Source organism: Nicoliella sp. ESL1149 (assembly GCF_058107265.1).
The window spans coordinates 403090-460760 of the sequence record NZ_JBYLUE010000004.1 but is presented as its reverse complement, the minus strand read 5'-3'; the positions used below and the strand labels follow the sequence as shown (position 1 = coordinate 460760).

General features: G+C 32.6%; 63 protein-coding genes (2 of these 63 only partly in view). 22 read left to right on the top strand and 41 right to left on the bottom strand.

Translation table 11 applies throughout. From position 1 onward, the window contains the following. Window positions 1-1967, bottom strand: the 5' end (the start) of a protein-coding gene (locus AC3B6G_RS08245; protein ID WP_489849938.1) for a DUF5776 domain-containing protein. Its footprint begins 39895 nt before the window's first position; only the first 1967 of its 41862 coding nucleotides appear in the window; its start codon is at window positions 1965-1967; its stop codon lies beyond the left edge, outside the window. Between the two features lie 233 nt (window positions 1968-2200). On the opposite strand from AC3B6G_RS08245, the gene AC3B6G_RS08240 reads away from it, so the two are divergent. From AC3B6G_RS08240 to AC3B6G_RS08230, 3 genes are all read left to right on the top strand, one after another. Next, on the top strand, window positions 2201-2449 hold the full coding sequence (locus AC3B6G_RS08240; protein ID WP_489849937.1) for a DNA-3-methyladenine glycosylase: 249 nt from the start codon (window positions 2201-2203) through the stop codon (window positions 2447-2449). After that, on the top strand, window positions 2413-2820 hold the full coding sequence (locus tag AC3B6G_RS08235) for a DNA-3-methyladenine glycosylase (RefSeq protein ID WP_489849936.1): 408 nt from the start codon (window positions 2413-2415) through the stop codon (window positions 2818-2820). The genes AC3B6G_RS08240 and AC3B6G_RS08235 overlap by 37 nt, the downstream gene beginning before the upstream one ends. A gap of 93 nt (window positions 2821-2913) precedes the next feature. Next, window positions 2914-4635, top strand: coding sequence for an NFACT RNA binding domain-containing protein (locus AC3B6G_RS08230; protein ID WP_489849935.1), 1722 nt, complete (start codon window positions 2914-2916; stop codon window positions 4633-4635). 61 nt (window positions 4636-4696) lie between these two features. Here the strand turns inward: AC3B6G_RS08230 and AC3B6G_RS08225 are convergent, their stop codons facing one another. After that, the gene (locus tag AC3B6G_RS08225) at window positions 4697-5464 is read right to left on the bottom strand and encodes a sulfite exporter TauE/SafE family protein (protein ID WP_489849934.1); all 768 of its coding nucleotides are present in this window, start codon (window positions 5462-5464) and stop codon (window positions 4697-4699) included. A gap of 441 nt (window positions 5465-5905) precedes the next feature. Between AC3B6G_RS08225 and AC3B6G_RS08220 the strand changes: the two genes are divergently transcribed. Then, window positions 5906-7327 (top strand): APC family permease, encoded by a 1422-nt coding sequence (locus tag AC3B6G_RS08220; protein WP_489849933.1) that lies wholly within the window; start codon window positions 5906-5908, stop codon window positions 7325-7327. Window positions 7328-7374: 47 nt separating this feature from the next. Here AC3B6G_RS08220 and AC3B6G_RS08215 read toward each other — a convergent pair whose 3' ends face one another. The 11 genes from AC3B6G_RS08215 to serC form a co-directional block, all read right to left on the bottom strand. Next, window positions 7375-9351 carry a S53 family peptidase gene (locus AC3B6G_RS08215; RefSeq protein ID WP_489849932.1) on the bottom strand — a complete coding sequence of 659 codons (1977 nt, stop codon included), beginning with the start codon at window positions 9349-9351 and terminating at the stop codon, window positions 7375-7377. Between the two features lie 104 nt (window positions 9352-9455). Then, entirely contained in the window at window positions 9456-9926 is a 471-nt protein-coding gene (locus AC3B6G_RS08210; RefSeq protein WP_489849931.1) for a hypothetical protein, read from the bottom strand. Window positions 9927-9987: 61 nt separating this feature from the next. Next, window positions 9988-11178 carry an MFS transporter gene (locus tag AC3B6G_RS08205; protein ID WP_489849930.1) on the bottom strand — a complete coding sequence of 397 codons (1191 nt, stop codon included), beginning with the start codon at window positions 11176-11178 and terminating at the stop codon, window positions 9988-9990. A 133-nt stretch (window positions 11179-11311) separates the two neighbouring features. Next, window positions 11312-11803: a GNAT family N-acetyltransferase gene (locus tag AC3B6G_RS08200; protein WP_489849929.1), complete on the bottom strand. Its 492-nt coding sequence runs from the start codon at window positions 11801-11803 to the stop codon at window positions 11312-11314. Between the two features lie 17 nt (window positions 11804-11820). Next, entirely contained in the window at window positions 11821-11982 is a 162-nt protein-coding gene (locus AC3B6G_RS08195; RefSeq protein ID WP_489849928.1) for a hypothetical protein, read from the bottom strand. Between the two features lie 5 nt (window positions 11983-11987). Beyond that, window positions 11988-12833, bottom strand: coding sequence for an SDR family NAD(P)-dependent oxidoreductase (locus AC3B6G_RS08190; RefSeq protein WP_489849927.1), 846 nt, complete (start codon window positions 12831-12833; stop codon window positions 11988-11990). Between the two features lie 105 nt (window positions 12834-12938). Next, window positions 12939-14141, bottom strand: coding sequence for an MFS transporter (locus AC3B6G_RS08185; RefSeq protein ID WP_489849926.1), 1203 nt, complete (start codon window positions 14139-14141; stop codon window positions 12939-12941). 79 nt (window positions 14142-14220) lie between these two features. Next, the gene (locus AC3B6G_RS08180; RefSeq protein ID WP_489849925.1) at window positions 14221-14562 is read right to left on the bottom strand and encodes a hypothetical protein; all 342 of its coding nucleotides are present in this window, start codon (window positions 14560-14562) and stop codon (window positions 14221-14223) included. Window positions 14563-14597: 35 nt separating this feature from the next. Next, window positions 14598-15245 carry an NAD(P)-dependent oxidoreductase gene (locus AC3B6G_RS08175; protein ID WP_489849924.1) on the bottom strand — a complete coding sequence of 216 codons (648 nt, stop codon included), beginning with the start codon at window positions 15243-15245 and terminating at the stop codon, window positions 14598-14600. Between the two features lie 88 nt (window positions 15246-15333). Then, entirely contained in the window at window positions 15334-16497 is a 1164-nt protein-coding gene (locus AC3B6G_RS08170) for a phosphoglycerate dehydrogenase (RefSeq protein ID WP_489849923.1), read from the bottom strand. 12 nt (window positions 16498-16509) lie between these two features. Further along, window positions 16510-17592, bottom strand: a complete 1083-nt coding sequence (gene serC / locus AC3B6G_RS08165) for a 3-phosphoserine/phosphohydroxythreonine transaminase (RefSeq protein ID WP_489849922.1) — start codon at window positions 17590-17592, stop codon at window positions 16510-16512. A 326-nt stretch (window positions 17593-17918) separates the two neighbouring features. Between serC and AC3B6G_RS08160 the strand changes: the two genes are divergently transcribed. The 5 genes from AC3B6G_RS08160 (at window position 17919) to AC3B6G_RS08140 (ending at window position 21285) form a co-directional block, all read left to right on the top strand. Next, on the top strand, window positions 17919-18527 hold the full coding sequence (locus tag AC3B6G_RS08160) for a histidine phosphatase family protein (protein WP_489849921.1): 609 nt from the start codon (window positions 17919-17921) through the stop codon (window positions 18525-18527). A 129-nt stretch (window positions 18528-18656) separates the two neighbouring features. Next, on the top strand, window positions 18657-19547 hold the full coding sequence (locus AC3B6G_RS08155) for an ABC transporter ATP-binding protein (protein WP_489849920.1): 891 nt from the start codon (window positions 18657-18659) through the stop codon (window positions 19545-19547). Further along, entirely contained in the window at window positions 19547-20407 is an 861-nt protein-coding gene (locus AC3B6G_RS08150; protein WP_489849919.1) for an ABC transporter permease, read from the top strand. The genes AC3B6G_RS08155 and AC3B6G_RS08150 overlap by 1 nt, the downstream gene beginning before the upstream one ends. A 25-nt stretch (window positions 20408-20432) precedes the next feature. After that, window positions 20433-20888 carry a LytTR family DNA-binding domain-containing protein gene (locus tag AC3B6G_RS08145; protein ID WP_489849918.1) on the top strand — a complete coding sequence of 152 codons (456 nt, stop codon included), beginning with the start codon at window positions 20433-20435 and terminating at the stop codon, window positions 20886-20888. A 4-nt stretch (window positions 20889-20892) separates the two neighbouring features. Then, a complete protein-coding gene (locus AC3B6G_RS08140) occupies window positions 20893-21285 on the top strand; it encodes a DUF3021 family protein (RefSeq protein WP_489849917.1) in 393 nt (130 codons plus the stop codon). Window positions 21286-21338: 53 nt separating this feature from the next. Here the strand turns inward: AC3B6G_RS08140 and AC3B6G_RS08135 are convergent, their stop codons facing one another. The 13 genes from AC3B6G_RS08135 to AC3B6G_RS08075 form a co-directional block, all read right to left on the bottom strand. Further along, entirely contained in the window at window positions 21339-22448 is a 1110-nt protein-coding gene (locus AC3B6G_RS08135; RefSeq protein WP_489849916.1) for a family 20 glycosylhydrolase, read from the bottom strand. 68 nt (window positions 22449-22516) lie between these two features. Next, window positions 22517-23233 (bottom strand): winged helix-turn-helix transcriptional regulator, encoded by a 717-nt coding sequence (locus AC3B6G_RS08130; protein ID WP_489849915.1) that lies wholly within the window; start codon window positions 23231-23233, stop codon window positions 22517-22519. Between the two features lie 20 nt (window positions 23234-23253). Continuing rightward, window positions 23254-23991, bottom strand: coding sequence for a phosphate signaling complex protein PhoU (gene phoU / locus AC3B6G_RS08125; protein WP_489849914.1), 738 nt, complete (start codon window positions 23989-23991; stop codon window positions 23254-23256). A gap of 12 nt (window positions 23992-24003) precedes the next feature. Beyond that, window positions 24004-24771, bottom strand: coding sequence for a phosphate ABC transporter ATP-binding protein PstB (pstB, locus tag AC3B6G_RS08120; protein WP_489849913.1), 768 nt, complete (start codon window positions 24769-24771; stop codon window positions 24004-24006). 11 nt (window positions 24772-24782) lie between these two features. Continuing rightward, window positions 24783-25577, bottom strand: coding sequence for a phosphate ABC transporter ATP-binding protein PstB (pstB, locus tag AC3B6G_RS08115; RefSeq protein WP_489849912.1), 795 nt, complete (start codon window positions 25575-25577; stop codon window positions 24783-24785). 14 nt (window positions 25578-25591) lie between these two features. Further along, window positions 25592-26479, bottom strand: a complete 888-nt coding sequence (pstA, locus tag AC3B6G_RS08110; RefSeq protein ID WP_489849911.1) for a phosphate ABC transporter permease PstA — start codon at window positions 26477-26479, stop codon at window positions 25592-25594. Window positions 26480-26481: 2 nt separating this feature from the next. Continuing rightward, window positions 26482-27399, bottom strand: coding sequence for a phosphate ABC transporter permease subunit PstC (gene pstC, locus AC3B6G_RS08105; protein ID WP_489849910.1), 918 nt, complete (start codon window positions 27397-27399; stop codon window positions 26482-26484). A gap of 15 nt (window positions 27400-27414) precedes the next feature. Next, window positions 27415-28275, bottom strand: a complete 861-nt coding sequence (locus AC3B6G_RS08100; RefSeq protein ID WP_489849909.1) for a phosphate ABC transporter substrate-binding protein — start codon at window positions 28273-28275, stop codon at window positions 27415-27417. Window positions 28276-28606: 331 nt separating this feature from the next. Beyond that, window positions 28607-29953: a glutamate--cysteine ligase gene (locus AC3B6G_RS08095; protein ID WP_489849908.1), complete on the bottom strand. Its 1347-nt coding sequence runs from the start codon at window positions 29951-29953 to the stop codon at window positions 28607-28609. An 87-nt stretch (window positions 29954-30040) separates the two neighbouring features. Beyond that, the gene (locus AC3B6G_RS08090) at window positions 30041-31210 is read right to left on the bottom strand and encodes an MFS transporter (protein WP_489849907.1); all 1170 of its coding nucleotides are present in this window, start codon (window positions 31208-31210) and stop codon (window positions 30041-30043) included. A 12-nt stretch (window positions 31211-31222) separates the two neighbouring features. After that, a complete protein-coding gene (gene aroD, locus AC3B6G_RS08085) occupies window positions 31223-31972 on the bottom strand; it encodes a type I 3-dehydroquinate dehydratase (protein ID WP_489849906.1) in 750 nt (249 codons plus the stop codon). Next, entirely contained in the window at window positions 31959-32858 is a 900-nt protein-coding gene (gene aroE, locus AC3B6G_RS08080) for a shikimate dehydrogenase (RefSeq protein WP_489849905.1), read from the bottom strand. Before aroE ends, aroD begins: the two co-directional genes overlap by 14 nt. A gap of 354 nt (window positions 32859-33212) precedes the next feature. Beyond that, window positions 33213-34427 carry an MFS transporter gene (locus AC3B6G_RS08075; RefSeq protein WP_489849904.1) on the bottom strand — a complete coding sequence of 405 codons (1215 nt, stop codon included), beginning with the start codon at window positions 34425-34427 and terminating at the stop codon, window positions 33213-33215. Window positions 34428-34572: 145 nt separating this feature from the next. Here AC3B6G_RS08075 and AC3B6G_RS08070 point away from each other — a divergent pair, with 145 nt between their 5' ends. After that, window positions 34573-35355 carry an Rgg family transcriptional regulator gene (locus AC3B6G_RS08070; protein WP_489849903.1) on the top strand — a complete coding sequence of 261 codons (783 nt, stop codon included), beginning with the start codon at window positions 34573-34575 and terminating at the stop codon, window positions 35353-35355. Between the two features lie 17 nt (window positions 35356-35372). Next, a complete protein-coding gene (locus tag AC3B6G_RS08065) occupies window positions 35373-35960 on the top strand; it encodes a TMEM175 family protein (protein ID WP_489849902.1) in 588 nt (195 codons plus the stop codon). An 81-nt stretch (window positions 35961-36041) separates the two neighbouring features. On the opposite strand, the gene AC3B6G_RS08060 is transcribed toward AC3B6G_RS08065, so the two are convergent. Continuing rightward, entirely contained in the window at window positions 36042-36941 is a 900-nt protein-coding gene (locus AC3B6G_RS08060; RefSeq protein WP_489849901.1) for a phosphate ABC transporter substrate-binding protein PstS family protein, read from the bottom strand. A gap of 558 nt (window positions 36942-37499) precedes the next feature. Between AC3B6G_RS08060 and AC3B6G_RS08055 the strand changes: the two genes are divergently transcribed. The 4 genes from AC3B6G_RS08055 (at window position 37500) to AC3B6G_RS08040 (ending at window position 39380) form a co-directional block, all read left to right on the top strand. Further along, window positions 37500-38264 carry a potassium channel family protein gene (locus AC3B6G_RS08055; RefSeq protein WP_489849900.1) on the top strand — a complete coding sequence of 255 codons (765 nt, stop codon included), beginning with the start codon at window positions 37500-37502 and terminating at the stop codon, window positions 38262-38264. 252 nt (window positions 38265-38516) lie between these two features. Further along, complete coding sequence (locus AC3B6G_RS08050; protein WP_489849899.1) at window positions 38517-38654, top strand: hypothetical protein; 138 nt, start codon at window positions 38517-38519, stop codon at window positions 38652-38654. Between the two features lie 87 nt (window positions 38655-38741). Continuing rightward, complete coding sequence (locus AC3B6G_RS08045; RefSeq protein ID WP_489849898.1) at window positions 38742-39029, top strand: hypothetical protein; 288 nt, start codon at window positions 38742-38744, stop codon at window positions 39027-39029. A gap of 9 nt (window positions 39030-39038) precedes the next feature. Next, complete coding sequence (locus tag AC3B6G_RS08040; RefSeq protein ID WP_489849897.1) at window positions 39039-39380, top strand: hypothetical protein; 342 nt, start codon at window positions 39039-39041, stop codon at window positions 39378-39380. Between the two features lie 56 nt (window positions 39381-39436). Here AC3B6G_RS08040 and AC3B6G_RS08035 read toward each other — a convergent pair whose 3' ends face one another. The 11 genes from AC3B6G_RS08035 to AC3B6G_RS07985 form a co-directional block, all read right to left on the bottom strand. Further along, window positions 39437-40009: a hypothetical protein gene (locus tag AC3B6G_RS08035; protein WP_489849896.1), complete on the bottom strand. Its 573-nt coding sequence runs from the start codon at window positions 40007-40009 to the stop codon at window positions 39437-39439. Between the two features lie 21 nt (window positions 40010-40030). Further along, complete coding sequence (locus AC3B6G_RS08030) at window positions 40031-41302, bottom strand: glycosyltransferase family 2 protein (protein ID WP_489849895.1); 1272 nt, start codon at window positions 41300-41302, stop codon at window positions 40031-40033. Next, window positions 41292-41774: a hypothetical protein gene (locus AC3B6G_RS08025; RefSeq protein WP_489849894.1), complete on the bottom strand. Its 483-nt coding sequence runs from the start codon at window positions 41772-41774 to the stop codon at window positions 41292-41294. Before AC3B6G_RS08025 ends, AC3B6G_RS08030 begins: the two co-directional genes overlap by 11 nt. A gap of 77 nt (window positions 41775-41851) precedes the next feature. Further along, window positions 41852-42127: a hypothetical protein gene (locus AC3B6G_RS08020; protein WP_489849893.1), complete on the bottom strand. Its 276-nt coding sequence runs from the start codon at window positions 42125-42127 to the stop codon at window positions 41852-41854. A gap of 154 nt (window positions 42128-42281) precedes the next feature. Beyond that, entirely contained in the window at window positions 42282-43061 is a 780-nt protein-coding gene (trpA, locus tag AC3B6G_RS08015) for a tryptophan synthase subunit alpha (protein ID WP_489849892.1), read from the bottom strand. After that, entirely contained in the window at window positions 43054-44244 is a 1191-nt protein-coding gene (gene trpB, locus AC3B6G_RS08010) for a tryptophan synthase subunit beta (RefSeq protein ID WP_489849891.1), read from the bottom strand. The genes trpA and trpB overlap by 8 nt, the downstream gene beginning before the upstream one ends. Window positions 44245-44257: 13 nt before the next feature. Then, window positions 44258-44842 carry a phosphoribosylanthranilate isomerase gene (locus AC3B6G_RS08005; protein WP_489849890.1) on the bottom strand — a complete coding sequence of 195 codons (585 nt, stop codon included), beginning with the start codon at window positions 44840-44842 and terminating at the stop codon, window positions 44258-44260. Between the two features lie 2 nt (window positions 44843-44844). Then, window positions 44845-45624: an indole-3-glycerol phosphate synthase TrpC gene (gene trpC, locus AC3B6G_RS08000; protein ID WP_489849889.1), complete on the bottom strand. Its 780-nt coding sequence runs from the start codon at window positions 45622-45624 to the stop codon at window positions 44845-44847. 18 nt (window positions 45625-45642) lie between these two features. Then, a complete protein-coding gene (trpD, locus tag AC3B6G_RS07995; RefSeq protein ID WP_489849888.1) occupies window positions 45643-46641 on the bottom strand; it encodes an anthranilate phosphoribosyltransferase in 999 nt (332 codons plus the stop codon). Window positions 46642-46658: 17 nt separating this feature from the next. Beyond that, window positions 46659-47249, bottom strand: coding sequence for an anthranilate synthase component II (locus AC3B6G_RS07990; protein ID WP_489849887.1), 591 nt, complete (start codon window positions 47247-47249; stop codon window positions 46659-46661). Continuing rightward, complete coding sequence (locus AC3B6G_RS07985) at window positions 47246-48694, bottom strand: anthranilate synthase component I family protein (RefSeq protein ID WP_489849886.1); 1449 nt, start codon at window positions 48692-48694, stop codon at window positions 47246-47248. The genes AC3B6G_RS07990 and AC3B6G_RS07985 overlap by 4 nt, the downstream gene beginning before the upstream one ends. Before the next feature lie 572 nt (window positions 48695-49266). Between AC3B6G_RS07985 and AC3B6G_RS07980 the strand changes: the two genes are divergently transcribed. Both AC3B6G_RS07980 and AC3B6G_RS07975 read left to right on the top strand, forming a co-directional pair. Further along, window positions 49267-50178 (top strand): DMT family transporter, encoded by a 912-nt coding sequence (locus AC3B6G_RS07980; RefSeq protein ID WP_489849885.1) that lies wholly within the window; start codon window positions 49267-49269, stop codon window positions 50176-50178. A gap of 100 nt (window positions 50179-50278) precedes the next feature. Then, the gene (locus tag AC3B6G_RS07975; protein ID WP_489849884.1) at window positions 50279-50947 is read left to right on the top strand and encodes a type 1 glutamine amidotransferase; all 669 of its coding nucleotides are present in this window, start codon (window positions 50279-50281) and stop codon (window positions 50945-50947) included. Window positions 50948-50988: 41 nt separating this feature from the next. Here the strand turns inward: AC3B6G_RS07975 and AC3B6G_RS07970 are convergent, their stop codons facing one another. The 3 genes from AC3B6G_RS07970 to AC3B6G_RS07960 all read right to left on the bottom strand — a co-directional run bounded on the left by AC3B6G_RS07970 (window position 50989) and on the right by AC3B6G_RS07960 (window position 52976). Continuing rightward, window positions 50989-51645, bottom strand: coding sequence for an NAD(P)H-dependent oxidoreductase (locus AC3B6G_RS07970; RefSeq protein WP_489849883.1), 657 nt, complete (start codon window positions 51643-51645; stop codon window positions 50989-50991). Between the two features lie 72 nt (window positions 51646-51717). Continuing rightward, window positions 51718-52164 (bottom strand): nucleoside 2-deoxyribosyltransferase, encoded by a 447-nt coding sequence (locus AC3B6G_RS07965; protein ID WP_489849882.1) that lies wholly within the window; start codon window positions 52162-52164, stop codon window positions 51718-51720. A 14-nt stretch (window positions 52165-52178) separates the two neighbouring features. Then, window positions 52179-52976 carry a methylenetetrahydrofolate reductase gene (locus AC3B6G_RS07960; protein WP_489849881.1) on the bottom strand — a complete coding sequence of 266 codons (798 nt, stop codon included), beginning with the start codon at window positions 52974-52976 and terminating at the stop codon, window positions 52179-52181. Between the two features lie 334 nt (window positions 52977-53310). Here AC3B6G_RS07960 and glyA point away from each other — a divergent pair, with 334 nt between their 5' ends. From glyA to AC3B6G_RS07935, 5 genes are all read left to right on the top strand, one after another. Further along, entirely contained in the window at window positions 53311-54543 is a 1233-nt protein-coding gene (glyA, locus tag AC3B6G_RS07955; protein WP_489849880.1) for a serine hydroxymethyltransferase, read from the top strand. Window positions 54544-54726: 183 nt separating this feature from the next. Further along, window positions 54727-55650, top strand: a complete 924-nt coding sequence (locus AC3B6G_RS07950) for an L-lactate dehydrogenase (protein ID WP_489849879.1) — start codon at window positions 54727-54729, stop codon at window positions 55648-55650. Window positions 55651-55750: 100 nt separating this feature from the next. Further along, window positions 55751-56551 carry a CPBP family intramembrane glutamic endopeptidase gene (locus AC3B6G_RS07945; protein ID WP_489849878.1) on the top strand — a complete coding sequence of 267 codons (801 nt, stop codon included), beginning with the start codon at window positions 55751-55753 and terminating at the stop codon, window positions 56549-56551. Between the two features lie 86 nt (window positions 56552-56637). Then, on the top strand, window positions 56638-57093 hold the full coding sequence (locus tag AC3B6G_RS07940; protein ID WP_489849877.1) for a MarR family winged helix-turn-helix transcriptional regulator: 456 nt from the start codon (window positions 56638-56640) through the stop codon (window positions 57091-57093). Window positions 57094-57523: 430 nt separating this feature from the next. Continuing rightward, window positions 57524-57671: the start of a MarR family winged helix-turn-helix transcriptional regulator gene (locus AC3B6G_RS07935; protein WP_489849876.1), read on the top strand. The gene runs 293 nt beyond the window's last position; only the first 148 of its 441 coding nucleotides appear in the window; it begins with the start codon at window positions 57524-57526; its stop codon lies beyond the right edge, outside the window.

Below are 57671 nucleotides of genomic sequence, written 5' to 3'. Positions count from 1 at the left end.
GTACCAATACTTCCTCCAGAAACTTTATTAAGGGTTACAGTTAGTGTTCCATGCGTTTTACCAACATCTGGTTGAGATTCATTTGGTGTGTACTTAACATCAAAATTCATATCTCCAGCATATATTAAACTGTTATATTGTAATGCACTAGCAAGGTTAGGAACATAAGTACCATAACCAGCACTATCAGTCGTCATAAAAGCAGCAAATGGAATTGAATTAATATTATTTCCATTAGAATCAGTCGCTGAATTATCAGTTTGACCGTTATAAGTACCGTTATTAGTATTGAAATAAGTATCTATTTTAAATCCAATTGCATTTTTTATTCCAGTAATCCCAACACCACCACCTGCTTGACCAGCAGTGGAATCAGTCGCTTCATTATACAAAACAAAACTAAGTCCATCTATAGCAAGATTACTAATATTAATTACTGAATTATATGAAAAGGGTTGGTTCATATCCAATTTACCCTTAAAAATAGCATCAGTAATTTGATTGTTACTAGCTCCATCAGTAAAAGTCATTTGAGCATTAGAACTGTTATAAATGGCAATTGGCGAACCGTATTGTGTAGCTATGGATCCGTTTAATATACTATCTGGAGAAGTATAATAATTGCTATGGTTCCCATAAAATGGCATATTACCACTGGTATAAACATTGAACTCATTTCTGAATCCACTATCTCCAGAGATGGTAATTGCTGAATTAACAGCATTACTAAGAAATGATGTACTTCGAGCATAAGAAGTGTTATTTGCTAATGAACTAGCTAAAGTTGAGTCAGTAATCAGCCCATTACTTTCCCCAGATTCATCCCGATAACTAATTCCTTCATCTTCAACCGCAGCTGCAGAAGAACTTGCAGCTGTAACAGAATTGAAGAAACTATTGATTTTTTGTGCATCATTAGCCATTTGGGCCATTTGATCTGATCGAACTGTTGTTTCATTAGCGTTACTGGCAGCTTGATTTGCAGCAGAAAAAGCTGATTGCATTACGATTTCCGGATTGCTATCCTTAGCATTATTGACAATTGCATGAGCATTAACGTTAGCAGACAATGTCTCATCGGTATATGAAGTCATTTCACTGGAAGTTTCATTAGCTGAAGAAACAACGTTCTTAACGTTTACCGTAACACTATTAGCTAAAGAAACAGTATTATCATCACCAAATTGGAAAAGTTGAAGTGTTTGCAGTGCTGAAGTTGTATTACTGGTTAAACTATTATAATCATAGCTAGCTGTAGTTGAATTTTCTACCGCAACTGATAATGCTTGATTAGCAATAGAAATTGCACTATTATCATTTCCAGTTGCAATTAAACTATTTGCAGATATCGTAATTGAATTCAACGTTGATGAACTACTTACAAATACAGAATTATTACCACTATTTTCCGAACTTGAATTTATTTGTGAATTAGTCTGAGCAGAGGAAGTACTAACACTTACGTTAGTTTGTGAATTAAGTGAACTATTAACACTACTATCATTTGGATTAGATGACATTGTTAAAGAAACGGATTTGTTACTATCCTCAACTGATTCACTAGCTTCACTACTTGCATTTTTTAAAACATTCTCATTTGATGATTGACTAGAATTGACATTACTTATTTTGCTGTTGGTGGAATTTACGATTTTAGTACTCGTTGAAGAAGCTGAATCAGCAACTGCTGATTCGGCATTTTTAGTAGAAGAAGCGATAGTTGCTGATTGGACACTACTCCCGCTATCGCTGCTTGACTGGTTAATCTGAGATTGATATCCACTACTAAAATTATTAGAAGCAGAATCAGCTTTAACTGTTGAACTGTTACCAGTCATATATTCAGCAGTTTCATATCCTCCTACAATCGAAAATAAGGTTGCAGAGACAACTACCCATTGCTTCTTAACCTTCTTCATTATTTTCTTTTCATTTAATTTTTTATATTCGAATTTATTGTATATCATAATCGTAACCTCCACCTTGAAAGTTTTATAAGTAAAATGTCAATTTATCATTTATAATTATGTAGTCTACGGACAGACTAATACTTATTATTAATTTTAAGCTTAATTTTAATAAAAAGCAAACATTTACAATCTTTAAACCCCTTTGTATCAGCAGTTTAACTAGTTTTCAAAAATACCAATATGGTCTCCATATTATTAAAATGTCCAAAATTAAGAAAGGATTCATTCAAATGCATATTTTAGAAAATTTTTTTGCTCATCGTTCCCCCGAAGCGATTGCTAAAGATTTATTAGGACGTCGATTTACATATCAAAGTCAACATGGATTAGTTGGAGGATATATCGTTGAAACAGAGGCATATGGCGGAAGTGAAGACTCAACCTCATATGCGGCTTCAAAAAATATTACTAAAAAAATCGTCCCCTGTATGGAGAACCTGGAATGCTATATATTTATAAAATCCATGCCAGATTTGTAATTGGAATTATTAATCAAATGCCTGGAACAGCTAGTGGAATTATGATCAGAGCAATTGAACCAATAATTGGAATTAATATCATGAAAGAAAACCGAAAACAACATGATGCAAATCTTACCAATGGACCAGCAAAATTTATGGAAGCATTAGGCATCAATAACAATAAATATAACTTAACAATGTGTAATCAAGGTGCAATTAAAATTGATTTAAGTCATCGAAGAAAAGCATTGATCAGTTCAAGTGCCAGGATTGGGGTTGCAAGTGGCAAGAATCACGATGATAAGAAAAGATTTTTTGTAACTGGCAATCCATATGTATCAGGAATCAAAAAAAGAGATGTCTTAACTAGTCATGGTTGGCTTAAATAACACTTTTGTTGACGATAATCTATTATGTTACTTATAATAGGTAATGACGCAGTTTCGACTTTTTAAATTTTTTATAGAAAGACGTGATTTTTAATGTCATTTGATGGTATGTTCACTCACGCAATGACGAACGAATTGAATCATACGATAGCAGGTGGTCGAGTAGCAAAATTAAGCCAACCCTACCCCAATGAAGTTATCATTACCATTCGTTCCAATCGTCAAAATTACCCCCTTTTATTATCAGCAAACCCTACTTATGCGAGAACTCAAATTACCCAAATTCCATTCGTTAATCCAAAAGTTCCAACTAACTTCACAATGACGCTTCGTAAATACCTCAGCGGAAGTGTATTGAAAAAAATTACCCAACTTGATAATGATCGGGTCGTTAGATTTCATTTTACAACCAGAAACGAAATTGGTGATTTAAAAGAAATCATCCTAGTAATTGAAATTATGGCTCGCCACAGCAACATCATTTTAGTTGATGCTCAGGACCGTAGAATTATTGATGCTATTAAACGAATTGGGTCAGATCAGAATCGTTATCGAACTTTACTTCCTGGTTCAGAATATATCAATCCTCCAAAACAGGATCTAGTTAATCCATTCGCATTTAACGATTGGCAACAATTAAAAGAATTGTTGATTCAATATCCAAACCAAGAAGTTCTCGCAAAAGAGCTTCAGCATACATTCCAAGGATTTGGTAGAGATACTGCATTACAATTAGCAATCACTCTACATCAGGGTGATAATCCTGAAAAACAATTTAAGACTTTTTTGGATTACTATCAAAAACCTATCCCAACTTTAATTGATGATGGTAAAAAAGCAATTTTTGCAGTTTATCCATTTGAAAAAGAAGCTGAAAACAAGACTTTTAATTCCTTAAGTCAATTATTAGATAGCTACTATCAAACTAAAGTTCAACGTGATCGAGTTCGAGAAAAGGGAACTCATCTAATCCGGATTACTAAAAACGAATTAAAGAAAAATAAGACTAAATTAAAAAAACTTAATCTTACTTTGGATAAAGCTCAACATTCCGATGACTATCGGATCAAAGGTGAAATTTTAACGACTTATCTAAATCAAGTTAAAACTGGGATGGGCGAAATTGAATTACCTAATTTTTACGATGATCAAAAACCGATTAAAATTAAGCTTTCATATAATCGGACTCCTTCTGAAAATGCTCAGTGGTACTTTAAACAATATCAAAAGAGTAAAAATGCAATTGGACATGTGAATGAGCAATTAGCTAAAACTAAGGCTGAAATCAACTACTTCGATAATATCGAAACTCAAATCGAACTGGCTCAACCTAGCGATTTAGATGACATTAATACCGAGCTCCAATCTGAAGGTTATATCAAAAAAAGTCATAAAAAATCTCAAAAACGTAAGAATGCAAAAGCTAGTGCTCCAGAAGAATTCATGAGTGATGATGGAACCTTAATCTTAGTTGGGAAAAACAACTTACAAAATGATAAATTAACACTAAAAACTGCTGATAAACGAAATATTTGGTTGCATGTTCAAAAAATTCATGGATCACACGTTATTATTCGTTCTTTACATCCATCTGAAGAAACCATTTTACAGGCCGCTACTCTCGCAGCATATTTTTCTAAGGGGCGTGAATCTTCAAATGTTCCCGTGGACTATGTACAAGTTAAACATGTTAAAAAACCGAGTGGTGCTAAACCTGGTTTAGTAATTTACGAGGGTCAGACCACTTGTTACGTTACTCCAACCATTGAAGAAGTAAATCATCTACGTGATAATTTAAAAAACGCTAAAAATTAAAATTAAACGAAAAAGATAGGTAGTTGAATATCAACTACCTATCTTTTATTTTATGATTTAATTAGAAGTAAGCTTGAATAAATAAATAACAAGCTAAACCAATTGCTAAAACTCCGACAATTAGCTTCATAATTTTATCAGGAATTCGTCGAACAATTTTTGGCCCAATGTATCCACCAATAAGAACGCCAGCTCCTAACGGTAAAACAAGAATCCAATAAACATGAGAACGAAAAATAAAAACAATCATTGCAACTAAATTACCAAATAATGTTGAAACATTTCTGACCGCATTATAAACAGCATAACGGCCATTCATTGTTTTCGATAAAATTGCATTGGTGATTACTCCAGAAGCAGCTCCGAAATACCCGACATAGCCACCGGTAAGAAACAAAGCAATGTTAGCTAAAATTCTCCCACGATGACTTAATTCAACATTGGCTTGATCATTAGTCTTCTTATCTGGTTTTAAGATTATGATTGCCGCAAAAAAGATAAAGAAAGGCACTAACTTGGGAAACATTTTACTAGAATAATTTATCAATAGATAGGAACCTACAATACTTCCTAAAAAAATCCAAATTGTCGTCGTAATAAGTTCTTTCACGTGTCCCTTTAGTTCTGGTAATGATGATAATCCAGAACCAATTCCATTATAAATCACAGATGAAGTATTAGTTACATTAGCTAATACTGGTGGTAACCCCGTTACATACAATAAAGCTGGGTATGATACGAGTGAAGCCATCCCAACACTACTACTAACAATCCCTGCTACGATTCCTAATGGTAGCAGAGTTAAGATTTGCATAATTGTAAAATGCAATTAAATCCATCCCTTTCAAAATTCACACATTAAAATTAATTATACCACAACTCATCACATTACCTTAATATAATATTAATGTTTTTTAAACTTTTTTAATATTTTCTATTGACTTTAGACATTCTAAAAAGTAGAATTATCAATAAATAAAATTCAAATACAAAATTGCAACGATAAAAGAAAGTTATCGGATTTTCAATTTTCAGCGAGCTTCAGTTGGTGAAAGGAAGCATTTGAAATCTAACATAACGATCCCTTTTTAGCGACACACCGAAATTAGTAACGTGTGTTGGGTACACCCATTACAGTGTCAACGTATTATTTGTACGTTAGTGGTCAATTTTATAATTGATAATTAAGGTGGTACCGTGCGAAAGCACCCTTTTTATAAGGGTGCTTTTTTATTTGAATTTTATATAAAACAAAAGGAGTGTCTCGTTCATGAAAAATTTTTTTAAACGCTTGTTAACAAAACAAGATCCTAGCTTTTACGAGGCTAATGATTCTAAATTAGAACCGAAACTAAAAGCCCGTGATTTATTAGGACTTGGTGTTGGAATGGTTGTTGGAGCTGCCATCTTTACCCTTCCTGGTATCGTTGCAGCTGATCATTCTGGACCAGCAGTTGCTTTATCTTTTATTATCGGTGCTATTGGGGCCGGTTTAGCAGCTTTTGCTTATGCCGAAACCTCATCTGTCCTTCCATATGCTGGGTCTGCTTTCTCCTGGATCAACGTTTTATTCGGTGAATTCTTTGGTTGGTTAACTGGATGGGCACTTCTTGCTGAATATTTCATCTCGGTTGCCTTTGTTGCATCTGGATGGTCAGCTTATGTTCAAGGATTCTTAACTAACCTAGGAGTCAAAATTCCCGTTGCTCTTTCAAGTGGTTTTAATCCAAAAACTGGTGGAGTAGTTGATGTTTTTGCAGCATTTGCCGTTCTTCTTGTTGGAGGATTGCTTTCTCGTGGTGTCGATAAAGTTAGTCAAATTGAGAATGCCATCGTTGTCATTAAACTATTAGTAATTATCTTATTTATCATTGTTGGATTTACAGCAATTCACCCTTCAAATTACGTTCCATTTATTCCTGCTCATAAAGCTGGAACTAGTTTTGGAGGTATCCAAGGTGTTTTTGCTGGAGCTGCTCAGATTTTTCTTGCTTACGTTGGTTTTGATGCAATTGCCGCAAATACAGCTGAAACCAAGAATCCTGAAAAGAACATGCCAATTGGAATTATCGGAACTCTTTTAATTGGAACAGCCTTCTTCGTTGTTGTTTCTCTTGTTTTAGTTGGTATGTTCAAATATAATCTCTACGCTAATAATGCAGAACCAGCTGCTTGGGCGTTAAGAAGAGCTGGCCATTACTTCACTGCTAACTTATTATCTATCGTTGCCATTGTGGGAATGTTTGCTGCTTTAATTGGAATTCATTTAGCCAGTTCTCGATTGATCTATTCCTTTGGAAGAGATGGTTTACTTCCTTCATTCTTAGGAAAGGTAAACAAACATCATTTGCCAAATAATTCATTAGCTGTTGTTACCATCGCAGCTGTTCTTGTCGCTTCTGTTTTTCCATTTACTTTCTTATCTAATCTTGTATCTGCTGGGACGTTAATTGCCTTTATCATGGTTTCACTTTCCATCTATGCATTACGTCCAAGAGAAGGTAAAGACTTACCAATTGCTAAATTCAAGATGCCATTGTATCCAGTCTTACCATTAGTATCTGCTTGTTTTTCTGGTGTTATCTTTTTAAATCTAAGTAATGATGCTAAATTATTAATGTTAGGTTGGTTCGTAATTGGAATTTTAATCTATTTACTTTATGGAATGCGTCACGCTCATCTAAAGAAATAACAAGAAAACGACTATCAACTAGTTGGAAACTAGCTGATAGTCGTTTTTTATTTATTCTCATCACTAAACGCTTGGTTCAACTTAGAAAAATCAACTGTTCCTAATCCTGTCACTTGATTATACAATTTATGCGGTTGTCCAACGTAATAAAGATTATTATTATTTAAACCATCTAAAGGTGTGAAAGGAGAATTAGAATTCTTAGCAAAACGATAAATTTGTGGATTCCAAAATCCCATTCGAACGCCTTGCTTTTGATTTATTAATGCCGCCATTGCTGCAAATTGTGGAGAAACGATACTTGTTCCCCCAACCATTGGATAATACTTACCATTAAGAACAATTCCATATCCAGTTAACGGATTAGCATTTCCCGAAATGTCAGGAACATTTCGACCACTTTTTTTACCATTAATAATATGAACATTGGTCTTAAAAGCATTTTTATTCCATTTACCTGTCTTTAAATTTAGATATTTAATCGCATTATAAGTTCCTGCACCACTGATATGCTTTTGATAATATGGAATTGCAAAGAACTTACTAAAACTTCCTCCGGTCGCCCCATACTTTTTACTCATTTCAGTTGCACTTAAATGTTTCTTTTCTTTATACTCAGCGAGTTCTAATTTAAATTCATTAAGCAGCTTCTGCTTGGTTTTATTGCTTTTTGTTTTTTTAATTAAGCGATTAAATTCCGCAGTAAGTTTTTTAATCGCTTGTTCATTATATTCAGAATTTGTCTTATTAAGATAATCCCAACCAAAATATTGAATATTTGCGGTTTGACTCCAAGCCGTTTCTTGCGGGATTGATACAATTCGATCATGCTTTATTTTTATATCTCTTAATTCCGAATATGAAATTTTACTGATTGGTAAAGTCGTTCCCCCAATTGCGGTTACATATGGTGAAGAAGCTGGAAATGTTGCTGATAATTTTTTCTCGCCAATCGGAAATCCATAAGGTCCATTATCTCCTGACGCATTCATTACTGTAATTCCCTGTGCAGCAGCCTGCTCAAACAACCGATTCTCTAACATAATTTCAGATTTTACAAAATGATTTTCCTGAGAACCAAAACTAGATGAAATTACGCTTACTTTATTACTCCCAATCGCCTTAGCAAATAAATTAGTTGGGTTAGACTGATTATGGTCACCTAAATAAGTAATAATTCTTGCTCCCGGAGCAATTACACTTGCTTGTTCCACATCCATCGTTGTTTCGTTCCCATATCCTTTTCCAATTGAATGATTAACAAAGATCTTTTTGATTCGGTTTATGTTCGAGTTGAGATGTTCGTGTTCCCAATATTTTTGGACATCTTTAGAATTAAAATTTTCTTGCCCAATAATTCCGATAGCTTGACCAGATCCATTATTACCATTGTCATAAAGAGAATTCGTATTATAGCTACGGCCAAATTTCTTATAGGAACGATCTCTAATATTGGAATCATGTGATGTTTTTACAACATTTTGAGAATCTCCATTATTACCATTAGAATGCTTGTTTTTGGTATTACTATACAAACTCGTTAGAATTAGCTTTTGAATATCATTTCTTATCATCCGTTTAGGACGCGAAACAATAGAAGCTGATTGATAGATATAATGTTTGTTAACATCTTGACTAATTTTAACTCCAAAAACTTTTTCGATATCCTTTGTTTTCCCACTAACGTTCATGACGATATTTCCAGGATAAGTTGCGGCTCTTAAATGATTTTTCTTTAAATAGTGACCCATTACTGTCACTTTTTTATTGGATAATCCATATTGATTTGCAAACTGTTGAGGCGTTAAATACTTATGAAAATTTGCATTTCCAGGTGTAACAGTTTTATAAATAAAATTATGTAACTTTTGGCTATGCCGTCCTCTTAGGCTAATCATTAACGTTTGCTGCTTGTTCAGATTTACGTTTATCTGCTTAGCATCAGCTTGATAATTCCAAATAATCACAAAAAAAGCGATTGGTAATAACATTATCATTAAGCCAATTCTTGTTCGTCGTTTCATTAATTCCACTCCTTGATAAATTAACTTCATAATATCGACATAACGATTTGGATACAATTCAAAATAAAAAAGCATCTTAGCTAAAAGCTATAAATGCTCATCTATTAATTTAAACTATGTTCAAATTGATGTTCCATCATATCAGAAGCATATTTAAAAGCTAGCGGTTTATCATCATTAGAAACCGGTTGGACTTCAATTACTGCATCTTCATTAAAACGAGCTAAATTATTTAATGGTAAAGTTTCACCTGTCCGATGAAGAACGAGCTTATAATATTGACTAGCAGGCTTTTCTTCATTTGCAAGGGTTTCAAAAATTGCATCAACATTATCCACTAAGTAATCTTCAATTCCGACCTCATTAACAAATGCAGCTAAAGTTTCTTGAAGTTTCGATCTGTTTTGGAATGTATCCTCCAAATTAACACGATAAATGAATTGCCCATCTTTACGTTCATTTTCTAACTTTTGCATGAATTGATCAACTTTATTAATATAGACATTCACATCAGAATTATCATTCTGTTCTGATTTTAATTGATCAAATTCATCTTGTAATTTATTATCAGCCATCTAATCCCCTCCAAAACTTAAAATCTAATCTCATTATAGAATTTTAAAGGGCTCAGGTAAATTAATTTGATTTACGTATGTGTAAAATTTGGTATCCAAAAATACAAATCATTATGATAGCAACAAAAATAGCAAAACTCATTAAACCACTTTCATTTCCACCCCATGGGGAAATTGGATCTAATGCTGACATTACAAATGGTGTAATTGCAGTCCCTACATTACATCCAACAAGAAGAACAGAATTTGCTAATGCTCTAGAACCCTTAGGAGCCAAATCTTGAGCTTTAGCAAAGACAAATGTTCCTGATAACGGGTATGAAAATCCAGCAATAATCACTCCTAAAACAACCATCCAAAGTTGACCAGCATAATTAATTAACATCGCCCCAAGCATCAATGCTAATAATCCTAATGGTAATACATATTGACGAATTCGACTAAATACTTGCCCAAATAAGAATCCCATTGCCATTCCGGCAACTGCATTAATCGAAATTACAATACTTGAAACTGTAGCACTTCCAAAACCATGGTTAACGATAATACTTGGCGTAATAACATTAACAATGGTTTGTCCAATTGTCATAATAATTAAGAATAAGCATGAAATAATAACTGGAAAATTAACCGTTTCCTTAGGTTTATCATTTTTAGTTTCTTTATCTGTATCAGCATGAATTTGAATATCTGGAACCATCTTCCAGAAGAAAACAAGAACTAATAAGATTAACCCATAAGCTAAGAAAGATACTTGCCAACTAATGTTCAATAAAATTCCAATCATGATGTTCATGATACAAAGACCAATTGGTTCAAAGGCATTTCTTTTTCCAAGCATCTGAGCTCTATCATCACCACTATATAGAATCGTAATGATCGTAATAGCAAGTGAATTAAATAGCCCAATTCCAATTCCAAAGATAATTCTGGATCCAAGAATCAACCAAATATTATTTAGAATCGCAGGTAAAATCCCAAAAATTCCCATTAACAACATTCCAAGACCAATCATTTTCTTAACTCCAAAACGAGCCGCAATACTTGCTGAAAATAACAAAACAATAAATGCAGGAATTTGTTGAATTGTTGCAATTAAATTAATCATTGAACTTGGAACACTGGGGAAACTCTTTTGCATTTCAGGTAACGCAGGAGCAATTGAAGTCCCTGTAGTGATAACAAGAGATACTGCCAAAACAGCGAACCGATTCATGAATTTATTTTGATTCCAATCTGACGCTTTTAACATTCCAAAAACCTTCTTCCAATATTTTCATGATGTAACTTTAACATCTATAGTTATACCTCTTTTTTCTTTTTTATGCAAGCGCTTACATTGATAAAAATAAAAATGTTTCTCATTCATGAGAAACACCTTATCTTTAAATCGGATGAATCATACTATTCCACTTAATTCCTGCAAACGTCGTTAGTGATTTACCATTTTCTTTAAATTGATGATTTTTATAAAATGGAATCAGTTCATTCTTACAATCTAAAACAACTGCCTTTTTATCCATCAATTTAGCTAGCAACAGCGCCCGTCGAATCAATTGCCCAGCAATTCCATGGCCTTGTGCTGATGGTAAAACAGCTAAACTCAAAATTGCAAAATACTTTGTCGGCTGATCAGTTAAATCAGCAGCAACATAATCATCATCATTCAAATGTTCATGATCAATGGGACTCCCAATCATTATTCCAATAATATGACCATCTTTATCTCTAGCTACCATACAAGTTTTTCTATGATTAGTTAGATTTACATTCATTTCATCTCGTGATAATTGTTCGTCATCGCTAAAACACGTTGATTCAACGATATACATTGCATCAGCATCAGTGGGCTGGGGTAATCCATAAGTAATTTCCATAGAATCCTCATTTCTTTTTAGTCAAGATCATCATCGTCATTATCTGCTAAACTAATCAATTCATCTAAATAATCAGCGGCATTTTCATATGATTGTGCCATTGCATCATCAACATCAGGATTTTCTGCCATATTGTAACAAGCATCCCTTGCAATTGATAATTGTTCAGCATTTAACAAAATTCCTATTCACCATCCTTAAAATCAGCTTTACCAGCTAAATCACGCATTGATTCATAAGATTGTAATTCGTTCTTTAAAGTTTCGATAGTTCCTTCAACACTCCGTGAACCTAATGGTAAGTGAAGTGGAAGTTCGTCAAAATGATTTTCAACTTGATCATAAATTATTTCGGCAGCCTTATCAGGATCACCTTGTTCATGATGAGCACGTTCTGACATTGACTTAATTTGAGCATTCAATTCTGCATAATCAGGATTATCAGATAAGTGCTTTTCAGCACTAGCTGCCCAGTCAGTTCTAAATGCACTTGGTTCAACTAACATTACCTTAATTCCAAGTGGTGCTACTTCACGAGCCATACTTTGACTAATTCCTTCAACAGCAAACTTAGTCCCTGTATAGAATGAAACATCAAGAAAGGCATTTAATCCAGACATTGATGACATATTAATAATGGCTCCTGATTTTTGTTTTCTCATAATTGGAAGCACTGCTCTTGTTAAGTTAACCAATCCCCAGACATTAATATCAAACATTTTATGAACTTGTTTCATATCACTTTCTTCAAAATTACCTAAATAACCAATTCCCGCATTATTAACTAAAACATCAATGCGATTATAAACATCATAGGCAACATTAACCGTTTCTTTAATATCAGTTGGATTTGTAACATCTAACTGTGTTTTTTGAATTTGACCATGATTATAGTGATTCAAATAGTCCAATTCAGTTTCTGGATGACGTGCTGTTACAACTAAGTTAACGTCATCTTGTTGTGCTAAATAAAGTGCTAAACTCTTACCAAAACCAGTATGAGCTCCAGTAACTAACCATGTTTTTTTCATAATTCTATCGCTCCTTTTTATATTTCAAGTCAATTGTACCAACTTCATTTCATAACTGCATGCAAAAAGCACTACCAGTTAAATCGATAGTGCTTAATTTATTAATTATTTAATTTTTAAAGCAACTTTTTTATTTCGATGAGTCATTTGGAAACATAAGATTCCAATTAAAACAATCGCTGCAATTACAATGTAAATCATAATTCCAGGTTTGTAACCACCAAAAGGTGAAAATGAATCGAATACTCCGATGACTATGGGTGAAACCGCTGTTCCAATATTACATCCTACTAATAAAATTGAATTAGCTAATCCAGTTGAATTTTCAGGAGCAACCGTACTCATCAAGTTAAAGACATATGTTCCAGAGAAAGCATATGAAATTCCAGCAATAATCAAGCCAATCGTCAATACCCAGACATTAGGAGCATAGTTATAAATAATCAAGCCGACAATTAATAAAATCACTCCAAAAGGAAGGACAAATCTTCGCATTAATTTGAAGAAAGTTCCGAACAAAAATCCCATTAACATGCTCATTAATGTTAATGCAGTAATAACATAGCTAGATTGAGTAGCAGTACCTAAATGATTATCAACCATAATGGATGGTGTCAAAACAAATAAAATGGCACTTCCCATTGTCATCATTGCACAAAAAAAGCCTGCTCCAATAACAGCTAAATTTACAGTTTCCTTATGGCTAACCTCACCATTTTTTGTTTCTTCACCCATTGAAATATTTGGTACCATTTTAACGAATAATAACCAAACAGGGATGATCAAAGCATAAGTCAAAAATGAAACGTGCCAATTAATCGTTAATAAGAAACCAATAATTAAGTTCGCAATACATAATCCAATTGGTTCAAATGCAGTTCTATTTCCCAACATTTGAGCTTGATCATCTTTATTGTATAACAATGAAATAATTGTAACGGCCAATGAGTTAAGTAACCCAATTCCAACTCCAAACAAAAGTCTAGAAGCAAAAATTAACCAAAAATTAGTTAAGATTGCAGGTAGCATTCCAGCGATTCCCATCACCAAAATTCCACACGAAATAACTCTTTTAATTCCAAAACGTAGGGCAATTTGTGAAGAAAAAAGCAAAACGATAAAAGCAGGAATTTGTTGGACAGTTGCCAACATATCTACAATCGACCTTGGATAATTAGAAAAGGCTTTTTCCAACTCTGGTAATACTGGTGTAATTGCTGTACCAGTCGTAATTACCAATGATACTGCTAGAATCGCAAAACGATGCATTAGTGTTTTAGGATTCCAATTTTGAACATCATTTGACATTATAAACAACTCCATTCGTATGTAATAGTTTGTTTTAATTTTCACAAACTATTATAACACCAATGAAATAATTTAAAAATTATTTAAGCCTGAACCATTTATAATTAATTTGATTAATCCGGTATTGATAGTTACCATCATCGATCAATTTACCGTCTTTTACATACAACCAACCACCGGCACTACTAACAATTTTTATATTCTTACCCTTTTTTAATTTGAATTGAGCAATTTTTTTAGATTTATATTCCGGAATAGCCATTTTATATTCTTTAACCGTGACTGTCTTTTTTAATTTAACACTTCGTGGTTTCATCCAATAAGAAGAGTCCATATCTGGAACTTTAGATGCAGATACGGTTCCAACACCTAGACTACCTCCAAATAAAGTAATCATCAACACTCCAATAAATTTTTTCATTAATATCACTCCTGTAATTTATTACTTATAATTTATTATTTATCGGCAACCGTAAATCTCTGTAAATGATGCGCTGGCTTTTCAATTTCATCGATTACTGCTTTGGCTAAAGTAACATATGATATCCTAGATTGTCCAGCTTGGTTCCTTAAAACGTAATTATCACCAACTTGATATTTTTTTAGTTTTCCTTCATAAACATCAACTGCTGGTGATACTCCTAACCAATTAACATCGTCAATATCACGTAAAAATAAATATTCTTGTAACTGTTGACGAACAATTGGTATATATTCTTTCATCATAGGCATATTTTTAAGATCCTGTAAAACGAGGTGTTCATGCCCAATTCCTGTTAATAAACTGCTAGATCCCAACATGAATATTAACTTTGGTGCATGAGTATTTCGAAACATCGCAATCAGTTTTGTTGCTACATCAACTTGCAAATATGCTTTATCTATTGGTGGTAAATAAGTATCAATAATTACGTCAAAATTTACTAATTGTTCCCTAATTAATTCCATTGGATTCCCAACAATCAATGGTGTGGTTTGACCAAAAAGTTTATAAGCTTTTTCAACATCCTCATCAATCGCTGTCATTTGATTTCCAGTAATCGTTCCTTGACGCATAATTGCATTTCCAGTTAATGTTGTTGCGCCAATCACCGCAATTTTCATTTCTAAAAACTCCTTAATATACAAATATATAGTACTCATTGTAATTAGAAATAAAAAGAAGGCAATTAAAATGCCTTCTAAAGATATCTTAATGTTTAATTAATCTAACTCTATACATCGCTTTGATTTGCTTAATTTGATTCAATAGATCAGTAGATGGTTCCTGATCCAAATCGATTAAAGTGTAGGCAACCTTGTCACGAGAACCATTATTCATTGATTCAATATTTAAATCATGATTGGCTAATAAAGTTGTCATTTGACCAACCATGTTTGGAACGTTTTCGTGAATTAATGTTAATCGGTAAGGAGCATTAAATGCAGCTTGAACTTCAGGTAAGTTAACTGAGCCTTTGATGTTCCCAGTCGTTAAAAATCTCATAATGATATTTGCTCCCCGAATTGCACCATTTGATTCAGCTTCGATCGTTGATCCCCCAATGTGAGGAGTAAAAATAACGTCATCACGACCAACTAAAACCGGGTCACCAAAATCTGTAATGTAAGTACTTAAAATTCCTTTATCAAGTCCTGCAACTGCATCATCATTATTCACAATTCCGAGACGAGAATAATTAAATAGGTGGGCACCCTTTTTCATTTTTGAAATAATATTCTTATCAATTAAACCAGTTGTTTCCTTATTTTTGGGAACATGAACGGTAACAAAATCAGCATCTGCGACTGCCTTTTGAATGGAATCTGCTCGATTGATTTCATTTGATAATTGCCAAGCAGCATTCGCTGAAAGATATGGGTCATAACCAGTAACTTCCATCCCTAAATCATTAGCAGCATTTGCAACTAAGGAACCAACATGCCCCAATCCAATTACTGCCACTTTTTTATTCAATAATTCAGTTCCTTTAAATCTAGGATCTTTTTTCTTCATTAGAGAAATATCAGCATCAATATTATGTTGCGCAAAATCAGCTACCGCAAATAAATTTCTTGCCGATTCAATCATCATTGCTATAACGGCTTCTTTAACAGCATTAGCATTACTTCCGGGAGTATTAAAAACTGCCACCCCTTGTTTGGTAGCCCGATCCAATGGAACATTATTATATCCTGCCCCAGCACGTGCAATTACTTTTAAGTTTTGAGGAAGTTCCTGTTCATTTAAATTGACCGAACGAATCAAGTACGCATCTGGATCATCTGTTTGGTTGATTTTAAATTGATCAGTAAAACGGTCTAATCCTGCTTGGGCAATCGCATTATATGTTTTTACTTGGTAATCTTTATTCATTATCTTCTCTCCTTAATTCTGTTCTTCAAATTCAGTTAGACATTTAATCAATGCCTTAACACCTTCAATCGGCATGGCGTTATACAAACTGGCTCTTAAACCACCAACGCTACGGTGTCCCTTAATATTTTTAATTCCGCGTTCATCAGCAAATTGAACTAATTTAGTATCAATAGCTTCATCTCCAGAAGTAAAGGTAATGTTCACAATTGAACGTTGGTCTTTTTTAACATGGTTTGTAAACATCTTAGAATTATCCAAGTAATCATAAAGCAATTTAGCTTTTTCACGATTAAGCTTTTCAATCGCATCAATCCCACCTTGGTTTTTGATCCATTTGGCAACTAAACCACAAGCATAAATTGCAAAAGTTGGTGGAGTATTGAACATCGAATCTTTTTTAACATATGGGACATAGTCAAGTACTTTAGGAGTATGTTCTCTAGGATCTATTAAATCATCTCGGACAATAACGATTGTCACACCTGCAGGACCAACATTCTTTTGAGCTCCAGCGAAGATTAACCCGAAGTCCTTAACGTTATATCTTTCTGCCATGAAATTAGAGGACATATCGCCGACCAAAGTTAATCCAGGATGTTTTGGAAGCATATCAGCATGATAGGTCGTTCCCTCAATCGTATTATTGATCGTCGCATATAAATAATCATATTCTTTAGGACTTAGTTCTTTATTTGAAAAAGGAAGTTCCTGATAATGATCAGCTTTAGTATCAGCAACGATATCAACATCATAACCTAGGTCTTTAGCTTCATCAGCTGCCCCCGTAGCCCAATGTCCACTGTCTAATAATGCAATTTTTTTATGATGGTTCGCTAAATTCAATGGAACTGCAGCAAATTGTCCAGTTCCACCACCTTGACAGAATAAAATATGATAATTATCCGGCACTTTTAACAATTCCTTGATGGTTAATTTTGTTTCATCAATAATTCCTTGAAACAAATCACTACGATGAGAAATCTCTAAGATACTCATCCCGCTTCCATTTACAGAAAGCATTTCATCTTGAATTTGCTTTAAAACAGGTTGAGGTAAAACGGCTGGTCCAGCTGAAAAATTATAAACTTTCATTACAATAACTTCCTTTTCCAAAATTTAGAATACAAAAAGACCTTACAGCAATCATGCTGTAAGGTCTTTAAAATTAGCCACCCCACAGTCATGATTGAATCATTCGTGTGCGGCGATTGACGTCAGTAAGAATAGCCTACACGAATAAAAGTGCAGACTTGGAAGAGACACGTTTAATATTAAAATGTTCGGTTTTAATCATCATTGTGACAACTTCCTTTCTTTTTGTTGATTAAATAATAACTTAATTTTTATTAGGATGCAAGTAGTAATTTGAGAAAAAAGGTTAATTATGTAATAATATTAAAAAATCAAAGGAGGACATCATGACTGAATTCTACTTCATTCGACATGGCCAAACAACTGCCAATGTCCAAGGATTAAAACAAGGAACCATTAATACCCCCATTACTAATTTAACTGAACAAGGTAAACGTCAAGCTCAAAATTTACACGAACATTTCCCAATTGATTTTGCTGATCAAATTATCGTTAGTCCCCTTCAAAGAACTAAGGATACAGCCTCAATCATTAATCAAGATGCACATTTACAAATGACAATTGACGAACGTTTATTGGAAATTTCATATGGCAATTGGGATGGTAAAAAGAATGCTGATTTAAAAGCTCAACACCCTGAAGTTTTTGATAATGAACTCAACGACGTTCTACCTAATTATGCCCCATTAGCAGATGGTGAAACATTTAAAGCAGTTACCGACCGAGTTCAATCGTTTATGAGTGAATATGCTAATAACTACCCTGATCAAAAAATAATTGTTGTTACCCATGGATTTACCATCAAAGCTGCAATGATGGCCGCAATGGGAACTGGACCAGATCCAATGTTGATTGCAGAACCAGACAACACAAGTGTGACTCATATAATTTTAAATAATAAATATTACATTCGTGAATATAATCAAACGTTTTAATTAGAAACTCCTGAATACATTTCAGGAGTTTTTTTATACCACTGACCAATTATTTTTAACCACTTACTGAAAATTAATCACAAAAATGATTTTTCTAACTATTCTTATTACATAAGGAGTTGAAAAATCATGTCACTTTTAAGTGCTAAAAACATTACTCAGAAATATGGAAAAAAAGTTGCTGTTGATGATATTAGTTTGACAGTGCAAAAAGGTCAATTGGTTGCTTTCTTAGGCCCCAATGGTGCTGGCAAATCAACAACTATCAAAATGTTAACCGGAGTTGAACGTCCTACTCATGGACATGTTGAAATTGGTGGGTACCCATCAAATGATTACCATTTTCGAAAGCAAATTGGAATTGTTTTTCAGAACAGTATTTTAGATGGTGATTTAACTGTTAAACAAAATCTCGAATTAAGAATCAAAATGTATCATCATTTGGATTCTAAATTTATTGATACAATTAAACAAGAATTAAAAATCAATTTAATTATGAATCAAAAATACAATACCTTATCAGGAGGACAGCGCCGACGAGTTGATATTGCTAGAGCACTAATCAATAAACCAAAATTACTCTTCTTAGATGAACCAACGACTGGTTTAGATATTCAAACTAGAAACACTATCTGGCAGTTCTTAAACCATTTACGAAATATTTATCATTTAACCATTATTTTAACGACTCATTACTTAGAAGAAACTAATGATGCAGATGATGTTTACATCTTAGACCATGGCAATATTATCGCACACAACACCGTTACTGAACTCAAAAAGAAATATCTTAAACACAGTTTAACGTTGAATTGTAATGATACCAAAAAAGTGGAATCATTCCTGAAAGCAGAATGGCATCCCAAAATCAAAGGTTCTCAAATTCAAATTTTAATGCCTGATAATAAAACGACCCTAAACTTTTTAAATCAAGTCAATTCATTCATTAATGACTGGGAATATCGGCGTGGTGACATGAATGATATCTTTATTGCATTGACTGGAAAGGAGATTCGATAATGTTTGCACTAATCGAAAGAAATTTAACCATTTATTTCAAAAATCATATTCGTGTTTTTTATTCTATGTTAGGAAGTTTAATTTCAATTGGAATTTATCTTTTATTTCTTAAAAATCAAATGCAATCTTCCTGGCAACAAGTTCCAAATACTAGTAAATTACTAGATCCATGGTTAATAAGTGGAACACTTACGGTAACTGCCATTACAACTAGTTTTGCAGCTCTATCACAGATGGTGATTGATCGTGAAAATCACTCAATTATCGATATTGAATTAACTGATATCAAAAAATGGCAAATTTTAGCTGCTTATCTTACTTCAGCTGTCATCATTAGTGCAATCCTACAAACAATTGCTTTTGTGATTATGCAAAGTTATTTTCAAATTTCTGATCACATCACTAATAATTGGAATCTCTTCCCACAGTTGTTAGTAATTATTATTTTAAATAGTTTCGTTTGGACTAGTTTTGCGCTTATACTATGTACATTCTTTAAAAAAGAGCAATCATTCAGTGCATTGAACAGTATTATTGGGACCGCTTCTGGATTTTTTGCTGGTGTTTATTTACCAATATCAACAATGCCTACTTTTGCACAAAATATTATTAAAATGACACCTGCACCATACACTACTTCATTGTATCGGCACCTACTAATGGAACACCAATTAAATAAGTCTTTTAGACATGTCCCTTCTCATATTTTACAATCATTCAAAAATCAAATGGGAATTACTCTAAAAATAAAACATATCTTATCTTTCAATGAAACTATTTTTGTAATTATTATTTTCACAATAGTTTTTATTGTTATTACTTTATTGATTAATGTTCTTAATAACCGCCACCATGTATAATGTTAATTATTAAGGAGTGGTGGATATGAAAATTAATTTTGAACAGGATTCCTCATTAAATCCAAATGAAATTAAAGTCACTGTCTCAGCTAATAATTTATCACCATCAGTTGTTGAATTGATTCATCAAGTGGAAAAATTACAAAATCAATTTTCCTCTGTCCTACCAATCAAACTATCTGATCAAATTAAAATGATTCAAATCAATGACATCATTGCTGTAGAAGTATTCAACAACCAAATTATTTTCCATACTATTGAAGATGCTTATTCAACGAATGGCCAATTAAAGCGTGTCATGGAAAAACTTAACCCAAATAACTTTGTTCAAATTTCAAGAAGCGTGATTATTAATATCGATATGCTGGAATATTTAGAAGCTGGTTTTTCAGGTAATTTAACAGCTTTTTTAGATCATGACTTAAAATTTAACGTTAGTCGGAAATTTGTTCCTGAATTAAAAGCAAAGTTAAGGATGTGATAAAATGAAAAAAATAATTCAACATATGTTGATCGGGGCAACAATTGGATCATTAGTCTTTATGCTTTATATTATTATAAATGGGGGCATGCTAGTAACCGTAAAAATTGCTATTAGTACTTTAATAATGAGCATCATGATTGGACTAATGTCTTACTTACTTATAGATATTAATTTTTCCGGTCTATTTGCTGTAATTTTAAACTGGTTAGCTACCATTATTTTTGTAGTATGTTACACATTATATAACCATTGGTTAACATCTCCTTTTGATGCTTTCTCATTATTGATTCAGGTTACGGTCATTTACATTATCATTTGGTGTTTATTCCTTTGGTTCAAAAATAAAGAGACAAAACAATTAAACCAATTAATTCAAAAAAGAAAACAAAAATAAATAAACTCCCATCATCGAAATTTATTGATGATGGGAGTTTATTTTATTGTTCATTATTTTTTAGTAACTTGATTTAGAAAATTACTTACTAGTGGTTTCGTAATACTAATAATTTTATCAGAAGGAAATACGTTCGTTGGATCTCCCCAAACGGAAACGCCTGTCCCAATATTATTCATATTACTACTTTCATCACCAGTGTTTCCATTCCAATACCCCAGTTTAAAATGACCTAAATTACCTAAGAATTGTTGTTCACGGTTATTATCCATTGTTTTATCCATAACTAAATAGGTATAGTAAGAATTACAATTAATTGTTTGAATCCCAACTTTATTCATTTCGGGAAGCGTTGCCCGATTCTGAGCATTGATTGCAGCAGATTTGGAATTAGCCAAATTACCAGTCAATGACCAGAAGTTAACAATAATATTCTTATAGTATTTCTTCAAAACAGCCTTTTGAATACAATCATTCCAAACGATCATTCCTAAATGATGATGGTTTAAAAAAGTATCCAAACTATTTTCATATTTAACGATTGCGTTTCGATCACTTGCGGTTTGAATCATAATTTCATCCCCACCAGTGGCCATGTAACTATTTTTAGGCATCATCGAGAAATATTCCTTTAGAATGGATTTCGATATCTGTAAAGCAACTGGATTTTGATAATACATTTCTTGCGGACTATGTTGAACCTCATGTTCTAATGCAGGATGTTGTTTTTTTAGTAGTTCTAGCATTGCTTGTGAATGTCCTGGTAAATCAATTTCTGGAACAACTTGAACGTGTTTAGATTCACCATAATCAATAACTGATTTTAATTGTTGTTTCGATAAAAAGGGATGATGATTTGTTTTATTATAAAACACTCCATTTTTTTGGTTAGCATTTACCGTTGTTTGTCCTAAATAACTATTTTCAACGCCAAAATTTTCATTATCTGTTAAATGAAGCTGAATATAATTTCCGTGAGATTGACGAATCATGTTGATCTCACTTTTTAACTGATTAGGAGTATAGAAGTTTCTTGCACAATCAAGATTTAATCCATAACGATGTTGTGGATTTGTTGGTTTCAAAAGAATATATGATACCACCGTAACTACTATAACTAATGATAGAACTAATATAATTCCTCGTTCAATCGATTTTTTCATGATTATTCCCCCACGTAGGCCCATCATAGCACCAAAGATGAATAAAAAAAAGCTAGCTGCTCGCTAGCTTACTTAAAGATATAACCAAATCCACGGACGGTTTTAATTTGAGCACTATTCTTAGCATACCGTTTTAACTTATCTCTTAAATGACTGATGTGAATGTCAACGATTCTAGAAGAAATATATCCGAATTCATCCCCATCATTCCATATTCCATTATAAATTCGTTCCCGACTCAACACTTGATTATTATGCCGAATCAAATAATAAATTAAATAAAACTCTTTAGGGGTTAGCGGAATCTGCATTCCTTGATACTCGACCGTAAAATGCTTTAAATTAACGACAAAATCATGATAATGGTAAACATTCTTGGTACTACGATTACTTTTATCGGCATTGTCACTATCATCAGAATTCTTGCGAACCCGTAAATGCACTCTTTGAATCACATCTTCTGCTTCAATTGGAGTATAGATATAATCATCCACCATTAATTCAAATACCCTTTTCTGATGCTTTAAATTTTGCTTATCATCTAAAACAATTATTGGTCCATGATAGCTATCACGAATATCACGCAAAAATTTTAATGATATTTTAAAATCTTTATCAATCGTTAAATCCCAAACTAATGCAATGATATTCGAGTTATTCAGGTAACTGATCACGCTATTTGGATCACTAACGTTATTAATAAAATATTGTTGATGATTTCCAACGTTATTTATCGCTAACGCTAATTTTAATCGATTAGATAACAGCAAAATCGTGTTCATCATTTAACCTCCGCCGCATTGGTTTATTTTGTCTTTGGTTCTTTATCAGAATGATCTCTGGTTTCTAAATCTAATTCTTTTTGAATTAAGTCTGGTTTTATTTTACCAGGATTTAACTCAACTAGCTCACCTGAATGATTGTAAACTACCCATTCATCAATATTTACAATGTGATCCCCAATTCGTTCTAACAAACGAATTACCATTAAGTAACTAGCTGCGGAAGGAATTTTCTTAGTATCAGCTTCAATTTCTTTCAAAAGTAATAAACGAGATTGAACAAATAAGCGATCAACTTCAATATCTTCTTGAGAAACTAAACGAGCAGCATTTTCATCATTATGAAGAAAAGCATCTAATGATGATTCAAGCATTTCACGAATTCTAAGTGTCATTTTATGCACCATGTTATCGATATCCTTAATTTGATCCTTATGATGCATCCGTAAAGTTTCTTTTGCAATCGATTCGGCATGGTCACCAATTCGTTCCAAATCAGAACTTGCTTTTAAAATACTAATGATTAATCTAAAATCATCAGCAACTGGTTGTTGTAAAGCAATCGTTCGTAAAGCTTCATTTTCCAAACTAATTTCTTCGTTATTAATGTTTTTATCATGATCAGAAATATCGCTAGCAACTTTTTTATCGTGGTCTAAGAAAGCATTCGTTGCTTGATAAATTTGTTCACTAACGTTAATTCCCATTTCCATGAAATTATTTTTAATTGCCTTTAATTTATTGGAATATTCATCATTCATTATAATTTCCCCCTAACCAAATTTCCCGTTCAAGTAATCACTCGTTTTTTGATATTTCGGATTCATAAACATCTTATCAGTATCATCCACTTCTACTAATTGGCCATCTAATAAAAATGCAGTTCGATCAGATACCCGGGAAGCTTGTTGCATATTATGCGTAACGATAATAATTGTAAATTGATCCTTAATATCCAAAATGGTTTGTTCAATTTTAGCACTAGAAATTGGATCCAAAGCACTGGTGGGTTCATCCATTAGGATGACATCTGGACGAACTGCTAATACCCGCGCAATACAAATCCGTTGTTGCTGACCACCTGAAAACGACAAAGCATTGTCATGTAGATTATCCTTTACTTCATCCCAAACAGCTGCTTGCTTTAAACTTTTTTCAACAATCTCAGAAATTTTCTTTTTATCATGCATTCCTTGAATTTTTAAACCATAAGCAACATTATCATAAACGGAAAATGGAAATGGATTTGGTTGTTGGAATACCATCCCAATATCCTTCCGTAGTGCTGTTAAATCTACTTTAGGAGAATATAAATCTTTCCCATTAAACTTAATGGTTCCTGTTACTGTTACATCAGGGATCATATCGTTAATGCGATTTAAACATCTTAAATAAGTTGATTTCCCTGAACCTGAAGGTCCAATCAGTGCCGTCACTTGTTTTTCATAAAAATCTAAATTTATCCCGTGAAGGGCTTCGCTTTTACCATAGTATAAACGAACTCCTTCACTTGAGATAATTTTTCTATGCTTAGTTGTCATCATTCATCCTCCTAGCCAAAGTTACCTGAAACATAATCATTCGTTAACTTCATTTTTGGTCTGGTGAAAATGTTTTCAGTTTCATCAAATTCAATTGGCCGACCTAAATGGAAGAATGCTGTTTCATCACTAATCCGGGAAGCTTGTTGCATATTATGCGTCACAATGATAATTGTAAATTGTTTCTTTAATTCAAGCAACGTTGATTCAACTTTAGCAGTCGAAATTGGATCCAAAGCACTGGCAGGTTCATCCATTAATAAGATATCTGGTTTCATAGCAATTGCACGGGCAATACAAAGCCGTTGAGCTTGTCCACCTGAAAGAGACATTCCGCTTTCGTCCAAACGATCCTTAACTTCATCCCAAAGGGCGGCTCCCTTCAAGCTTTCTTCAACTCGTTGCTCTAAAACATGCTTATCTTTGATTCCATTTTGCTTTAAAGCAAACGTAATGTTTTGGCGAATTGACTTCGCAAATGGATTTGGCCGTTGAAATACCATTCCAATATTCTTGCGAACTTCATATACATTGATGTTGGAAGAATTGATATCAACACCTTTATACATGATCTTACCTTCAACTCGCGCTCGACCATCGTTCATTCGGTTAAGACATCTTAAATAGGTCGACTTCCCAGATCCGGAAGCCCCAATGATAGCTGTGATCTTATTCTTTGAAAAAGAAAGAGTGCCATCATGAAATGCATGGTTATTTCCATAAAAAACTTGGATGCCTTCCGTACTAATTGCTTTGGGATTATCATTAGTTGCAAAATAAGTCTTGCTTAAATCTACTTCTGTCATAATGAATTTCCTTCCTATTTACCAGATGTTAATTTCTTGTAAAGATGATTTCCAAGCCAATGAGCACTGAAGTTAAAAATTAAAATAACAATGATCAAGACTGCTGAAGCCCCACTTGAAATTGCATGGGCATCAGGTGTAATTCCTTCACTATTGACCTTCCAAATATGAACTGCTAATGTTTCAGCAGGACGCATTGGATTTAAGAAACTAGCGGAACTGAATGGATTCCAATTCGTGTAACTGATTACTGGTGCACTTGCTCCAGCAGTATAAATCAATGCAGCAGCTTCCCCAAAAACACGTCCTGAGCTTAAGATAATTCCAGTTAAAATTCCAGGAATCGCATTTGGTAAAATGACCCGTGTAATTGTCTTCCAATTCGAAAGTCCCAAAGCTAGTCCAGCTTCTCTTTGAAGACGGGGAACAGAAGTCAATGCTCCTTCAATGCTACTAGTTAGCAAAGGTAAATTAAAGAATGTTAACGCAATCGCACCTGATAAAATTGAGAAACCAAATTGAAATTTAATAACGAATAATAAATATGCAAACAATCCAACGATAATGGAAGGTAATGAACTCAAAACTTCAATCGCAGTTCTTACAATATCTGTAATCCAGTTCTTAGGAGCATATTCAGCTAAGTAAATTCCAGCTCCAAGTGATAATGGGAAAGAAATAATTAGTGTTAGGACTAATAGATAAATCGAGTTGAATAATTGATCTCGAATCCCTCCACCCGCTTGAATTGATTGTGCTGGTGAAGTCAAAAAGTGCCAAGAAAGATGAGGAACTCCGGTTACTAAAATGTACCCCACTAATAATGCCAAAATCAATACGATCGTAGCAACTAAAAGATAGATGACACCATTAGCAATTTTATTAACTAATTTTGCATTCATTTTTAAAACCGTCCCTTTCTACCAATTAATTTCACAATAATATTGAAGACTAATGACATTAATAATAAGACTAATGCTAATGACCATAATGCATTATTCGAAGTTGTTCCCATGACGGTGTTCCCAATTCCAGTCGTTAATTGACTCGTCAAGGTTGCAGATGGAGTCAATAAGTTATGTGGCATTAATGTTGCATTCCCGATAACCATTTGAACAGCTAATGCTTCACCAAAAGCTCTGGCCATCCCAAAAATAACAGCGGTTAAAATTCCTGGAGTAGCCGCTCTCAACATAACTTTGTAAATGGTTTGCCACCTCGTAGCCCCTAATGCAGCTGACGCTGATAAATAGTAACTAGGAACTGAGTTCAAACTATCAACTGACATTGAAGTAATAGTAGGAAGAACCATAACGAACAATACAATCGTTCCAGAAAGAATCCCAAAACCAGTTCCACCATATAAGTGTCTAACTAATGGAACAATAATCGTTAAACCAATAAATCCATAAACAACGGAAGGAATTCCGACTAATAATTCAATGATCGAACGTAAGAAACGACTTCCTTTTTTAGGAGCAATAATCGTCATGAATACGGCAACGGCAACGGCAAATGGTGTTGCTACCAAAGCAGATAGAAAAGTTACTGCAAAGGAAGTCGTAATCATTGGTAACGCCCCAATCAAAGGTTGGCCTTTATCGTTCAATTGACCTGGGTTCCAATTCGTTTTAGTAAGAAAATCAGTTAAACTACCATGATCCTGAGTAAATGTTGCAACCCCAAACGAAATGATGAAGTATAAGATCAAAAGAACTAACGCCATGATTCCAACAATACTCAGATAACTTAACGTTTTCCCATATCTTTCCTGATTAGTCTCTCGTGAAGAACTGGTTAACTTCTTCTTTATATCTTCCATAATATCCTCCAACCTTTATTTCTTGGTTACAACATTATCTGCATTTTTGACAACTTTCATATTATGGATACTGATGTAACCCATTTTTGGAACAACTTGCTTTTGAATTGCTGGTGATTCTATATATTTAATAAATTTAATCGTTTCTTTGTCAGGATGTTTCGTTGTGTACATATGTTCATAAGACCAAATTTTCCATTTGTTTTTCGAAACATTTTTGTCAGTTGGTTTAACTCCATCAATTGAAATTGGTTTTGCACCACTTCCATTAATGAAGAAAAAGGAAACATAACTTATCGCACCAGGAGTGCTCCCAACAATTTTTTGAACTGTTCCGTTCGAATCTTGTTCTTGAGCTTTAATCGGTTGCTTCCCATCTAATACATTTTGTTCAAATGTATTTCTAGTTCCGCTTCCTTTAACCCGATCAATCACCGTTACTGGGATGTTCTTTCCACCAACTTGTTTCCAATTTTTGATTTTTCCAGTAAAAATATCACGCAATTGTTTCATGGTTAGGTTTTTAACACCATTAGATTTACTAACAATTGGTGCCATCCCAACAACAGCAACCTTATGATCTATCAGTTCGTTTGCTTTAATTCCCTTTTGCTTTTCTGCAAACACATCAGAATCACCAATCGTAACCGCTTTTTGTTGAACTTGACTTAATCCAGTCCCGGATCCACCACCTTGAATATTCATCATTGTATGATGGCCGCTTTTTTGATACTGTTCAGAAGCCTGTTCAACCAATGGTTGTAAAGCTGTTGATCCAACAGCTGTAACCTTTTTGGTATTTGAATTACATCCGGCCAACATAATTAGTGCTCCGGCAGCAATTGATACTGATAATAATCGTTTCAAACGAAACATATTCTATCTCTCCTCGTTCATCACTTAACTTATTAGTTAAATTTTAACAAAGGAATGTAAATTTAATTTGGACGGAATGTAAATTTTTTGTAAACATTTGTAAATATGAATGTAAAGGCGTTTATATTCCTTTTTATTGATATTTTAAATAAGTTGAAGTGATATGCGAAGAAATAAAGAATTCCAATAATTAAACCCCAATCACTATTTCATACTTACAAATAGTATTTTAGCAAAGGAATGTAAATTGAAAATGAATTGTTTGTAAAGGATATGTAAATTATCTTTTATAAAGAAAAAGACCAATCCAAAAATAGATTAGTCAATTACATTAATTATTTTTTAAAATTTCATTTTTTAATTCAGTGGCTGAAATATTACCATCGTTTTTACCAAATAAATCGTATTTAAAAATAGAATGTTCACTTGCTTTTTGGTATTTAATTGCTTGTCCAATTCCAAAATTTAATAGTGACCCATTTTTTATCCGTTGAACTAACTTACCACTAATGGTCTGTTCAGGATGATAAAATTGTTCTTCGACCTGATCTAAAAGCTCATCATAAATCGTTCCTAAATCAGTAGTTTCAACAAACATCCGTAAATCCCTAATAAAGGATAATGCTTGGTCATTCATAGAACACTTTTCATTCGGATTCTCTAAGGCGATTTGTTCATTCATTTGATTAGATTTTAAATTTAAGGCAATCCCATCTTCTGTTTCTTGCTCTCCAGTCATTGCAAAATAAATCATCAATAATTGAACGAATAATAATGTCGATGCTTTAATTCCAACATCGTTGAACGGATCTACATCAAACATTCGCAGCTCAATATATTCAATTCCATGTTTACGAATATCTTTTCCACGATAACGCATTGGTCCATGAAACTCGGCTAATTTAAGAATACTTCCATCTGCGAGTTTTTCAGCTAATCGCTTTTCATAGCGATCTGCACTAGTATAATCCATAGATATCGTATCAATAAAACCGAATGAACTCTGACGTAGACTTCTTAGTAGATGAGCTGGACGATTCTTATTATCATCTTCAAAATAATTGGCTTGAGCAACAGGGCTGGCTCCAAATAAATAAGTTAAGAACCATCGATATTTAAGGAAACCAATTGCAACTAATGGATAAATATGATTCCGTAAATCTGCAATGTTATCATATTTATTCGACATTTGATTGGCTAAGTGATTCAAAAGTTGATCATTAAAGCTTAGATTAATATGCGTTCCACATGGTGCCCCATGAGTAATTCCATATTTATCAGCAATATAATCAAAATATTTATTTTTTTCTTCGTTATCACCCTTAGCAAGCATATCACAAGTTTTAACATTGGGTAGAACGGGTGGCATTGATAATGACCATAACAATTCATCAGATTCCAAATGCTGTCTCAGTGTATTGGTCAGAACATGTCCAAAATGAAGCGTTTCTAAATCATTTTGTGCGGGAGGAGTCACAATTTCTGGCATGGTTTGTAAATAATCATTTGTAATCCAGTGGTTCTCAGCCTGTTTCCCAATTTCCTTTGGATAATGATGTTTACTTAATTGTCCATTATAATCAATTCTAAAATGTTCAACTTCAATTCCACTATTAATGTGGGAAAATTTTTGAAGTAGATGAGACTCTATAACGTTACGTCCAATTATATTGAGCATTTAGATCATCTTCTCTGATTAAATTTGTTTACTCAATTTTATCAAAAGCTTGTCTTAAATCAAGCTTTAAATATTAATATTGAAGTATTACCGATTATTTATTGAAAGTGGCTTAATAATAAACGTAATAATTGCCACAACCATACTTATAAATGCAATTACAATATCACCATTCAATATGTTTTCTTCTCCAAAATGAATTAATAATCCAGTGATAATGGGAATAAGAAATGATGCAATACTACCAAACATGAAGAAAACTCCAGTAAAGATTCCCTTGTGTTCTGGGAAAATGGTTAACAGTTGGTTCAAAGCCATCTGCATTATTCCACCTGCCGCACTAAATCCAAATACAAAAGCAGCGACATATGATAATTCCTGGACCCTACTAAAACAAACGATTGTAATGGAAATTAACGAAATAATGTTCAAAACCAAGAACAATAATTTTTGAATATCATACTTTTTTAAAACAATAAACGAAATAATTACTCCAGTAATAGATCCAATGCTGTAAAGTGATAACAATAAGTGTGATGTAATCGTGCTAAAACCAATTTTATCAGCAAAGATTGTGATCCATTGAGTAAACCAAATCATAACCGCCATAGAAGTAAAACCATAAATAAACAACGCAATTGTCAAAATAATCTTTGAAAAGTTCACAATAGATTTTTGATTTATTTTTTCAGTCTCAGTTTTATTGCTAAATTTTGGAAAATGATAAGGGACTAGATTAATCAAGTTAAGAATTAATACTATTGCTGGAATGTAAAAAGAAATTCCAAACCATAATTGATGTTCCTTCAAAAATAACACAATAAGTGGTAACAAGAACTCACCAACTGAAATAAAAGCTTTTAACAAGATACTACTTGAACTGTTATTATTTTCTAGTTCCGTAAACAAAGGATAAGTAGCTGAATCTAAGGCTGAATTAGCAATTCCAGCGATAATCGACATCCCGTAGGCGACTACAAGCATATGATTAATTGGGGTAACAATAAAAAAGATTAAGTAAGTGAACATTCCAATTAACAATGTCGTTTTTCTGCCATATCGATCTGAGATAAAACCCATGATTAAATATGCAATCAACCGACCGATTCCTATTCCAGAAAGAACAAATGATGCAACTTCAATTTTACTATTCCAATTATGAGCTAGTGGTAATAGGTTTTGGGTTAAAATAATCAAGGCAAAACCATGAACAAAATAATTTAAAAATAATCCTAACCTTAGTCTAATCTGATTCATTGTTTTTCCTCCTTAATTTAACGACGTTACCTCTAAAATTTGTTTCAATAAATGACTGTCAATTTGACCAGGTGCAGATGCAGTACGCTTGGAAGTACTCCCAAAAGTAATAATTGAACCAGTTAACATCCCACTTAATCTCGTTAACATCCCAAGTTGCCCCATTTCCATACTAATAATTGGAATCGATAACTTTTGATCAGCTTCGTGTGAAATTTGCATAAATCTCAAAACATCATTAATATCATTTGGCATCACTGCAATCTTTGCAATATTACAACCTAATGTTTGCATCTTTGTCCAAGTTTGCATTAAGAATTCATTTGTTGGTGTTTGATCAAAATTATGGTAACTTCCAATGATCAATTGATGATTAGTCTTGATTTTATTTATCACGGATTCAACATTAGAACGACTAATTTCAGCATCAATCAAATCGAACTGGATCTGACTTAACATCAATAAAGCATTTAAATATTCATCATCGTTTCCGCTAAAATTGCCACCTTCTGAATTAGTTCTAATCGTCGCAAGTAATGGTATTTGCGGAAATTGTTCATTAATTATTTTCTTAGCAGTAATAACATTTTCTTTATCAACTTTATCTAAAAAATCAATTCTAAACTCAATCATGTCAATATCGTCAGCATTAATATTGAGTAATTGTTTCTTAATTTCAGCAATGTTTTTTCCAGTGATTGGGACTGCAATATGTGAACTTTTATTATTCAGTTCTAATCCCTTTATTTTAATTTTTTTCATGATTAAGTCGATCCTTTTTTTCAATTGCCTTTTCAACAACTTCAATTGGCATGTCTTGACCAGTCCATAGTTTGAATGAAGCTGCTCCTTGTTCAATCATCATTCCTAACCCGTTGTAAACGTGTTTAAGACCTGCTTTTTTAGCAATCTTCATTAATTTTGTTTCACGAGGTGCATAAACCGTATCGAAGACAACTAAGTCTTTATGAAAACAACTTGTATCCGTAACCAAACTCTTATCTTCTAATGGTTTCATGCCAACTCCTGTTGCATCACAGTAGATGTCAGCTTTTGAAATGGCTGCTTTAAATGCTGCTTGATTTTCTAAATCAACAACTTCGGCTTTACAATCAGTTCGATCGTTAATAATTTTAGCAATTCGTTTTGCATTTTCTAGCTTAGAATCATTCCGATTAAAAATCGTTAATTTTTCAAGTCCATCCATAGCAGATTGAATTGCAATTGGCGTTCCTGCACCACCTGCTCCAGCAAGGACCATTGTTTTCCCCTTTACTGGGTGGCCCTTTTTCTTAAGATCATTAACAAAGCCAATTCCATCAGTAGTGTAACCAGTTAAAACCCCATTATCATTAACAACAGTATTAACTGCATGATTCAATTCAGCAGAAATATCTAATTTATCTAAGTATTTAATAATATTTTGTTTATTTGGCATTGAAACATTAATGCCTCGCATATCAAGAGTTCTAATTGCATCAACCCCTGCTTTTAATCTATCTGAATCAATGTCAAAAGCTAAGTATGCGTAGTTAAGATTTAATTCCTTAAAAGCAGCGTTATGCATTGTAGGCGACATCGAGTGTCTAATTGGGTATGCCATCAAACCAATCAAAAAAGTGTGTCCATCAATATCAATATTACTCATAATCAAAAGCTTCCTTTCAAAATTCAAAATAAAAAACCAGCTAAGTGATTTAATTCACCTAGCTGGTTTTGGAGTGCAGTTTTAGTTTCGTTAAAGAAACATCAATTACAAATAGTTCCTAGCTAGATGAATTTCACATCTAGCTAGATAAAATCAAATATGACTTTACTACTTAGATGCGAACGTTTTCCACGTCCGCATCACATATGCGAACATGTTAGTTCCAGTAATAAAAGCCATAAAAATAATTTTGATTTAATAATAAACTATTCATAATAAACTATTCCTTTCAAATAAGATTGTCTTAATTAAAACACAATAAAAATTAAAATGCAATAAAGAATTTAATTTAATTTAATTTTTGGTAATTAAATAATTTTCGATTATTAGGCAAAATCCATATAATATCAATAAAGAAAAAACATATTTCATTCCAATTCCCGCAATTAAAGGAAATAAAATCGATGTTAAAGGTGGCATGATAAGAATTGCTGAATTAATAGTTGTTATAATGCCGCTTATTTTTTCTGTTGGATAATGGTTCATCACATATGAAGTGAACCGTGGTAAAGTAATTCCTAAAAAGAAACTCACAATGTCAGATGAAAAAATCAATAAATAAGGATTATCAATAAAAAATGATATTCCTGTCAAAATAAGAAAGAAATTTGAGACTTGATATATTTTATTATTTGTCCATTTTGTAAAGTATTGAGTAGTTATCATGGTACCTAAAAGAACTGCTAACGTTATGCTACCTGATAAAATTGCAATCGAAATTGGTTTTGTTAAGAAGCTATCAGGACGTTGATTTAAAAATAAAACAAATAATGGTTCCAATGCTCCAACAAAACCGTTCAGTAACGAAATTTGAACAATGTTATTTGCAATTATCGAATCTTTAAAAATCATTTTAAAATTATTCGTTATTAAACTAATATTAAAACGATTTTCTTTTTTGAAACTCAGCTTTTTTTCTTGATCTTCCATTGTTGATTTGATTACGATTAATCCTAAAATCACTAACAAAAATACTAAAGCATTAACATCAGCTAATCGTTTTGCACCTATGCTAAATAGTAAAAACGCCCCCGCAAAAGTCGCAATTACATTCACTAATTGTGTTGATGTACTAATAAAACTTTGGACGATGGTCATATCTTTAGTTACGACCATTAATTTAGTGAATGGTGCAATCAAAGCGGATGTATAATTACCTAAAACTCCAGATAATAAATTCAAAATTATAATACATAAAACAATTATAAAAGTACGATGATAACCCATTAAATAACCAATTAATAAATAAATTAGAAATCTAAAAAATGAATTTTTCATAATTAAAATTACTTTATTATTCTTTATATCTGCAATACTCCCCAATATGAAGCCCAACAAAATGGGAACCATTTCTGACAAAGAAACTAATGTTATCGAAATACTAGGGTTTGGTAAAACTGATGCAATTGTAAGAAGTGTTGTATAAAATAATCGATCACCAATTTTTGAAATTAAATTAATTCCAACTAAGTGTAAAAATTTATTATTCTGTTGCAGGAAAATTTTCATATTAATCACCTCTTAATACATTTAATATAACGTTTAAGCTATAATTAATACTAAAAGGTAAACAATTGTTATCTTTAATATGAATAGGTGATAATTTATGTATGGTAAAACGATTAAAATGATTAGACTTTCCAAGGGATTCACAATGAAAAATGTATATCATAAAATTTGCTCAAAAACGAATGCAATTAAGTTTGAAAAAGGGGAACGAACGTTAGCCGCTGATAAATTTAATCTGGTTTTAAATCATTTAACGTTAAAAATGGATGAATTTTTATGGATCCATAATCAATATCAACCAACTAAATCTGAATATCTTAAATTCAAACTTTCTAGAATATGGGACGAATGGCAAGAAAATGATTTTAAAATGTTAATTCAATTTGTTGAAGATAATCAAATTGATTTTAATAAATACCAATTAGCTGGTTACCGACTTTTAAACGCTTATTATCATCATCTACCATTACCAAAAGATGAATTAGCGATTATTATCAATTACTTTACAAATATCCAAACATGGACATTATCTGACATCCAATTTTTTAGCAATACTGCTTTTATGTTGCCCTATAATCTAATGATGACTCTTTTAAAGGAGGTTCTTAAGATCCGTCAAAAATATCAATTTTTCCCTAATAGTCACATTATGTTAGCAAGCGCCATCATCAATTGCATTAATTTAATGATCGATAATCAAGATTTGAATAATGCTAAAAAATATTTAAATCAATACTTAGAAATGACTGATGGAATAACCATGAACGGATACCACTTAATTGGATTAATTTTTTCAGCAAAAATTGATTTCCTTTATTTAAATCCAGAGAAAGGACGCAAAAATCTAATTCAGTTAAAAACAATCGCAAAGTTCTTTAATGATAAACAACTAAATACAGAAATTAACACATTGCTCAAAGAAAATTAATTTTAAGGAGAAAAATAATGAAAAAATCACGTTTTGAAGCTTTTACTGACGCTATCGTTGCCATTATAGTAACGATTATGGTTTTAGAATTAAAAACCCCATCAAGTCCAAATTTCAGTGCTTTATTTGACACTGCGCCTTATTTTTTAGCTTATATTGCTAGTTTTATCTTTATAGGTACCGCTTGGTACAACCATCACTATATGATTTCAATCGTTAATCACATTTCTAAAAAGATTTACTGGTTAAATAATTTATGGTTATTCTCAATGTCTCTTTTACCATTAGCTACCGGTTGGGTTGGAAAATTCATTGACTATCGTGATCCTGAAATATTTTATTTATTGGTTTTCTCATTTTGGGGATTTACATTCAGAATCTTAAGTACAGCAATTGCTAACCAATTAGAAGCAGAGAATAATCATCCCGAAAGAATCAAAAACATGCCAATTTATAAACGACTAGTTAGTCTTCCTTACTGGATAACAATTTTTATAGTTCTAATCTTATCCCTTGTTTTTCCACCAATTGTCATTTTATCAACGTTATCTTTTGTTACTATCAATGGATTTAAGACTAATAAAGATAGTGATAAAGTCGATTAACTAAAAGACATAAAGTACAACTAATAATAGTAAAATAAAAACACTTCCAAATTAAGGAAGTGTTTAATATTTTAAATTAAATTACTTGTTAGTAACCTTGTTATCAGCATTCTTGGTTACTTTCATGTTGTGAATGTTGATGTATCCTAATTTCTTAACTAACGTGTTTTGGACATCGTTAGACTTGATGTAGTTAATGAACTTAAGAGTGTTCTTGCTTGGGTTCTTAGTAGTGTACATGTGTTCGTAAGACCAAATCTTCCACTTGTTAGTTTCAACATTAGAATCAACTGGTTTTACACCATTAATCGAAAGTGGTTGTAGACCATTACTCTTTAAGAATGAAAATGCTAAGTAACTTACAGCCCCTGGAGTTGAGCTAACAATCTTTTGAACAGCACCATTTGAATCTTGTTCTTGAGCTTTCATTGCTGAAGCACCACCTAAAACGGCTTGTTCAAAGGTTGCTCTAGTTCCACTACCCTTTACACGGTTAACAACGGTAATCTTTTGGTTCTTACCACCAACTTGTTTCCAGTTAGTAATCTTACCAGTAAAGATTTTCTTCAATTGAGCCATAGTAACGTTCTTAACGCCAGTCTTCTTGTTAACAACTGGAGCCATTCCAACAACGGCAACTTGATGATCAACTAATTGATCAGGTTTAATTCCTGGTTGCTTTTCAGCAAAGATATCTGAATCACCAATTGTAACTGCTTTTTGTTGAACTTGACTTAAACCAGTCCCGGAACCCCCACCTTGAACATCAATGGAAACTCCCTTGTTATCCTTTTGAAATTGACTAGATGCTTGTTCAACTAAGGGTTGTAATGCAGTTGAACCAACGGCAGTAATTTTAGTAGAACTATTTGAACTAGAACCACCATTACTAGATGAAGAACTATTTCCACATCCTGCTAATCCTAAACCAATTAAACCAACAGTAGCTACTGCCATTAAAACCTTTTTACCTTTTAACATCTTCCAATCACGCTCCTAAGTATTTGTTTTCTTACTTGATTACAAATACAGTTTAACAACTGAATGTAAATTGGAAATCAAGATTATGTAAAGAGAATGTAAATTTTAATGTTAATTTTATTTAATTATTACAAATTTCATTTTTCCCGGTAATACCCTTATCTTTTTTAAACATAGACATCTAGAAAATAACTTATAAAGTCTAGTTTTTTTAATTGGTATACATAATATAATCAAAAAGATAACACAAATTCTAACAAACCGTTAAAATAATTATTAACTTAAGAAACTTCAAATAATTGATACTTATTAATATGAACAAAAAGTTGAATTTTCCATAACTAATCATGAAATAGTGCACGTGTTGCATGAGTATGTAAATATTATTACAATAAAGATTGCATAACTAACATGAATGCAGAAAAATCATCTAATCTGATAGTTCTAGACATCACTATTCATCTGAAAATTTACTGCTTATTATTGAAAGTTATATATTCCATAACAATTAATAGATGAAGGTATCTGGTTTACAAGAAAGTATGTATGGTAAAAATAATGAAGAAAAAAATTAATAAAGATTCTCCTATATATAAAAATGGTACTAAAATATATATTCTTGGAATGTCATTATTAGGTTTAATATCAATTGTTCTTTTTGTTCTTGATTATAATAGAAAGATAAATCTTCTTAAATCACCTTGGATATACATTGATAATGGTATATTAATAATATTTGCAATAGATTACTTTACTCGTTTATTTTTAGCTAAAAACAAGTGGTATTTCTTTAAGCATAATATATTTGATCTTCTTGCTATCATCCCATTTGATTCATTCTTTTCAGTTTTTAGAATAGCAAGAATGGCAAGACTACTAAGATTGCTTAAACTAATGAGAATGATTAGATTTATTGGTATCGTAGGGAAGTTCAGTAAAAACGCTAAGAAGTTTTTAAAAACTAACGATTTAATATATGTATTGATGATTGCTTCTTTTTTAATATTACTTGCTTCAATGATTTATTCATTAGCGGAAAATGTTCCCTTTGCTGAATCTATCTGGTGGGCTATTACTACTACGACAACCGTAGGATATGGTGATATTTCTCCTAAAACATCCTTAGGAAAACTTGCTGCTATTATATTAATGTTTACTGGTATAGGTGTGATTGGTTCCCTTACAAGTGCTATTACATCATATTTTGATAGTAGTAATAACGAAGACAATACTGATTTAATTCTTAAAAAACTTAGAAAAATTGAAAAAGAAAACAAAGTTTTGAATGACAAACTAGATAAGTTAATTAATAAACAGAAATGAGATGATTGGTTACTTTTTCTTAACCATATCCTTAATATCTTTGATTACTATGATTTTTTATTTCATTTCAATGATTAAATATTATTATCAGCATGATAAAAACACTGATGATCCAGAATACAGAAAAAGAGTTATGAATTTTTGGACATCATTTATTATTGCTGTTGTTACATTAATCACTGGTGCTATTACACTATAATTATTAGTCCAAAGCTGGCGACTATAAAAGCTGAATAAGTAAAGGAATTTTTTATGAACGATAACGATGATTATGGCTTTATTGAAGCCTTAGGATACTTTGGAGCTGGCCTTATGAACTTAGGATGTGGTTGCATGATGACCTTATTTGGAATATTCATTCTCGCTATTATTATAATGGCAATTTTCTAAAAATAAGCACCCTACTTATTATGGTAGAGTGCTTTTAATTTTGCTATCCTTGAGTAGTTGCATAAATAATTTTTAGGAGATTTTATTATGAAAAAAATTTTATTAGGAATTATGATAGCCACTACATTATCAGTAGCTACACCTGTTGTATCAAATGCATCATCAATTAGTGGATATTGGCATACTAAATCATTAAATATATCTATCAGTGGAAACCACGCTACTGTTAACGGGAAGAATGTAAAATTAAAAAAAGTAGAACATAATAAATGGAAAAGTAATCACAGCAACTCATCCCAACCATTCACATTAACTAAATCCGGAAGCAATTTAAAGTTCCATTCTGGAATGGATAATCAAACACTACACAAATAGGAGAAAATAATGAAAAAATTACTATTAATACTAACGTTATCATCAATGTTCATTTTAGGATTATCAGCAACTGCTAATGCTAAATCAACAGGTTATGAATATACATCTGCAGCAACTCATAAAGTTACTGTTTTACAATCTAAAAATGTTTACAAAGTTATCATTGGTAATTGTGAAGCTAATAATAAATTTAAAAAAGTTGGTGGTATAGCTCCAGGTTCTCATATGAAAATATCTAGTTGGATCATGAGTACTGGTGGTGGATATGTAGTTAAGGGATATCAGTATCAACCAACAAAAAACACATTTTACTTTGTATTTGCTAACAAACATAGTCACTGGTTCAAATAATTATGTTTACAAAAAGACACTATCTAAAATGATAGTGTCTTTTTTAATGAATAATTTTAATTAATATTCTTAGTATAAATCAAATCACGCTTAGTCTTACCACAAACCAAAATATGATTATGTAATTTGTCATATACCCAAATTTGTTCTGCTGGAACCCTACCAATCATTTTTCCATTATGATAAAAATCAACCATGATTTTTACCTTGGGCGTACTAATTCCAGAACTACGTCTATCATTACTAATATCAAGTAAGTACTGGCGACATTGATTCAACTGATTAATATTAACTAATTTACTATTAATTGTCATATTTACTGTAACCACAATTCGATGACGACCAGGAATAAATCGTTCTTCATTATATTTTCCCATTGTTTCTAATGCGTTACTATTAACGTTCGTAATCGTGTGATAGTACGTTGGTTCAATCTGGTCAATCTCTTTAACCATTTGATAGTTCGTAATGCTACTTGGATAGGTCAAGAAAACAACAACTATAAAAGGAACTAACGCAATTAATAAAAACACTTTTAGAATTCGATCAAATTGTTTATAGCTAAAAATAAACAATATTAGCATTAAAACAATACTAATCAAACTAAAATAAAATAATATTAAAGTCAATTTATTGCTACTCCTTTACAGTTATTTATTATTCCGTGAACTAGCCCATGTCATTGAATGCACTTTTCCAAAAACAGTTTTAATTGCTCCATAGAATGTCGTAATGATGGACAAAGGGCCAATCATCCACATTGTATTTACATAAAGTGGTGCGAAACAAAGATAATTCATTTTATTGTGATTTCGATCATAGTAAAATGCAATTCCTAATTGCAGCATCCCAACTATATATTCAATACACATCAATGACATAATTATCGACCAAAAATTCCATAATGCTAGAAAATTACCTGAAACGGCATAAAAAATACTTAATCCCATCGTATAAATAAAAGAACTAAAATATAAAAATCCCCAACTAATACTTAAGGTCGTATCAAAATAAATTGGAATTCGTTTATACATATCCTTAGCATAAAGGATTAGCCGACCGAAATTAGATAACCAGACTTCAGTTCCACCTTGAGACCATCTTTTCCGTTGTTTATATAAAGCATAAGCAGTACTAGGAACTGACATGTGGCATAGGATATTAGGAGCAAAACATGTCCCCCAATCGTATAATCCCATGTCCCAAGTAATACTGATATCTTCAGTCGACCGATTTTGTCTAAAACCACCGACATCGATCAAAGCAGTTTTTCTAAAAACAGTATTAGCTCCACTAACCGCATACATATTATTGGTCAATGCTGCTTGTGTCTTTTTTAAACCACTAATAATACTAGTAAATTCAACAACTTCAGATTTATCGATTGCACTACTTCGATTATAAACATTCATATTGGCTGTTACAGCTCCTACATTTTGGAACTGTTGGCCCTTAAAATAATTCATATATTTTTGCAAAGCGTATCTTTCAGGCCAAACATCTGCATCATTAACTAAGATAAAATCACCCTTGGCAAAACCAATTGCAACGTTCAAAGCATGGGCTTTTCCGTTGTTCTTTTGAATATTAATTATTCTAATATTATGATATTTATGTTTTAATTCCCGAGCAATCTCCAAAGTATCGTCAGTCGAACCGTCATTAGCAATTAAAATTTCATAGTTTGAATAATACAGCTTCGTTGCTAAATATGTAACTGTTCTTCTCAAGGTTGAATGCTCATTATGAGCAGAAATCACGATTGAAACGAACGGTTGATCTTTGACCTTAAATAAATGCTTAAACGGGTTAAAAAATAAATGATTATACCAAATCATTCCAAAAATAGTATACCAAGCTGCTAAAATTGGATAACAAAGCCAGCTAAACAATAGAATATTCTTAAGCCCTTTAATTACCATCTTTTTTATCCACCTTTTGATCCTTGTACATATCCATAAAGATATTTAATGGTAGGTTTTGATCTGGAGTTACATCATAAAAATCTCTTTCATGAATATCATCACCAAAATGATTTTTAAAATAGTTATGGAAAATTTTTTCTTTTTTAGATAATGCTTCTTGATTATACATTCGACTATTATATTCTTGAAGCATGGTTTGCGCATTGTTATATACCACCAGGAATAATGATATTAATGCTAAAATGACTCCCCACCCCACAAAGAATAAAACCAATGTGACTAAAGTTATTACCATCCACCCTTTGCGAATCAACCAAAGTAATCTAAAAGCAACGAATACAAACGGAAATAATACAATAATCCAAAAAATAATGGTAATACTCAATGTTCTTAATGTGCTTAACGTATGATGCTTTTGAAACATTGTATCTACATACTCATGATTTTTTTGATTCTTTATTTCACCCATTTTACTTACTCCACTTAATAATATGTATTTCTCATTAATAAAACTCTCTCATGTATTCTTAACAAAAAATCATCCAATCATTTCTTATCTGGATAATTGGTTAAATATTCATCCATAAAATCATAGAATTGAGCATCATTCATATCAATAATACTTGTTTTCAATCCTAATCTTTTACCAATTTCATCCAAGCGTTCCAAAGAACGTTTCCCATACTTTAAATAAACTTGATTTTCAGCATTCCGCGTTTCTTCTTGTAACTTATTTTCATTATCTTGGAGTTCTTTTTTTAATTCATTTTCTTTATCAAGAGCTTTTTTATGAATATTATCTAATTCTTCTCTTTGCGTCATACTAACCCTCCTCACTTGCCTATAGGTCAATTAAAGCTTAACAAATTAAATGTTATTTATCAAAAGCAATGCTTAATAATATCAAATAAATTTATCAATAACAAAACTCCTAGATTTATATAAATCTAAGAGTTGCTATTTAATAAGAATCATTTTATGATTTTGAAATTGATTTTTTTATTTCGTTTGCAAATTCACCGACTTTATTTGGTGCGTCCTTTTGGTATTTTTCAACCAACTTTACAAATGCAGATCCAATGATAACTCCATCAGAAATTTTACTCATTTCCTTAGCCTGTGACGCAGAATGAATTCCAAAGCCAATCTCAACTGGAACGTCAGTGTATTTCTTAATTTCCATGACTAATTTATTTAATTTATCAGAAAATTCTTCTCTCTCACCAGTCACTCCAAGTGAAGATACTAAATAAATAAAACCCTGGGCACGTTTAGCAATCATTGGAACTCGTTCTAACGAATTTGGTGTTATCAATGATATCAAATCAACATTATACTTCTGAGTAAATGGTAATAACTCTTCTTGTTCTTCATAAGGCAAGTCTGGAACGATCATCCCATCAACTTCAAACTTTTGGCAATCCTGACAAAATTTATCATAACCGTATTGAAGAACTACATTTAAATAAGTTAAAAAAACAAGTGGAACATTGGTTTGTTTTCTAATTTCTTTTATGGCATTAAAAATATCTTTAATTGGTAAATCTGGATTTCTTAAAGCTCTTAAATCAGCTTTTTGAATCACTGGACCATCAGCCACTGGGTCAGAAAAAGGAATCCCGATTTCAACTACATCCGCCCCATTCTTAGCTAAAGAGACGACATTTTCAACTGTTGTCTCCATATCCGGATCATTAGCGGTTACAAATGCAATAAAGCTCTTTTTATTTTTCAAAGTCTCTTCTAATCTACTCATTTAAATCCACTCCCCTGTATTTAGCAATTGCAGCAACATCTTTATCTCCTCGGCCAGATAATGTACAAATAATAATTTGATCCTTATCCATCTTCGGAGCTATTTTTTTAACGTAAGCAACGGCATGACAACTTTCGATTGCTGCAATAATTCCTTCCTGTTTTGCAATATACTCAAAAGCATCTACCGCTTCATCATCAGTGATTCCAACGTATTGAGCACGTTTTGATGCCGCTAAAGCTGCATGTTCAGGCCCAACTCCTGGATAATCTAAACCAGCAGAAATTGAGTAGACCGGTTTAATTTGACCAGTTTGATTTTGTAAGAAGAGCGATTTCATTCCATGGAACACACCTAAGCGTCCCTTTTCAATTGTGGCAGCTGTTAAATCAGTATCAACACCCTTTCCTGCTGCTTCAACACCAATTAACTCAACATCTTTATCATTAATATAATTAGCAAAACTGCCAATGGCGTTACTTCCTCCACCAACACAAGCAATTACTTTATCTGGTAAGCGGTTTTCTTTATCTAAAATCTGTGCTTTGGATTCCTTGCTAATAACACTTTGGAAATCTCGAACGATCATTGGATATGGATGAGGACCAGTTGCTGAACCCATTACATAAAATGTATCTTCAGCACTTCTAGCAAATTCTTGAAGTGCTGCATTGATAGCATCTTTTAAAACCATTGAACCTGAAGTAACTGAGTGAACAGTTGCTCCTAATAACTGCATTCGATAAACGTTCAATTTTTGGCGATCAGTATCTTCTTTTCCCATATACACATCGCAATCCATCCCAAACAATGCTGCAATTGTGGCCGTTGCAACTCCATGTTGACCAGCACCAGTTTCTGCAATCAACCGCTTTTTTCCCATTCGTTTGGCTAATAATGCTTGCCCAATTACGTTGTTAATTTTATGAGCTCCAGTATGATTCAAGTCTTCACGTTTAAAGTAAATCTTTGCTCCACCCAAATCCTTGGTCATTCGTTCAGCATAATATAAAAGGGATGGTCGATTAGCATAATTATTCAATAAATCATGTAACTCTGATTGAAACTCAGAATCGTTCTTAGCTTCCTCATACACTTCTGTCATTTTATTCAATTCACTCATTAATGTTTCTGGCACATATTGGCCACCATATTCGTTAAATCTACCTTTTTTATTTGTCATTTTAATTCACTCCTTAATTTGCATGTGCAATTTCAACAATTTCTTTAACTAACTGATAATCTTTCTTTCCATTAACTTCAACACCACTGCTGCAATCAACAATTTGTGGTCCAACCTCTTGAATAACTTTTTTAACATTTGTTGGCGTAATTCCGCCGGCGATGATCAACTTTCTTTTATCGACATGCGGTAAATTTTGCCAATCCAACTTCATTCCAGAACCATTTCCACTATCCAATAAAATTAAATCTGCCTCTGTTTCGTTGACAGTTTCTTTTTCTGGCTTAAAAACTTTAATCACTGGAATGTTCAACTTTTTCAGTTCATTAACAAATTCTTCTGATTCACTTCCATGAAGTTGAACTAATTGGATTATTTTTTCATTATATAAGGATAAGACATCAGTTAACTTTGGGTTTATAAATACACCAACGGCAGGAATCAAATGATTTATCGAAGCACGTAATCGTTTTGCTTGATTAAAGTCAATGTGGTGACGTCCACTTGCAAAAACAAAGCCGACATAATCAGGTTGAACTTCGTTAACAATTTGTGCATCCGTTAAATCAGTTAATCCACATATCTTTATTTTCGTCATTTTCATTCTCCAATCGCTGTTTTAATAAATCCCGTTTTATCCTTTGATTTCATTAGTGTTTCACCAATTAAAACTCCATTTACTCCAATTTGCTTCAATTCTTGGATATCTTTTTCAGTTTTAACACCACTTTCGGCAATAAATGCAATCGAATTAGGGACTAATTTTCTTAAATGGATACTATTTTCAAATGAAACGGTAAAATTTTTTAAGTTGCGGTTATTAACGCCAATCATTTTTGCTCCAACAGAGATTGCTGTTTGAACTTCATTTTCATCATGGGCCTCAACGATAGCCGCTAATCCAAGATTATGAGCTAGTTCCAAATATTCTTTTAACTGGTCTTTTGTTAAAATGGCTACAATTAATAATATGATTCGAGCTCCAGCTGCTTTTGCTTGGTAAATCATATATGGATCAATCGTAAAATCTTTTCGTAAGACAGGAGTCGTAACCTCTTGCGTAATTTCATTTAAGTATTTAATACTTCCCTTGAAATAGTCAGGTTCTGTAAGAACTGAAATTGCTGTCACTCCCGCTTGACTATATTCTTTCGCAATTTTTAAGTATGGAAAATCATTTACAATAATTCCCTTTGAAGGAGAAGCTTTTTTTACTTCTCCGATAATATGAATTCCTTGTTTTAGAAATAAATCGTAAATTTCATCAGGATCTTCTTTTGGCATTTTATTTATTTTTGCCTTCAATACTGACAATGGTTCGCTTTCTTTTTCTTTTGCAATTCTAGTTTTAGTTACCGCAACGAGATCATCTAAAATCATCTTTTCTCTCCTCCTTAATTAATATGTTAATAATTGGTTTAAAGTTGTGATTGCTTTTCCACTATCAATTGCTTCAGCAGCCATCTTAATTCCTTGTCCAATTTCGATTTTAGGATCAACAGTATTGATTGCTAACCCCGCATTCAATAGAACTACGTCTCGTTTAGCACCTTGTTCACCATTCAAAATTGATTTTGTGATCTCTGCATTTTCTTTGGGAGTTCCTCCTACAATGTCAGACTTTGTTCCTCTCTTTAAACCAAATTGTTCTGGTGTAATTTCAAATTCTTTCATTTCGCCATTCACAATGCTAACTACCTTGGTTGGTGCAGAAATTGAAGCCTCGTCTAAACCATCAGTTCCATAAATGACCTTCGCATTCATAACTCCTAATCGTTTTAAAACGGTTGCCATTGGTTTGAGTAATGATTCATCGTAAACCCCTAGTAGCTGATGTTCTGCATGCGCTGGATTAGCTAATGGTCCTAAGACATTAAAAATCGTCTTAATTCCTAATTCCCTTCTAACCGGGGCAACATACTTCATAGATTGATGATATTTTTGAGCAAATAAGAAACAAAAATGTTGTTTTCTTAACATTTCTTCACTCGTCTTTGCATCTAAATTAATGTTAAATCCCAGTTCTTGTAACATATCAGCTGCACCACTTTTTGAAGAAGCTGCTCGATTGCCATGTTTAGCAACTGGAATCCCTAGACTTGCTAACACAATTGCTGTTGTCGTAGAGATATTAAAAGAATTGGATTTATCTCCGCCGGTTCCTACAATATCCAAAGCAGCTTTATTAACATCAAACTCTGCTGCATGATCGCGCATTGATTGAGCGGCTCCAGCAATTTCTGTAATTGTCGCTTTTTTAATACTTAATGCGGTCAATAATGATGCAATTTGGATATCACTTGCTTTCCCATCCATAATTTCATTCATCACTTCGTTCATTTCATCAAAACTTAAATCTTCATTGGTCGTTACTTCTTTAATAGCTGTACTAATCATTTTTATTAGCTCCTTTTTTATGCTTTTACATTCGTTAAATTTAGAAAATTAGTGAAAATCTGATGAGCAACCACTTGATCTGTCATAATCGATTCGGGATGAAACTCAACTCCATAAACGTGATTCTCATCATCGGATATTGCTTGAATCGTTCCATCCGTCCCCATCCCAGTTACTTTTAAATTAACGGGAAGCGTTTTGGGATCAATTACAAGTGAGTGATAACGGGCAATTGTGAAAGATTTAGGACAGTCATTGAACAATAAACTGTCGTATCTTTTCGTTAACAAATCCGTTTTTCCATGCATGATTTGAGGAGCTAAAACAACATTTGCTCCATAGACTTCCCCAATTGCCTGGTGTCCTAAACACACTCCTAAGATCGGAACTTGTCCAATTGCTGCCTTTAAAACTTGGTTCATATTTCCAGCTTCTTCAGGTCGGCCTGGTCCTGGAGATAAAATGATGCCGTTTAAATTTGGTCTTTTTAAATCAGCTAGTGTCACTTGATCATTTTTAATAACTTCAATTGATTGATCAGTTAAATTACCAACTTCTTGAAAAAGGTTATAAGTAAAACTATCGTAATTATCGATTAATAAAATCATGATTTCGCTTCCTCCTTGATATCCGTTTGTGATAATGCTGTCATCATTAAACGGCTTTTATTTTCAAATTCGTGATATTCTTGATCAGCATCACTGTTGGCAACAATCCCTGCTCCAGAATGAACAACTAATTCGTTTTCTTTTTTATATGCCAATCTAATTCCAATACATAAATCTTCATCACCATTAAAATTGATAAATCCGATGCCACCACCATAAATTCCGCGTTTACGATTTTCTAATTTATTAATGATATCAATTGCTGATGACTTTGGAGCTCCTGATAAAGTTCCAGCTGGTAAGATTGCACTAATAATATCAATTGGCGTAAATCTTTGATCAGCAACACTAACGATTTCAGATCCTAAATGCATCACGTTACTAAATTTCAATAATTTTCTTAATCTAGTTACCTTAACCGTTCCAAATTGACTAACTTGACCTAAATCATTTCTACCTAGATCAACTAACATATTGTGTTCGGAAAGTTCTTTAGGACTTGTCTGAAGTTCTTTGGCAAAGAAATCATCTTCTTTTTTATCTCTTCCCCTTCGTCTTGTCCCTGCTAATGGATAACTAAATAATTTTTCATCAGTTTTACGAATTAACGTTTCAGGTGAAGCACCAGTTGTTTCAAAATCATTATGGGCAAAATAGAAATGATATGGGGATGAAACACTTTGGTGTAAGTATCTAGCAGTATTGAGCAATGTTCCTTGCGCTGACGCAATGTAAGGATTAGATAAAATTAATTGAAAAATGTCACCTTTTAAGATATGTTCCTTTGTTTTTGCAACGCGTTCTTGAAATTCTTTTAAACTAAATTGATTTTGAAAATCCTTTGTAATAGTTAATTGAGGATAATTCTTATCTTCTGATTCAATGATTGATTTAATCTCATCGGCATATTTTTTTAAATCTGTTTGTAGTTTTGCTTTTTCTGCATCACTAAATTGCTTTGAGATTAATTTTGATAACGTCATTTCTTTTTTTAAATGATCGTAAGTAATCATGATGTCTGGTAGAAATAAATCTACATCCGCTAAATTTAATTTATCAGGAGTGTCCGTTAAGTGATTATTAGAACTATATTTTGCAAAATCGTAACTAAAGTAACCAATCAAACCTGCTCTTAACATTGAATCATTTTGATTTCTTGAAATATGATATTTTTGATAGACTTGATTTAAAAATGTGATTGGATCTTTTTGAATTTCTGTCTTTGTTCCATTATTCTTGTTTATTTTTATTTTATAATTATTGATTTCAATATTAGCCTTTGGGTTAACAACTACAGCAGTATAACGGCCATCTTGATAATCAAATACCATACTCTGTTCATGCTTTACATCGTAATGTTCAATCAACTTAAAAGGTTCAAAATGATTCATCTTAGCTACATAATTAAATGTTACAAATGGATATTCTTTCATCGTTAGTTTCAAAGTAGTTCACCTCATCGAATTTTTTGTACAAAAAAATCCGCCCATAACAACGCAACAAGTGCTTTGTTAAGGACGGATAATCTTCCGCGGTGCCACCTTATTTAGATTCATTTAAAGATACTTAAAATAAATGGATAAACTCCACCTGAAAAAGTATCTTAAAATCATCTCCCTTTAGCGAGGTACGTGTTCATACCCCCGGCAACTTACGTATGCCTAACGTTTCTCCGTACTCATTTCTTTTTGGAAGAACCCTCTGTGGTCCATTTAACTGCTTGCGTTCGATCGCATTCCCATCAACTAGCGACTCTCTTAGCGTGCACAACAGTCTTGATCTCCACTTCATTGGTTTATTATGGACGAATCATTTAATTTGTTGAGATTAATATTATCCTTTTGCTTAATATTTGTCAACAATAATTTTGAATTTAAAATATTAGACATTGAAAAATAAAACCCATTACTAATGGTTAAATATTGATTTAATAGTCTTTAAACCCATTAATTATGATAAAATTTATAATGTAAAATTTTATCCTTGTATTATATTTTAAGAAAAGAGGTACAGAAAATTGCTATTTATTATTGGTGTAATTGCTGGATTAATTTTACCAATTCAAACTTCGATCAACACTAAATTAAAAAATACAATGCATGGTTCAGCATTTTTAGCTTCAATGGTCTCCTTTATCATTGGAACCATCACTCTTTTTGTGGCTAATGTTGTTCAAGGAAATTCATTATTAATTCCGTTAAACGTTTTTACCAATCAACCTTTTTGGATTTGGCTCGGTGGAGCATTAGGAGTGATTGGCCTAACCGCTAACATCCTTATTTTCCCTTATCTAGGCGCCGTCCAAACGGTCGTATTGCCAATTCTTGGACAAATTATAATGGGAATGATCATCGATAATTTTGCTCTCTTTGATGCCCCCGTTCATCATTTTACCATTATGCGATTAATTGGAATCGTCATTCTTTTACTTGGAATTCTCATGATTGTTATCAAAAAGAAAGCCAAATCAGACAATAAGAACAATAAAACATTATGGCAACTAATTGGATTAATTGCCGGTATGTTTCAAGCATCGCAAGCACCTATTAATGGTCATTTAGGAATAGTATTAGAATCTTCTGGACATGCTGCGTTAGTATCATTCTTCATTGGTGCTGTAATTTTAATTATAATTGCCTATTTCACGGATCGTGGTTATCATAATGTTAAAAATGCTGTTGGAACAGGAAAGCCATGGTGGATATGGATTGGTGGTTCATTAGGGGCCTTCTTCGTCATGTCCAATGCTTATCTAAGTCCAATCATTGGAGCAGGAACTGTCGTTATCCTAACGTTACTTGGTAATTTATTAGGCGGCATCATTCTGGATCGTTTTGGGATTGGAACAAGCAAGAAGAAAATCACACTCGTTCAATACCTAGGAATTATTGTTATGTTTATTGGTGTCGTGATTGTTAAATTATTTTAAATCAATTGAATTAACGAACCGAAAAGAATATAATTATCGTTAATCTTGGTAATTGCAGGCGTAACCAAAACAAATATTGCCGTTGATGTGAAAGGTTATTATGCGAATAAATGTATTGCAACATACCCCAAACGAAGGTCCAGGTAGTATTCAAGACTGGTCAAATCAAAATGGTCATAAAATGTACGTTTATCATCCCTATCAATTTGGAAAACTTCCAAATGCTGAGGAAACTGACCTTCTAATCATTCTAGGTGGTCCAATGAGTCCTAACGATGATATCCCTTGGATTAAAGAAGAACGTAATATTATTCAAAAGATGTTAAACGATAATAAACCTATTTTTGGTGCTTGTTATGGTGCCCAACAAATCGCTAAAACTTTAAACTGTCATATTGGAAAAGCTCCGCACAAAGAAGTGGGTTGGGCTCCTGTTCATTTACAAAGTAGATCAATTCCAGGAATCCCCGATACCTTAGATGCTCTTCATTGGCATGAGGAAATGTTTGAAGTTCCCAAACAGGCAGAGTTATTATTTAGTTCCGACCTAGTTAAAAATCAAGGCTTTTTATTAAATAATAATGTCATTGGTTTACAATTTCATTTTGAACCGAAAGCTGACAACGTAAGAGAAATGGTTGTTAATGATGGAAGTTATGCACTAGACAATAATGATTTACATCAAAATTCAACTGATATTCTCAATCATCCCGTTCCAAATCAAAACAAAACTGTTATGTTCAAGTTATTGGATTTTATAACGAAATAAAATAAAGCACTTAGTAAATTAATTTTACTAAGTGCTTTATTTTACTTAATTACCCTATAGACAGCTTCCATTGGTTGCCGTTTCTTTGGTGTAATATCTTGATCACGATAACCAAAGCTGGCCATTACCGAAACGCCCCACTTTTCAGGATCAAAGGCACCGTAATCAGCTAAAATTTTATCTATATTTGCTCGATTAAAACCTTCAATCGGGCAACTGTCAATATCTAACGCAGCCGCAGCCGTTAACATGTTTGCCAACGGAATATAAGTTTGTTTAGAAGTCCAATCGAACAGTTCACGATCCGTATTTAACTGGAAATCATTTTCTTGAAAATCAATCACCTTTTTGGTAAAAGCAGAATTAGGATCAAAGTGATGTCCTTGAACATCTTCACTCATGTGCTTAATATGTGGTGATGTTGCGTTCATGTGTTTACGAGCTAAAATTACAATGAATTTATCTGCTCCCTCAAAACTATGTTGAGCACCCCAAGCATCCTTGAACATTTTTTGTTTTAATTCATCACTATCAATTAACAAGAATTCCCAAGGTTCAAATCCCATTGAACTTGGAGATAGTCGACCGACTTCCATAATCGTTTTCCAATCCTTATCGGAAATATGTTTATTTGGATTATACTTCTTAGTTGCATAACGACGATGTGCAATTTGAATCAATTCTTCATTCTTATCCATAATGTCACCTTCTGATTAATATCGTATACTATTTAAATTACCATAATCCTCAAAAATAACCAATCAATATGCTTAATTTCCTAAGACGCCATCAAAATCTCGACTCATTGGACGATTAAAATCGTGGGTTCTAATCTCTTCAACAGATTTAAAATGATAATCAGATCCAATCCCTAACATTAAATTGGTTGGATAATGATCCAAGGAAATCGTCATAGTTGACTTCCCTAAAGCTTTAGCAAAGCCCATTTCATAAGCAGTTCCAGCATCTGTATCAGCTTCATCAAAATCAAGGATTTCAATCGTACTATCGCACCAACGAATAGCTTCAATATCCCACTTATATATTGAATTGGCCCAGGAATATGATCCTTGTTCATGACCGGAACCATCTGAATCTTTTCGTGGTGAAACAAAGGCTTCAACAGTCGGATTATCATTTAATGCCGTTTCAACTTGTTCAATTTTTTCAATTTGCGTTTTACTAAAAAATGGTGCTGAAAGATATATTTTTGCCATAATAAATCTACTCCTTATAATTGAGCTAAAATATTTTTAGTTATAGATAAATTATTCATTGTATAGATATGAAACCGATTAATCCCATGATTTTGAAGTTCTTTAATCTGCACGACAATTTGTTCAATCCCCGCCTGTTGAAAGGCAATTTCATCGTTTGCGTAGTTGGTCATTATCTTACTAATGGAAGTAGGTAAATTAATTCCTGGAAAAGCAGCAATATGTTCAATCTGAGACTTACTGATGATTGGCATAATGCCAACAATCAAGGAATTGTCTAGCTTCACAGTTTTTAATTGCCTTTGTAACTCTAGTATCGCTTGGTTTTCAAAACAAACTTGCGATATAAAACTACTACTCCCCGCTTGATGTTTTTGAACTAGGAATGGTAATTGTTGACTCATAACATCTTTATCTGAACTTGCAAAACAAGCACTTGCCATTACTAAACTGTTATCTTGTTTCCTTAAATACTCAAGTAACTGATTGGCATGTTGAAAGATACCAGCAGGTCGTTTCCCATTAATCTTATCACCCTGTAAAACAAGAACATTATTGAGATGATTATTTTCCATTTTGATAACGAAATTATCAATATCCTGTTTAGTATGATAACGACCGGTTACATGAATCATCATTTTTGTTCCAAATTTTTGTTGAACCCAGCTAGCAAGCTCAATTCGATCGATCTCATCATAATGACCACCCGCCGCAGATGGAATTGAAATAAAAGCTGGCTTAAGGTCAACTAACTCCTTTAACATTGGTTTAACGTCTTGCTTCGCTAAAACCTCAAACGACATTTTTACCATTCTTCATTTTCCTTTTAAGTTTTTAAATCTATTATCTTCCAAAACTTTTCAAAAAACAATTTGACAAATAATTATTTTTCGTTTATTCTAATATCAACTTGAAAGTAGTAACTAAATTTATTTGACCAGAGAGCGCCTGAAAGTCTGAAAACGACGTACAAATAAACTAGTGAAGGCAGTCAAGTCATATCTGAATAGAAATCGAATTCTTAATGCGCATTAAGAAACTAAGGTATTGAGCGTGAGCTTAATATAAAAACTAGGTGGAACAGTGTTATTGACGCCCTTGTATTTTTATACAAGGGCGTCTTTTTTAATTTTAGGAGGAAAAATTATGTATAACTTCTCAGATCAAGACCCCGTAATTTGGAACGCTATTCAAAAAGAAGAAAAACGTCAAGAAAACGTAATTGAATTAATTGCTTCAGAAAATATTGCATCAAAAGCAGTTCGGGCTGCTCAAGGTTCAATTTTAACAAATAAATATGCCGTTGGTTATCCTGGCAAGCGAGTTTATACTGGAAATGAAGCCCTCGATGTAATTGATAATGTTGCAAAAGAACGTGCCCAAAAACTATTCCATGCTGAATATGCTAATGTCCATCCCCATTCTGGGACTCAAGCTAATCAAGCCGTTTATGCTGCTTTCTTAAAGCCAGGCGATACGATCTTATCAATGAGTGAACATGCTGGTGGTCATTTTACTCATGGTCAGAAACATAATTTTTCTGGACAACTATATGATGCTCATTTTTATGGTGTTGATCCCAAAACAGAATTGTTAGACTACCAGGAAATCGAGCGAATTGCTATGGAAGTCCATCCTAAATTAATTATTGCTGGAGCTTCTGCATATAGCCATATCATTGATTGGCAACAATTTAGAAAAATTGCTGATGAAGTTGGGGCTTACTTGATGGTTGACATGGCTCATATCGCTGGATTAGTTGCTGCCGGATTACATCCAAATCCAGTTGATGTTGCTGACGTTGTAACTTCAACTACCCATAAGACATTAAGAGGACCACGTGGTGGGATGATTTTAGCAAAAGCAAAATATGCTGATCAAATTGACAATGCCGTCTTCCCGATTTCACAAAGTGGTGCTTTAGAACATGTCATTGCCGCTAAAGCAATTGCTTATCAGGAAGCTTTGCAACCAGAGTTCACAGAATATGCTGAACAAGTCATTAAAAATGCTAAGGCAATGGCAAAAGTATTCAACGAAGATGCTAAAATTCGAGTTGTCTCTGGTGGGACAGAAAACCATGAAATGACATTAGACCTAAACAAAATTGGACTCACGGGTGACGAAGCAGCCAATTTACTCTACTCAATTGGAATTGCCACCAATAAAGAGTTATTACCATTAGAAAGTGGTTCGACGATGGAAGGAATTAGAATCGGTACTCCTACCATCACTAGCCGTAACTTTAATGAAGAAGCTGCAACAAAAGTAGCCCAAATTATTACTAATATTTTAAACAATCCTAGCAATCCAGAAATTTTACAAAATGCAAAAGAATCAGTTTCACTTTTAGTCAAGGAACATCCTATTACACGTTAATTTACAATATTTTTTATCAGTATTTTATTTCTAAATAATTGTTATCAAAATTATTAATAATATTATTATCAATTTTAAAAAAGCTTTTATATCAACATATAAAAGCCTTTTTTTATTTTAAAGATTGCTTTTCTTAATTTTTGTGATAGAATTATAACAATTTTATGCAAAGGAATGATATATATGAGTCGAAAAATTGGAGTTATTGGTTCTGGACACGTTGGTTCAACGGTTGCCCATTACATTGTCGCTTGTGGATTTGCAGATGACTTAGTTTTAATTGATAAAAATGAAGCTAAGGTCGTTTCAGATGCTACTGATTTTAGAGAAGCAATGGCAAATTTACCTGTTCACACAAATATTATTGTAAATGATTATGCCGCATTGAAGGACGCAGATGTTATCATTTCAGCGCTTGGAAACGTTAAATTACAAGAAACTTCTAACGGTAATCGATTTGTTGAATTACCAGGAAACAGTAAGAGCGTTAAAGAAGTTTCAGCTAAAATCAAAGAATCTGGTTTTAATGGTGTTTTAATTGCCATCACTAATCCTGTTGATGTCATTACTCAACTTTATCAAAAATACACTGGTTTACCAAAGAACCAAGTAATTGGAACTGGAACATTATTAGATACTGCCCGAATGAAACGTGCAGTTGGTGAAAAATTAGATGTTGATCCTCGATCCGTTAGTGGTTATAACTTAGGTGAACATGGTAATTCTCAATTCACTGCTTGGTCTACCGTAAAGGTCTTTGATCAACCAATTACCGAACTTGCTAAACAAAGAAATCTAAACTTAGATGAATTAGAAAAAGATGCCATTAAGGGTGGTTTTACTGTCTTTTATGGTAAGAACTATACTAACTATGGTGTTGCAACTGCTGGAGTTCGATTAGCAAACGCTGTTATTAGTGATGCTCATGAAGAATTATTAGCATCTAATTATCGTGAAGATTATGGCGTTTATATTTCATATCCTGCTATCATCGGTCGAAAGGGTGTTGTTGGTCAAGTTCATCTAGACTTAACTGATGAAGAAAAAGCCAAATTCCAAAATTCAGTTAACTACATTGAAGAATACTACAATAAGTACAAGGATTAATCTAAAAATCAACCATTATTTAAAAATGGTTGATTTTTTATTTGACACTCTTCATTAACGCATAGATAATGAAAACATTATATTTAAAGGAGTATTCACTATGCATTCGAAACCAATAACTTGGTTATACTTATTTATTAGTATCGCTATTTTGCCTATTTCATCCTGGATATTTAAAATGATCTGGCCATTTCATACTCACAGTAAAATCCTAACAGATAATCTTTATTCCCTCTTTCCTGGTGAAATAATGTGGATCGTCATAATTTTATTATTAAATCACTTCTTTATTAAACAAAAACTTTCTTTTAAAGTTAATGCTAAGGACGTGGTCCTCCCTTTTATTGTCACAATTGGAATTATCTTTGCAATGACTAGAACAACAATGAGTCAAACCCATTATTCACATCCAGTTATCATTGGGTGTTTAATTGGTTCTTTTGCTCTTTTCGTTGGTTTCTTTGAAGAAACACTATGTCGCGGAATTATGTTTCCCAAAATGTTAAGTACTTTTAAAAATGTATCATTAAAGAACGTTTATTTATCAGTCATCGGTTCAAGTTTATTATTTGGTGGAATGCATTTAATGAATTTAACTCGCCAAAGCTTGTTAACAACGCTTGTTCAAGTCGTTTTTGCGCTTTCAATTGGTTCATTTTTGTGTGCATTTTATGTGCGTTCTGGAGCACTTTGGATGCCAATGGCTATTCATGCTTTATGGGATTTTAACAGCATGTTTTATAAAAATACGATTAGCGACTCCCCCATTAAATCGGTTTGGCAAGGAGAATGGATTGCTATATTCATGTTCATATTTTTCGTCGGTTTAATGTTCATTCTGCTTCGTCCCCAAAAATTAAAAAATCGTTTAGTTTGGTTAACACAAATTTCTAATCATTAGCTAATAAAAATATTGGGCTAATCATAAAATTTTTATCAAGTTAATATGTAAAAATTAGATAGCCAACAATGGAGTGAGCATAAATTATGGAAAAAGAATCAGTAGGACAATTACTTAAAATTGCCTCAAATCAAATGATTATTATGTTTGATAGTTTCACACAAAAATTTGGATTAACTGGTAATCAAGTTTTAATTATTGATTACCTGTTCGATCATCAAGATACTCATGTTTATCAAAAGAACATTGAAAAAATGCTTTTAGTTCGAAGATCTACCGCAACAGGTTTACTCAATATAATGGAAGATCACGACCTAGTCAAACGTACTCCTGATAAACATGATGCGAGACTAAAACAACTTAGATTAACAAAAAAAGCATTAAAGATTCATGATGAAATTCCTGATTACTTTAAAATCGAAAATGACCTGCTAAGTAAAACAATGAGCAAGGATGAGATTTGTAACTTTATGGTGAATTTAAATAAAGTCATCAATGTGGCTTCAAAATTCTCCAATAATAAAGACACTCCACCGAAGTGAAGTGTCTCGTAGGGTTGCTAACAAAATTATGAACAATTCCCATTTATGAAAAGCACTTTGAATCTATAAAGAGAACCGTGAGTGAACGATTATATATAATTTATTTACTATCCCAATTATTTGGAATATTTGCGTAAATATAAATATTAGAAATAGTTTCATTACGCTTTTCATAAACAATAATATAATAAGCAATTTACTTACGTATTCGTACAAAAAAGATTTTTATTTAAAATAACTTAATATTATTGTTTTTACATTTAGTTATTAAATTACATTTCTCATGTCTAATATAATAAATAATTATTCAATCATCCTTGATGTTTCAAGGATGATTTTTTTATTTATTTAATTCCTTACACAAAAGAAACAATTGTGTTATTATAATATTTGTTAGTTACCTAACAAATAAATTGTGAGAGGGCATAAAATGAATCATGAAGTCATTAGCAAGTTATTAAGAATTGCCTCAAATCAAATTGGTAATGATTTTAATAACTACACCAAGAAATTCGGACTAACTGGTCATCAACTAATGGTAATTAATTTTTTGTATGCCCATCAAGGTCAACGAATTT

Excerpts from the sequence above, each read along its gene's own strand:
- AC3B6G_RS07960 (WP_489849881.1), bottom strand. The coding sequence starts at position 52,976 with ATGGTAAAAATGTCGTTTGAGGTTTTAGCGAAGCAAGACGTTAAACCA.
- AC3B6G_RS08140 (WP_489849917.1), top strand. The coding sequence starts at position 20,893 with ATGAAAAAAATAATTCAACATATGTTGATCGGGGCAACAATTGGATCA.
- AC3B6G_RS07945 (WP_489849878.1), top strand. The coding sequence starts at position 55,751 with ATGCATTCGAAACCAATAACTTGGTTATACTTATTTATTAGTATCGCT.
- serC (WP_489849922.1), bottom strand. The coding sequence starts at position 17,592 with ATGAAAGTTTATAATTTTTCAGCTGGACCAGCCGTTTTACCTCAACCT.
- AC3B6G_RS08160 (WP_489849921.1), top strand. The coding sequence starts at position 17,919 with ATGACTGAATTCTACTTCATTCGACATGGCCAAACAACTGCCAATGTC.
- AC3B6G_RS08175 (WP_489849924.1), bottom strand. The coding sequence starts at position 15,245 with ATGAAAATTGCGGTGATTGGCGCAACAACATTAACTGGAAATGCAATT.
- AC3B6G_RS07950 (WP_489849879.1), top strand. The coding sequence starts at position 54,727 with ATGAGTCGAAAAATTGGAGTTATTGGTTCTGGACACGTTGGTTCAACG.
- aroE (WP_489849905.1), bottom strand. The coding sequence starts at position 32,858 with ATGAGTAATATTGATATTGATGGACACACTTTTTTGATTGGTTTGATG.
- glyA (WP_489849880.1), top strand. The coding sequence starts at position 53,311 with ATGTATAACTTCTCAGATCAAGACCCCGTAATTTGGAACGCTATTCAA.
- AC3B6G_RS08220 (WP_489849933.1), top strand. The coding sequence starts at position 5,906 with ATGAAAAATTTTTTTAAACGCTTGTTAACAAAACAAGATCCTAGCTTT.
- pstB (WP_489849913.1), bottom strand. The coding sequence starts at position 24,771 with ATGACAACTAAGCATAGAAAAATTATCTCAAGTGAAGGAGTTCGTTTA.
- AC3B6G_RS08040 (WP_489849897.1), top strand. The coding sequence starts at position 39,039 with ATGAAAAAATTACTATTAATACTAACGTTATCATCAATGTTCATTTTA.
- AC3B6G_RS08235 (WP_489849936.1), top strand. The coding sequence starts at position 2,413 with ATGCTATATATTTATAAAATCCATGCCAGATTTGTAATTGGAATTATT.
- pstC (WP_489849910.1), bottom strand. The coding sequence starts at position 27,399 with ATGGAAGATATAAAGAAGAAGTTAACCAGTTCTTCACGAGAGACTAAT.
- trpC (WP_489849889.1), bottom strand. The coding sequence starts at position 45,624 with ATGATTTTAGATGATCTCGTTGCGGTAACTAAAACTAGAATTGCAAAA.
- AC3B6G_RS08135 (WP_489849916.1), bottom strand. The coding sequence starts at position 22,448 with ATGAAAAAATCGATTGAACGAGGAATTATATTAGTTCTATCATTAGTT.
- AC3B6G_RS08100 (WP_489849909.1), bottom strand. The coding sequence starts at position 28,275 with ATGTTTCGTTTGAAACGATTATTATCAGTATCAATTGCTGCCGGAGCA.
- AC3B6G_RS07965 (WP_489849882.1), bottom strand. The coding sequence starts at position 52,164 with ATGGCAAAAATATATCTTTCAGCACCATTTTTTAGTAAAACGCAAATT.
- trpD (WP_489849888.1), bottom strand. The coding sequence starts at position 46,641 with ATGATTAGTACAGCTATTAAAGAAGTAACGACCAATGAAGATTTAAGT.
- aroD (WP_489849906.1), bottom strand. The coding sequence starts at position 31,972 with ATGAAAAAAATTAAAATAAAGGGATTAGAACTGAATAATAAAAGTTCA.
- AC3B6G_RS08205 (WP_489849930.1), bottom strand. The coding sequence starts at position 11,178 with ATGTTAAAAGCGTCAGATTGGAATCAAAATAAATTCATGAATCGGTTC.
- AC3B6G_RS08030 (WP_489849895.1), bottom strand. The coding sequence starts at position 41,302 with ATGGTAATTAAAGGGCTTAAGAATATTCTATTGTTTAGCTGGCTTTGT.
- AC3B6G_RS07990 (WP_489849887.1), bottom strand. The coding sequence starts at position 47,249 with ATGATTTTATTAATCGATAATTACGATAGTTTTACTTATAACCTTTTT.
- AC3B6G_RS08020 (WP_489849893.1), bottom strand. The coding sequence starts at position 42,127 with ATGACGCAAAGAGAAGAATTAGATAATATTCATAAAAAAGCTCTTGAT.
- trpA (WP_489849892.1), bottom strand. The coding sequence starts at position 43,061 with ATGAGTAGATTAGAAGAGACTTTGAAAAATAAAAAGAGCTTTATTGCA.
- phoU (WP_489849914.1), bottom strand. The coding sequence starts at position 23,991 with ATGAATGATGAATATTCCAATAAATTAAAGGCAATTAAAAATAATTTC.
- AC3B6G_RS08230 (WP_489849935.1), top strand. The coding sequence starts at position 2,914 with ATGTCATTTGATGGTATGTTCACTCACGCAATGACGAACGAATTGAAT.
- AC3B6G_RS08075 (WP_489849904.1), bottom strand. The coding sequence starts at position 34,427 with ATGAAAATTTTCCTGCAACAGAATAATAAATTTTTACACTTAGTTGGA.
- AC3B6G_RS08200 (WP_489849929.1), bottom strand. The coding sequence starts at position 11,803 with ATGGAAATTACTTATGGATTACCCCAGCCCACTGATGCTGATGCAATG.
- AC3B6G_RS08070 (WP_489849903.1), top strand. The coding sequence starts at position 34,573 with ATGAAAAATGTATATCATAAAATTTGCTCAAAAACGAATGCAATTAAG.
- AC3B6G_RS08170 (WP_489849923.1), bottom strand. The coding sequence starts at position 16,497 with ATGAATAAAGATTACCAAGTAAAAACATATAATGCGATTGCCCAAGCA.
- AC3B6G_RS08130 (WP_489849915.1), bottom strand. The coding sequence starts at position 23,233 with ATGATGAACACGATTTTGCTGTTATCTAATCGATTAAAATTAGCGTTA.
- AC3B6G_RS08190 (WP_489849927.1), bottom strand. The coding sequence starts at position 12,833 with ATGAAAAAAACATGGTTAGTTACTGGAGCTCATACTGGTTTTGGTAAG.
- AC3B6G_RS08095 (WP_489849908.1), bottom strand. The coding sequence starts at position 29,953 with ATGCTCAATATAATTGGACGTAACGTTATAGAGTCTCATCTACTTCAA.
- AC3B6G_RS08045 (WP_489849898.1), top strand. The coding sequence starts at position 38,742 with ATGAAAAAAATTTTATTAGGAATTATGATAGCCACTACATTATCAGTA.
- pstB (WP_489849912.1), bottom strand. The coding sequence starts at position 25,577 with ATGACAGAAGTAGATTTAAGCAAGACTTATTTTGCAACTAATGATAAT.
- AC3B6G_RS08060 (WP_489849901.1), bottom strand. The coding sequence starts at position 36,941 with ATGTTAAAAGGTAAAAAGGTTTTAATGGCAGTAGCTACTGTTGGTTTA.
- AC3B6G_RS08090 (WP_489849907.1), bottom strand. The coding sequence starts at position 31,210 with ATGAATCAGATTAGACTAAGGTTAGGATTATTTTTAAATTATTTTGTT.
- AC3B6G_RS08050 (WP_489849899.1), top strand. The coding sequence starts at position 38,517 with ATGAACGATAACGATGATTATGGCTTTATTGAAGCCTTAGGATACTTT.
- AC3B6G_RS08180 (WP_489849925.1), bottom strand. The coding sequence starts at position 14,562 with ATGAAAAAATTTATTGGAGTGTTGATGATTACTTTATTTGGAGGTAGT.
- AC3B6G_RS08155 (WP_489849920.1), top strand. The coding sequence starts at position 18,657 with ATGTCACTTTTAAGTGCTAAAAACATTACTCAGAAATATGGAAAAAAA.
- trpB (WP_489849891.1), bottom strand. The coding sequence starts at position 44,244 with ATGACAAATAAAAAAGGTAGATTTAACGAATATGGTGGCCAATATGTG.
- AC3B6G_RS07940 (WP_489849877.1), top strand. The coding sequence starts at position 56,638 with ATGGAAAAAGAATCAGTAGGACAATTACTTAAAATTGCCTCAAATCAA.
- AC3B6G_RS08150 (WP_489849919.1), top strand. The coding sequence starts at position 19,547 with ATGTTTGCACTAATCGAAAGAAATTTAACCATTTATTTCAAAAATCAT.
- AC3B6G_RS08005 (WP_489849890.1), bottom strand. The coding sequence starts at position 44,842 with ATGACGAAAATAAAGATATGTGGATTAACTGATTTAACGGATGCACAA.
- pstA (WP_489849911.1), bottom strand. The coding sequence starts at position 26,479 with ATGAATGCAAAATTAGTTAATAAAATTGCTAATGGTGTCATCTATCTT.
- AC3B6G_RS08215 (WP_489849932.1), bottom strand. The coding sequence starts at position 9,351 with ATGAAACGACGAACAAGAATTGGCTTAATGATAATGTTATTACCAATC.
- AC3B6G_RS08145 (WP_489849918.1), top strand. The coding sequence starts at position 20,433 with ATGAAAATTAATTTTGAACAGGATTCCTCATTAAATCCAAATGAAATT.
- AC3B6G_RS08240 (WP_489849937.1), top strand. The coding sequence starts at position 2,201 with ATGCATATTTTAGAAAATTTTTTTGCTCATCGTTCCCCCGAAGCGATT.
- AC3B6G_RS07970 (WP_489849883.1), bottom strand. The coding sequence starts at position 51,645 with ATGGATAAGAATGAAGAATTGATTCAAATTGCACATCGTCGTTATGCA.
- AC3B6G_RS08185 (WP_489849926.1), bottom strand. The coding sequence starts at position 14,141 with ATGTCAAATGATGTTCAAAATTGGAATCCTAAAACACTAATGCATCGT.
- AC3B6G_RS08055 (WP_489849900.1), top strand. The coding sequence starts at position 37,500 with ATGAAGAAAAAAATTAATAAAGATTCTCCTATATATAAAAATGGTACT.
- AC3B6G_RS08025 (WP_489849894.1), bottom strand. The coding sequence starts at position 41,774 with ATGGGTGAAATAAAGAATCAAAAAAATCATGAGTATGTAGATACAATG.
- AC3B6G_RS08065 (WP_489849902.1), top strand. The coding sequence starts at position 35,373 with ATGAAAAAATCACGTTTTGAAGCTTTTACTGACGCTATCGTTGCCATT.
- AC3B6G_RS08210 (WP_489849931.1), bottom strand. The coding sequence starts at position 9,926 with ATGGCTGATAATAAATTACAAGATGAATTTGATCAATTAAAATCAGAA.
- AC3B6G_RS07975 (WP_489849884.1), top strand. The coding sequence starts at position 50,279 with ATGCGAATAAATGTATTGCAACATACCCCAAACGAAGGTCCAGGTAGT.